The 53,706-nt window shown below is 71.0% G+C and carries 57 protein-coding genes and 2 pseudogenes; 23 read left to right on the top strand and 36 right to left on the bottom strand.

All coding sequences use genetic code 11. The annotated features are described in order from the left end of the window. Window positions 1-707 precede the first annotated feature (707 nt). Window positions 708-1,162, top strand: a pseudogene (locus tag AB0H64_RS40305) (aminoglycoside phosphotransferase family protein); the annotation flags it as partial. Window positions 1,163-1,258: 96 nt separating this feature from the next. After that, the gene (locus tag AB0H64_RS40300; RefSeq protein ID WP_357635879.1) at window positions 1,259-1,723 is read left to right on the top strand and encodes a tetratricopeptide repeat protein; all 465 of its coding nucleotides are present in this window, start codon (window positions 1,259-1,261) and stop codon (window positions 1,721-1,723) included. Window positions 1,724-1,817: 94 nt separating this feature from the next. Here AB0H64_RS40300 and AB0H64_RS40295 read toward each other — a convergent pair whose 3' ends face one another. From AB0H64_RS40295 to AB0H64_RS40285, 3 genes are all read right to left on the bottom strand, one after another. Beyond that, complete coding sequence (locus AB0H64_RS40295; RefSeq protein ID WP_357635877.1) at window positions 1,818-2,705, bottom strand: hypothetical protein; 888 nt, start codon at window positions 2,703-2,705, stop codon at window positions 1,818-1,820. Between the two features lie 269 nt (window positions 2,706-2,974). Beyond that, window positions 2,975-4,129 (bottom strand): macrolide family glycosyltransferase, encoded by a 1,155-nt coding sequence (locus tag AB0H64_RS40290; RefSeq protein ID WP_357635875.1) that lies wholly within the window; start codon window positions 4,127-4,129, stop codon window positions 2,975-2,977. Between the two features lie 67 nt (window positions 4,130-4,196). Then, window positions 4,197-5,672: an MFS transporter gene (locus AB0H64_RS40285; RefSeq protein WP_357635873.1), complete on the bottom strand. Its 1,476-nt coding sequence runs from the start codon at window positions 5,670-5,672 to the stop codon at window positions 4,197-4,199. A gap of 170 nt (window positions 5,673-5,842) precedes the next feature. Between AB0H64_RS40285 and AB0H64_RS40280 the strand changes: the two genes are divergently transcribed. Next, entirely contained in the window at window positions 5,843-6,562 is a 720-nt protein-coding gene (locus tag AB0H64_RS40280) for a TetR family transcriptional regulator (protein WP_357635870.1), read from the top strand. Window positions 6,563-6,726: 164 nt separating this feature from the next. Here AB0H64_RS40280 and AB0H64_RS40275 read toward each other — a convergent pair whose 3' ends face one another. The 4 genes from AB0H64_RS40275 to AB0H64_RS40260 all read right to left on the bottom strand — a co-directional run bounded on the left by AB0H64_RS40275 (window position 6,727) and on the right by AB0H64_RS40260 (window position 10,727). Continuing rightward, entirely contained in the window at window positions 6,727-7,752 is a 1,026-nt protein-coding gene (locus AB0H64_RS40275) for a DUF4037 domain-containing protein (RefSeq protein WP_357635868.1), read from the bottom strand. 139 nt (window positions 7,753-7,891) lie between these two features. Then, window positions 7,892-8,605 (bottom strand): GNAT family N-acetyltransferase, encoded by a 714-nt coding sequence (locus tag AB0H64_RS40270; protein ID WP_357635865.1) that lies wholly within the window; start codon window positions 8,603-8,605, stop codon window positions 7,892-7,894. Between the two features lie 45 nt (window positions 8,606-8,650). After that, window positions 8,651-10,081 (bottom strand): adenylosuccinate lyase, encoded by a 1,431-nt coding sequence (gene purB / locus AB0H64_RS40265; RefSeq protein ID WP_357635863.1) that lies wholly within the window; start codon window positions 10,079-10,081, stop codon window positions 8,651-8,653. 67 nt (window positions 10,082-10,148) lie between these two features. Continuing rightward, on the bottom strand, window positions 10,149-10,727 hold the full coding sequence (locus AB0H64_RS40260; protein WP_357635860.1) for a type II toxin-antitoxin system prevent-host-death family antitoxin: 579 nt from the start codon (window positions 10,725-10,727) through the stop codon (window positions 10,149-10,151). Between the two features lie 253 nt (window positions 10,728-10,980). Between AB0H64_RS40260 and AB0H64_RS40255 the strand changes: the two genes are divergently transcribed. Then, window positions 10,981-12,027, top strand: coding sequence for a class I SAM-dependent methyltransferase (locus tag AB0H64_RS40255; protein WP_357635858.1), 1,047 nt, complete (start codon window positions 10,981-10,983; stop codon window positions 12,025-12,027). Between the two features lie 337 nt (window positions 12,028-12,364). On the opposite strand, the gene AB0H64_RS40250 is transcribed toward AB0H64_RS40255, so the two are convergent. Beyond that, window positions 12,365-12,700 carry a hypothetical protein gene (locus tag AB0H64_RS40250; protein ID WP_357635856.1) on the bottom strand — a complete coding sequence of 112 codons (336 nt, stop codon included), beginning with the start codon at window positions 12,698-12,700 and terminating at the stop codon, window positions 12,365-12,367. A 567-nt stretch (window positions 12,701-13,267) separates the two neighbouring features. On the opposite strand from AB0H64_RS40250, the gene AB0H64_RS40245 reads away from it, so the two are divergent. The 7 genes from AB0H64_RS40245 to AB0H64_RS40215 all read left to right on the top strand — a co-directional run bounded on the left by AB0H64_RS40245 (window position 13,268) and on the right by AB0H64_RS40215 (window position 19,244). After that, the gene (locus AB0H64_RS40245) at window positions 13,268-14,104 is read left to right on the top strand and encodes a hypothetical protein (RefSeq protein ID WP_357635853.1); all 837 of its coding nucleotides are present in this window, start codon (window positions 13,268-13,270) and stop codon (window positions 14,102-14,104) included. After that, window positions 14,070-15,080 (top strand): hypothetical protein, encoded by a 1,011-nt coding sequence (locus tag AB0H64_RS40240; RefSeq protein ID WP_357635850.1) that lies wholly within the window; start codon window positions 14,070-14,072, stop codon window positions 15,078-15,080. The genes AB0H64_RS40245 and AB0H64_RS40240 overlap by 35 nt, the downstream gene beginning before the upstream one ends. Window positions 15,081-15,872: 792 nt before the next feature. Beyond that, window positions 15,873-16,625: an SDR family oxidoreductase gene (locus AB0H64_RS40235; RefSeq protein ID WP_357635848.1), complete on the top strand. Its 753-nt coding sequence runs from the start codon at window positions 15,873-15,875 to the stop codon at window positions 16,623-16,625. A 9-nt stretch (window positions 16,626-16,634) separates the two neighbouring features. Further along, window positions 16,635-17,045, top strand: coding sequence for a cupin domain-containing protein (locus tag AB0H64_RS40230; protein WP_357635845.1), 411 nt, complete (start codon window positions 16,635-16,637; stop codon window positions 17,043-17,045). A gap of 133 nt (window positions 17,046-17,178) precedes the next feature. Further along, window positions 17,179-18,198, top strand: a complete 1,020-nt coding sequence (locus tag AB0H64_RS40225; RefSeq protein ID WP_357635842.1) for a ferritin-like protein — start codon at window positions 17,179-17,181, stop codon at window positions 18,196-18,198. Between the two features lie 114 nt (window positions 18,199-18,312). Continuing rightward, the gene (locus tag AB0H64_RS40220; protein ID WP_357635884.1) at window positions 18,313-18,726 is read left to right on the top strand and encodes an alpha/beta hydrolase fold domain-containing protein; all 414 of its coding nucleotides are present in this window, start codon (window positions 18,313-18,315) and stop codon (window positions 18,724-18,726) included. Beyond that, a complete protein-coding gene (locus AB0H64_RS40215; RefSeq protein ID WP_357635840.1) occupies window positions 18,723-19,244 on the top strand; it encodes a hypothetical protein in 522 nt (173 codons plus the stop codon). The genes AB0H64_RS40220 and AB0H64_RS40215 overlap by 4 nt, the downstream gene beginning before the upstream one ends. A 943-nt stretch (window positions 19,245-20,187) precedes the next feature. Here AB0H64_RS40215 and AB0H64_RS40210 read toward each other — a convergent pair. Then, the gene (locus tag AB0H64_RS40210; RefSeq protein WP_357635838.1) at window positions 20,188-20,415 is read right to left on the bottom strand and encodes a hypothetical protein; all 228 of its coding nucleotides are present in this window, start codon (window positions 20,413-20,415) and stop codon (window positions 20,188-20,190) included. Window positions 20,416-20,446: 31 nt separating this feature from the next. Here AB0H64_RS40210 and AB0H64_RS40205 point away from each other — a divergent pair, with 31 nt between their 5' ends. After that, window positions 20,447-20,827: an alpha/beta hydrolase gene (locus tag AB0H64_RS40205; RefSeq protein ID WP_357635834.1), complete on the top strand. Its 381-nt coding sequence runs from the start codon at window positions 20,447-20,449 to the stop codon at window positions 20,825-20,827. 67 nt (window positions 20,828-20,894) lie between these two features. Further along, window positions 20,895-21,161, top strand: coding sequence for a WhiB family transcriptional regulator (locus AB0H64_RS40200; RefSeq protein WP_357635831.1), 267 nt, complete (start codon window positions 20,895-20,897; stop codon window positions 21,159-21,161). A gap of 40 nt (window positions 21,162-21,201) precedes the next feature. On the opposite strand, the gene AB0H64_RS40195 is transcribed toward AB0H64_RS40200, so the two are convergent. The 12 genes from AB0H64_RS40195 to AB0H64_RS40140 form a co-directional block, all read right to left on the bottom strand. Beyond that, window positions 21,202-21,510 carry a hypothetical protein gene (locus AB0H64_RS40195; RefSeq protein WP_357635828.1) on the bottom strand — a complete coding sequence of 103 codons (309 nt, stop codon included), beginning with the start codon at window positions 21,508-21,510 and terminating at the stop codon, window positions 21,202-21,204. 11 nt (window positions 21,511-21,521) lie between these two features. Beyond that, entirely contained in the window at window positions 21,522-22,193 is a 672-nt protein-coding gene (locus AB0H64_RS40190; RefSeq protein WP_357635826.1) for a hypothetical protein, read from the bottom strand. Between the two features lie 46 nt (window positions 22,194-22,239). Further along, window positions 22,240-23,154, bottom strand: a complete 915-nt coding sequence (locus AB0H64_RS40185) for an RNA polymerase sigma-70 factor (protein ID WP_357635824.1) — start codon at window positions 23,152-23,154, stop codon at window positions 22,240-22,242. A 42-nt stretch (window positions 23,155-23,196) separates the two neighbouring features. After that, window positions 23,197-23,913: an alpha/beta hydrolase gene (locus AB0H64_RS40180; protein WP_357635821.1), complete on the bottom strand. Its 717-nt coding sequence runs from the start codon at window positions 23,911-23,913 to the stop codon at window positions 23,197-23,199. Between the two features lie 20 nt (window positions 23,914-23,933). Next, on the bottom strand, window positions 23,934-25,580 hold the full coding sequence (locus tag AB0H64_RS40175; RefSeq protein WP_357635818.1) for a ferritin-like domain-containing protein: 1,647 nt from the start codon (window positions 25,578-25,580) through the stop codon (window positions 23,934-23,936). Then, entirely contained in the window at window positions 25,573-25,803 is a 231-nt protein-coding gene (locus AB0H64_RS40170) for a hypothetical protein (RefSeq protein ID WP_357635815.1), read from the bottom strand. Before AB0H64_RS40170 ends, AB0H64_RS40175 begins: the two co-directional genes overlap by 8 nt. Next, window positions 25,737-26,285 carry a methyltransferase domain-containing protein gene (locus AB0H64_RS40165; RefSeq protein ID WP_357635813.1) on the bottom strand — a complete coding sequence of 183 codons (549 nt, stop codon included), beginning with the start codon at window positions 26,283-26,285 and terminating at the stop codon, window positions 25,737-25,739. The genes AB0H64_RS40170 and AB0H64_RS40165 overlap by 67 nt, the downstream gene beginning before the upstream one ends. Window positions 26,286-26,363: 78 nt before the next feature. Next, the gene (locus AB0H64_RS40160; RefSeq protein ID WP_357635809.1) at window positions 26,364-28,094 is read right to left on the bottom strand and encodes an FAD-binding protein; all 1,731 of its coding nucleotides are present in this window, start codon (window positions 28,092-28,094) and stop codon (window positions 26,364-26,366) included. Between the two features lie 9 nt (window positions 28,095-28,103). After that, on the bottom strand, window positions 28,104-29,288 hold the full coding sequence (locus tag AB0H64_RS40155; RefSeq protein WP_357635807.1) for a low temperature requirement protein A: 1,185 nt from the start codon (window positions 29,286-29,288) through the stop codon (window positions 28,104-28,106). 183 nt (window positions 29,289-29,471) lie between these two features. Next, complete coding sequence (locus tag AB0H64_RS40150; RefSeq protein WP_357635805.1) at window positions 29,472-30,242, bottom strand: SDR family NAD(P)-dependent oxidoreductase; 771 nt, start codon at window positions 30,240-30,242, stop codon at window positions 29,472-29,474. Window positions 30,243-30,362: 120 nt separating this feature from the next. Next, a complete protein-coding gene (locus AB0H64_RS40145; protein ID WP_357635802.1) occupies window positions 30,363-33,122 on the bottom strand; it encodes an AAA family ATPase in 2,760 nt (919 codons plus the stop codon). Between the two features lie 376 nt (window positions 33,123-33,498). After that, window positions 33,499-33,972: a MarR family transcriptional regulator gene (locus AB0H64_RS40140; protein ID WP_357635800.1), complete on the bottom strand. Its 474-nt coding sequence runs from the start codon at window positions 33,970-33,972 to the stop codon at window positions 33,499-33,501. A 77-nt stretch (window positions 33,973-34,049) separates the two neighbouring features. On the opposite strand from AB0H64_RS40140, the gene AB0H64_RS40135 reads away from it, so the two are divergent. Continuing rightward, a complete protein-coding gene (locus AB0H64_RS40135; RefSeq protein WP_357635798.1) occupies window positions 34,050-35,033 on the top strand; it encodes an NmrA/HSCARG family protein in 984 nt (327 codons plus the stop codon). A 53-nt stretch (window positions 35,034-35,086) separates the two neighbouring features. After that, window positions 35,087-35,503, top strand: coding sequence for a hypothetical protein (locus AB0H64_RS40130; RefSeq protein WP_357635796.1), 417 nt, complete (start codon window positions 35,087-35,089; stop codon window positions 35,501-35,503). A 63-nt stretch (window positions 35,504-35,566) separates the two neighbouring features. On the opposite strand, the gene AB0H64_RS40125 is transcribed toward AB0H64_RS40130, so the two are convergent. After that, window positions 35,567-37,348: a PA14 domain-containing protein gene (locus AB0H64_RS40125; RefSeq protein ID WP_357635793.1), complete on the bottom strand. Its 1,782-nt coding sequence runs from the start codon at window positions 37,346-37,348 to the stop codon at window positions 35,567-35,569. Window positions 37,349-37,523: 175 nt separating this feature from the next. Between AB0H64_RS40125 and AB0H64_RS40120 the strand changes: the two genes are divergently transcribed. Beyond that, window positions 37,524-38,063 (top strand): TIGR00730 family Rossman fold protein, encoded by a 540-nt coding sequence (locus AB0H64_RS40120; protein WP_357635790.1) that lies wholly within the window; start codon window positions 37,524-37,526, stop codon window positions 38,061-38,063. Here AB0H64_RS40120 and AB0H64_RS40115 read toward each other — a convergent pair. The 4 genes from AB0H64_RS40115 to AB0H64_RS40100 form a co-directional block, all read right to left on the bottom strand. Then, a complete protein-coding gene (locus AB0H64_RS40115) occupies window positions 38,046-38,366 on the bottom strand; it encodes an isochorismatase family protein (RefSeq protein ID WP_357635787.1) in 321 nt (106 codons plus the stop codon). The two genes, AB0H64_RS40120 and AB0H64_RS40115, sit on opposite strands and share 18 nt — an antisense overlap. Window positions 38,367-38,416: 50 nt before the next feature. Beyond that, complete coding sequence (locus AB0H64_RS40110) at window positions 38,417-38,713, bottom strand: MarR family transcriptional regulator (RefSeq protein WP_357635785.1); 297 nt, start codon at window positions 38,711-38,713, stop codon at window positions 38,417-38,419. Between the two features lie 81 nt (window positions 38,714-38,794). After that, window positions 38,795-39,151 carry a metalloregulator ArsR/SmtB family transcription factor gene (locus tag AB0H64_RS40105; protein WP_357635782.1) on the bottom strand — a complete coding sequence of 119 codons (357 nt, stop codon included), beginning with the start codon at window positions 39,149-39,151 and terminating at the stop codon, window positions 38,795-38,797. Further along, window positions 39,148-39,594: an SRPBCC domain-containing protein gene (locus AB0H64_RS40100; protein WP_357635778.1), complete on the bottom strand. Its 447-nt coding sequence runs from the start codon at window positions 39,592-39,594 to the stop codon at window positions 39,148-39,150. The genes AB0H64_RS40105 and AB0H64_RS40100 overlap by 4 nt, the downstream gene beginning before the upstream one ends. Window positions 39,595-39,766: 172 nt before the next feature. On the opposite strand from AB0H64_RS40100, the gene AB0H64_RS40095 reads away from it, so the two are divergent. Then, window positions 39,767-40,399 carry a class I SAM-dependent methyltransferase gene (locus tag AB0H64_RS40095; RefSeq protein ID WP_357635776.1) on the top strand — a complete coding sequence of 211 codons (633 nt, stop codon included), beginning with the start codon at window positions 39,767-39,769 and terminating at the stop codon, window positions 40,397-40,399. Between the two features lie 60 nt (window positions 40,400-40,459). Here the strand turns inward: AB0H64_RS40095 and AB0H64_RS40090 are convergent, their stop codons facing one another. Continuing rightward, a complete protein-coding gene (locus tag AB0H64_RS40090) occupies window positions 40,460-41,020 on the bottom strand; it encodes a helix-turn-helix domain-containing protein (RefSeq protein ID WP_357635774.1) in 561 nt (186 codons plus the stop codon). Window positions 41,021-41,189: 169 nt separating this feature from the next. On the opposite strand from AB0H64_RS40090, the gene AB0H64_RS40085 reads away from it, so the two are divergent. After that, window positions 41,190-41,945 carry a glucose 1-dehydrogenase gene (locus AB0H64_RS40085; RefSeq protein ID WP_357635772.1) on the top strand — a complete coding sequence of 252 codons (756 nt, stop codon included), beginning with the start codon at window positions 41,190-41,192 and terminating at the stop codon, window positions 41,943-41,945. Here the strand turns inward: AB0H64_RS40085 and AB0H64_RS40080 are convergent. From AB0H64_RS40080 to rsgA, 3 genes are all read right to left on the bottom strand, one after another. After that, window positions 41,899-42,408: a sigma factor-like helix-turn-helix DNA-binding protein gene (locus AB0H64_RS40080; protein WP_357635769.1), complete on the bottom strand. Its 510-nt coding sequence runs from the start codon at window positions 42,406-42,408 to the stop codon at window positions 41,899-41,901. The genes AB0H64_RS40085 and AB0H64_RS40080 overlap by 47 nt on opposite strands. A 192-nt stretch (window positions 42,409-42,600) precedes the next feature. Continuing rightward, the gene (locus tag AB0H64_RS40075) at window positions 42,601-43,113 is read right to left on the bottom strand and encodes an N-acetyltransferase (protein ID WP_357635882.1); all 513 of its coding nucleotides are present in this window, start codon (window positions 43,111-43,113) and stop codon (window positions 42,601-42,603) included. 80 nt (window positions 43,114-43,193) lie between these two features. Next, window positions 43,194-44,288, bottom strand: coding sequence for a ribosome small subunit-dependent GTPase A (gene rsgA / locus AB0H64_RS40070; RefSeq protein ID WP_357635766.1), 1,095 nt, complete (start codon window positions 44,286-44,288; stop codon window positions 43,194-43,196). Between the two features lie 471 nt (window positions 44,289-44,759). Here rsgA and AB0H64_RS40065 point away from each other — a divergent pair. Next, window positions 44,760-44,954: pseudogene (locus AB0H64_RS40065) on the top strand (GNAT family N-acetyltransferase); the annotation flags it as partial. A 172-nt stretch (window positions 44,955-45,126) separates the two neighbouring features. Here the strand turns inward: AB0H64_RS40065 and AB0H64_RS40060 are convergent. The 3 genes from AB0H64_RS40060 to AB0H64_RS40050 all read right to left on the bottom strand — a co-directional run bounded on the left by AB0H64_RS40060 (window position 45,127) and on the right by AB0H64_RS40050 (window position 46,952). Beyond that, the gene (locus AB0H64_RS40060; protein ID WP_357635763.1) at window positions 45,127-45,492 is read right to left on the bottom strand and encodes a DUF2809 domain-containing protein; all 366 of its coding nucleotides are present in this window, start codon (window positions 45,490-45,492) and stop codon (window positions 45,127-45,129) included. A 157-nt stretch (window positions 45,493-45,649) separates the two neighbouring features. After that, window positions 45,650-46,147 carry a hypothetical protein gene (locus AB0H64_RS40055; RefSeq protein ID WP_357635761.1) on the bottom strand — a complete coding sequence of 166 codons (498 nt, stop codon included), beginning with the start codon at window positions 46,145-46,147 and terminating at the stop codon, window positions 45,650-45,652. Window positions 46,148-46,523: 376 nt separating this feature from the next. After that, window positions 46,524-46,952, bottom strand: coding sequence for a MarR family transcriptional regulator (locus AB0H64_RS40050; protein ID WP_357635758.1), 429 nt, complete (start codon window positions 46,950-46,952; stop codon window positions 46,524-46,526). 134 nt (window positions 46,953-47,086) lie between these two features. Between AB0H64_RS40050 and AB0H64_RS40045 the strand changes: the two genes are divergently transcribed. After that, entirely contained in the window at window positions 47,087-48,526 is a 1,440-nt protein-coding gene (locus AB0H64_RS40045) for an MFS transporter (protein WP_357635756.1), read from the top strand. 45 nt (window positions 48,527-48,571) lie between these two features. On the opposite strand, the gene AB0H64_RS40040 is transcribed toward AB0H64_RS40045, so the two are convergent. Further along, entirely contained in the window at window positions 48,572-49,165 is a 594-nt protein-coding gene (locus tag AB0H64_RS40040; RefSeq protein WP_357635754.1) for a TetR family transcriptional regulator, read from the bottom strand. A gap of 113 nt (window positions 49,166-49,278) precedes the next feature. Between AB0H64_RS40040 and AB0H64_RS40035 the strand changes: the two genes are divergently transcribed. Both AB0H64_RS40035 and AB0H64_RS40030 read left to right on the top strand, forming a co-directional pair. Next, on the top strand, window positions 49,279-50,043 hold the full coding sequence (locus AB0H64_RS40035) for an SDR family oxidoreductase (RefSeq protein ID WP_357635751.1): 765 nt from the start codon (window positions 49,279-49,281) through the stop codon (window positions 50,041-50,043). Window positions 50,044-50,103: 60 nt separating this feature from the next. Continuing rightward, complete coding sequence (locus tag AB0H64_RS40030; protein ID WP_357635749.1) at window positions 50,104-50,895, top strand: methyltransferase domain-containing protein; 792 nt, start codon at window positions 50,104-50,106, stop codon at window positions 50,893-50,895. Window positions 50,896-51,020: 125 nt separating this feature from the next. Here the strand turns inward: AB0H64_RS40030 and AB0H64_RS40025 are convergent, their stop codons facing one another. Further along, complete coding sequence (locus tag AB0H64_RS40025) at window positions 51,021-51,887, bottom strand: alpha/beta hydrolase (protein ID WP_357635746.1); 867 nt, start codon at window positions 51,885-51,887, stop codon at window positions 51,021-51,023. 431 nt (window positions 51,888-52,318) lie between these two features. On the opposite strand from AB0H64_RS40025, the gene AB0H64_RS40020 reads away from it, so the two are divergent. Next, the gene (locus AB0H64_RS40020; RefSeq protein WP_357635744.1) at window positions 52,319-53,446 is read left to right on the top strand and encodes a class I SAM-dependent methyltransferase; all 1,128 of its coding nucleotides are present in this window, start codon (window positions 52,319-52,321) and stop codon (window positions 53,444-53,446) included. Window positions 53,447-53,451: 5 nt separating this feature from the next. On the opposite strand, the gene AB0H64_RS40015 is transcribed toward AB0H64_RS40020, so the two are convergent. Then, window positions 53,452-53,706, bottom strand: a 255-nt coding sequence (locus AB0H64_RS40015) for a TetR-like C-terminal domain-containing protein (protein WP_357635741.1), incomplete at its 5' end; no start/stop codon positions are given.

Below are 53,706 nucleotides of genomic sequence, written 5' to 3'. Positions count from 1 at the left end.
CACAAGTGGGCCGACTCGGACCAGCATCCCGGGCCGGTCAAGCAGTTCCAAGACGAATGGAACGGGGCTGGTGCGATCCTCGCGGGACGGCGGACTCTCCATCAAAGCCGGGGCGGTTCAGGATCACGGCATTCGCGGACGAAGTCTTGGTGCGATGCCCGCCCTGCGCTGGGTGCGCCGTGGTGCTCGCTCAACTGGGCGATCCTGTGCATCGGCGCGTACCCTGACGTGGGGGACGATTCGAAACGCTGAGGCGGTTGCGCTGCTCAGGTTGTGCGCTGGCCAAGGACGAGTTCCAGTCGTCTTCGATGTTCGGCGTGGCCACGGCGGTCCACCCGTACTTTGGGTTGCCCTTGTGGCTCCAGGCCGGGTTTCGCGGTCACCTCTTGTGGGGCGTACAACCTCCGACACCTTGATCTGTTGGAGGGCCATGTGGCAGCACGCCTGAGAGAGCGTCACGAACTTCCTCTCACCACAGGCTCCATGACCATGATCGCCCGGCTTCCCGTCTGGCTGAAGGCGGCAAAGAACCGGGACGAGGTCTTGCGAACGATCGGCCGCATGAGGGCCTCAGCGCCCGCCACGCCCTGACCCAGGCCTGTTCGCCCCATCGCCTCTGACGCCCTCGATCATCTCTCTGGGACGCTCACCCTCGCTAACCCGTGATCAACACGCGGCCCGTTCTGCTGCTCGACCAGGCACCCGGAGCCGTGCCGGCACTGCGCGACCCCGCCGAGCGGCGCCTGGTGCTCACCTGTGCCGCGGCCGTCGCCGAGCTGGCCGGCGAGTGCGGCGACCGCCTGCTGCACTGGGACCTGCACGACGGCAACGTCCTGGCCGGGCAGCGCGAGCCGTGGCTGGCCATCGACCCCGAGCCCCTGGCCGGCGACCCCGGCTTCGACCTGCTGCCGGCGCTGGACTGCCGCTGGGACGCGGTGGCGGCGGGCGACGTCGGGCGCACGGCGCTGCGCCGCTTCGACCTGCTGACCGAGGCCCTCGCCTGGACCGGGAACGGGCCGCCGGCTGGACGCTCGGCCGTGTCCTGCAGAACGCCCTGTGGGACATCGAGGACGGCAAGACCACCCTCGAACTGGTGCAGGTGGCCATCGCCACCGCCCTGCTGAACCGCCCAGCCGGCGACAACACCCGTGAGGGCACATGACGGGGACGACCGGCGAGCGAAGCTCGCGGGCGCCCTCGGCAGCCCTGCCGCCGGTACGCTGACCATGATCGTCCTGCGAGCGTGAAGGAGCCGCTGATGACCACCGACCCGACGATGGCCCGGATCGGCCAGGGGGTGGAGCTGCATCACCGTCAGGGCCGGCGCGAAGCCGCTCGCGCATTGTTCGCGCAGATCTGGGACGACATCGGCGGCGAGCAAGGCGACCCGCTGCATGTGTGCGTGCTCGCCCACTCGATGGCCGATGTGCAGGACGACGTGCACCAGGAGCTGATGTGGGATCTGCGCGCGCTTGCCGCCGTCGGCCTGATCACCGATGAGCGGGTGGCGCAGGCCGGGGTGCCGCTTTCGGTCGCCGGCCTGTACCCGTCGTTGCACCTGAACCTGAGTGAGTGCTATCGCAAGCTCGGCGATCTCGACCGCGCCCGTGAGCACCTCCAGCAGGCGCGGGCCGGGATCGGCGCACTCGGCGACGACGAGTACGGACAGCTCATCAAGGGTGGGCTGAAGCAGCTGGCCGAACAGCTGGGCGAGACCGTCTGACTGCGAGCCCGGACAAGACGGCCTGTACGGCGCGCTCGCCCCTTGACCAGGCGTGCAGGCGCCGACACCGGACGGCCGGCCGAGCTGCGACGGCTCAGAAGGGCTCCGGGTCCAGACAGGTCCCGGTCTCGTGCACCTGATCCGGCAGCGGGGGGCCGATGAGCACATCGCCGCCCCAGTCGGTGAAGTCGACCTCGGCCACGGTGACCTTGGGCTCGCCGTCCTCGGCCATGGCAGGGGCCCAGGTGAGGCGTACCCGACGGGGAAGCCGGTCCGGCCCGACCCACAACCGCCACGAGACCCGTATCGAGCCGTGCTGCTCGCGCACTTGCGCGGCGATCACGGGGTCGTCGTGCGGAGCCGCGTTGCCGAACTCCGCCAGCGAGCTGCTCCCGGCGTGCACGACGGTGGCGACTGCGTCGATGGTCTCACCCGGAGAGGGAGCCGGGGCCGCCAGTTTTCGCAGCACCTCGGGTGAGAGGAGGTTGCGTATGCCGAGCGAGCCGACGGCGCGCAGCCGCTCCTCGCAGCGGGAGCCGCGGCTGCGCAGCCAGGACTTGCCCGCGGGAACGTCCTGCCGGTCAGCCCGGTGCTGGTAGGTGCCGGAGCCTGCGATCGTGATCGTCCTGGTCGTCATGAAGGACAGGTCAGTCAGGACAACGCCTTTCAGCTCATCGGGGACGTTGGTCCGGTCGTAGGTCGTGGTCAGGTCGGAGGCGGTCGCGCCGAGGACTCCCGTGGTACGGCTCTCGCTGTACTCGCCGATGTCGACCGGCACGACGAAGTCGTCCTCCGCCGGCGGGGTGAACACTTCCTCGCCGTAGTCAAGGCGGACGAGCCTGGCGACCTTCACACCGGCCGAGCCCTTCAGCCGCTGAGCCACCGCCTCGGCGGGCGTCCGCGCCGTGACCGCGTCGCCGCCTCCACAGCCGGCCGTCAGGGCAACCAGCAGGGCGATCGTCGCGATCTTCGATAAGGCCACCCGGTGATCATAAGGACTGGTGGTCCGGTCACTGTGATTCGGTGGGGAGTTCTTCGACCCGCAGGTCGGAGAAGATAAGGGTGAGGTCGTGGGCGTCGGTTCGGATGCGGACTTCATGGAAGTCGATGCCGATGGCCGCGGCCCAGCTCCGGGCGGCTGGTGAGTCGGTGATGAGCGTGGCTCCCGGGTAGAGCGTCTGCCAGTCGACTCCCCAGACGTATCCGTCAAGGTCGACGCCGGTCTCGTAGGTGATGAGCCGGGCCGCGACCTCACCTGGGCAGGCGGGCCTCGATCGCGTCGGCGGCGCGGAGCGCGCCGCCCGCCGCGCGCACGTCGTCCTGCATGGCACGGAGCCGCTGCCGGGTGGCGGGCTCGTCGAGCAGGCAGCGGACGGCTTCGCGCAGGCGTTCGGCGGTGGCGTCGGCGGGAGCGAGGGTCGAGCCGAGGCCGAGGGCGGCGACGCGGTCGGCAGTGGTCTGCTCTTCGGGGGTGTGTGGGATGGCCAGCATCGGCACGGCCGCTGCCAGGGCCTCCATCGTGGAGTTCATGCCGGTGTGGGTGACGAAGGCGTCGGCGTGTGCGAGCACGGCAGGCTGTGGGACGTGCTGGTGGGCCTCGATGTTTGCGGGCAGCGGACCGAGATCGGCGGGGCTGATGCCGCGGCCCACGGACATCACGACGTGGTAGGGCTCGTCGGCGAACGCCTGGATGCAGGTGTGGAAGAAGTCCGGGCGGCTGATGATCGTGCCGAGCGAGACCAGGACCAGCGGACGTCCCGGGGGCGTCCAGTCCTGCGCGCTGGGCAGCCGGGTGGGGCCGACGAACGCGTAGCGGTCATCGAAGGTCTCGTTGTGCACGTGGAAGGACTTGGGCTGGTAGACGAGGTTGAAGGCGGCGGGCTTGTAGAAATCATGCAACTGGAGCGGGGGGATGCCGTGCCGGCTGAGGATGGCGGTGAACAGGGTGTCGAACTCGGCCTTGACGGGGCTGGCGGCGAACATGCCGACGATGAACCTCCCGAAGTCGTAGCCTTCGCTGGCGGCGTGGGCGGACCAGGACTGGATCCTGGGGAGACGCCACTTGGCGGCGAGCATCGGGCCGGACCAGGCGAGCCAGTCGTTGACGATCAGATCCGGCCGGTCGTCGGCGTATCCGGCATCGATCTGCGGCAGAACGTGCTCCAGTTGCTGGAGCACGGCGAGGGTGGCGCGGGCGGCGGCGTCCATGCCGTCGATCACGACGGTCTCGGCGGGGCGGGGCTCATAGGAGATGATCTCGGCTCCGATGGGGCCGATGCGTTCGGCCATCGACTCATCGGCGGGAAAGGTGACGCGGTGACCGCGCTCGACCAGTTCCCGGGCGATCGGCAGGAGGGGGTTGAGGTGACCGGACTCGGCGAGGCTCATGAAGGCGAGGTGGGCCATGACCGATCTCCTTGGCAGTGAGGTTTGAGTTGCCCGATGCGGAGGGTCTGTATCGGGCGGGTGGGGGTCAGGCGGCGTCGAGGGCGCTCGAGCTGTCGGCGAGGCGGCGGGTGAGGTTCTTGCCGGGCAGGCCCAGGCAGAGCACGGCACAGACGAGGAAGGCGCCGATCGCCCAGGGGACCGCGTGGGTGAGGGCATCGGTCAGGCCCCGGCTCGCATGGGTGAAGAAGAGGCTGCCGATGAGGGCGACGCCGAGGGAACCGCCGAACTGCTGGGCGGTGGAGAAGATGCCAGAGGCGCCGCCCGCGAGGTGCTCGGGTACCGCGGTGAGGACGATGTCGACCAGCGGCACGACCACGAAGCCGAGGCCGACGCCGGCGACGAGCAGGCCGGGCACCAGCGGCCAGGCCCCGGTGTGCCCGGGGGCCGCGCCGTTCAGGGCGCACTGGACCCAGAACAGCCCACCGGCCATCAGCAGGCTCCCGATGACCAGGATGTTGCGGCCGATCTTGGCGACCAGGGTGACGACGACGGGGGCGGAGATGAAGGAGCCGGCGCTCATGGCGATCATCAGCACCCCGGCCTGGCTGGGTGTGTAGCCCTGGCCGGCCTGCAGCCAGATGGTGAAGACCAGGAAGAAGCCGGACATACCGGCACCGAACAGCAGCTGGATCAGCAGACCCGAGCCGAAAGCCGGCCGCTTGAGGAGCGCGGCGGGCAGCAGCGGGTGCTCGATCCGGCGCCAGGACTCGTAGCCCACCAGGGCGGCAAGGACCACGACGCCGCCGGTCAGGCAGATCCAGCCCCACAGCGGCCAACCGTTCGAGCGGCCCTCCACCAGCGGCAGCACGATCGCCACCAGGCACAGCGCGAGGATCAGGTTGCCGGCCACATCGATGCGTCCGCCGGTGCGTTCCCGTGAGGTGGGGATCCACTTCGCGCCCAGCAGCAGGGCCGCGGCGGCGATGGGAATGTTCACGGCGAAGACGGTGCGCCAGCCCCAGCCGAACAGGTCCCAGTCGGTCAGCGCCCCGCCGAGCAGCACGCCTGCGGCGTTCGCGACGCCCGCCGTGATCCCGAACAGGGCGAAGACCTTGCCGCGCTCCGCGCCGTCGAACATGGTGCGCACCGAACCGAGCACCTGCGGCAGCAGGGCCGCGGCGGCCACTCCCTGCACCGCACGTGCGGCGATCAGCTGGCCCGGGTCGGAGGCGATGGCGCTGCCCGCGGACGCCAGGGCGAAGCAGGCCACGCCGGTCAGGAACAGCCTCTTGCGGCCGAACCGGTCGCCCAGATGCCCGGCGATGATCAGCGTCGCGGCGAACCCGAGCATGTAGGCGGACACCGTCCACTCCAGTTCCGCCGGGGAGGCGTGCAGGCTACGGCCGATGGACGGCAGGGCGGTGTTCACTACCGAGGCGTCGATCAGATCCAGCAGCGCCGCGATCATCATGACGATCGCGGCGGCCCACCGCCTGGGATACGCGGCCGGCGCTACGGCGGCGGCCGCGGACCCGGCCCCTCGGTCACTCGCATGGGACATGACCACTCCTTGTGAAGACACCGCCTGGCTCTCGGGCGGCAGCGCCGAAGCCATCCGGCACGGAGGCCCACCGTCGAATCAGCGGCCCGCGGAGCAGTATCAACTCGCCGAATAGAATAGTCAACTCGCGGTTTGATTAACTATTTCGACCGTATGACAGAATCAAGGCCATGGCCACACAGCACACGCCCCAGGACCAGGAACCGGCCGGGCGGCAGCGGACCAGGCGATCGCCCGCCCCACACGAGCGGCAGCGTGACGCAGAGCGCACCAAGGCACGCATCCTCGATGCTGCCGTGGAGGTGTTCTCCGCCAAGGGCTTCGACCGTGCCCGGGTCACCGACATCGCCGAACGCGCTGGTGTGAACCAGCAGCTCATCTCCTACTACTTCAACAGCAAGCAGGGCCTGTACCGGGAGATCGGCCGCCGCTGGCGGGCCTACGAGGCCGAGACGATCTCCGACGATCTGGACTTCGCCGAGCAGATCAAGCGCGGCGTGCGGGCGAGCGTCGACCCCCGCCTCGGCGGGCGCCTGCTCGCCTGGGACGGCCTCTACGACACCGGCGAGGACGATACCGGCGAGGACGATACCGGCGAGGACGATGTGGAGGCGCGGGAACGCAACGCCCAGCTTCAGCACGAGGTGCAAGTGCTCCGCGAGCGGCAGCGTGCCGGTGAGATCGACGATCGCTTCGACCCGGCCGCGCTGATCCTCATCGGCCTGAGCGCCGGCAACGCCCTCGCGGTCTACCCACACCTGGCCCGCGGCCTGTTCGGCACCGACACAGTTTCCCCCGAACTGGTCGAGCACTACGCCGAACAACTCGCCCAGGTGATCCGCTCCCTGCCGGCAGCGGCTCCACCCAGCGTGCCCGACTCTCACACATAAGTCCCGACCCCCGGTTCCTGGACGTCGGGATCGCAACCCCGCCTCCGATCAAAGGGAGAGGCGCGAAAGGGGAGCGGGTGTTCCCTGCGGCCCGCCACCCGATCCACTACGGCAACGGCAGGTCGCCGGGAACGATACGCCGGCGCGCGTTCACGCAGTACGCCTCAGGCCACCAGGCCGAGCGCCGCCCCCGCGACCGCCCGGGCCCCCGCGGGCGACAGCAGCAGATCCGCCGAGTCCGACACCTGGTCCACGCACCCCACCAGCGGCAACCCCCTGATCGCCGGATCCGACACCGCCTCCATCAGCGCCCGCGCGAACCGGTCACCCCCGATCACCCGGAACGGCCGGTCGTGGAAGCCGCGCACCCGCTCGTCCAGCGTCGCGGCAAGCGCCAGCCGGTTCTGCGTCGCGGCCACCCTCCCGTACGCCGCCGCCAGCGCCGCCTCCCGCTCCCGCCACGTCCGCGCCGCCAGCGCCCGCCCCAGGGACTCCCCCAGCTCCACCGAGCCCGGCAGGCGCGCCAGCGCGCTGCCCAGCCACTTGGCGTACGGCGGATAGCGGCGGCGCAGCAGCAACGCCAGCCGCATCACCTCCCGCGCCAGCCGCGCCCCGACCACCGCCGACCCCAGCTCGTCGCCCACCTCGCCACACCGGCCGGGGAACGGCTCCTCCTGCGCGATTCGCCGCCACTGACAGGCCAGCACGTACCGCCACACATCGGCCGGATACCAGCGCAGCACCGACCGGGCCGACTCCAGCCCGTCTTGCAGCCCGTCGTGGAACACCTCCCCGCGCGTCACCTCGGCCAGCGACTGCCACGGCAGCGACAGCCAGTCCAGCAACGACACCCCGCCGCGCGGGTCGAACCCGAGCCGCCCCGCCAGCCACTCCCCCAGCTCGGCCACCTCCACGCCGGGCCGTACGACACCGTGGTAGCCGAAAACCGTCGGCAGGCCGCGGAAGCGCTCCGGCAGACCGGCCACCACCCGCGACCGCACCTCCTCCACCTGGCCGGCCGCCACGAACACCAGCACCCGAGGCCCCCAGTCGTGGTCGGCCGAGCGGGCCGTGTCGAACGCCAGCACCTCCGACCCCGGCCCGATCAACGCGGCACTGTGCGGCGCCCGCCCGACGAGCGGCGCGACGACCTCACCGTAGAAGGCGCGGGAAAGCTCGATACCTGGCACGAAATCGCACATCACCCCAGAACTGTGCCTCACGGCCTGCCCTCACCTCACCTCGTTTTTCGCCTGCCCGTTCGAGGCGATGGGGTTGGGCTTGGCTTCGGCCAGTTTGGAAAAGACCGAGCGCCTTTACAATGTAGATTCACAGGAGGTGTGTGGCCAGCACGCGCGTGCGCCGGTACCCGAGCCGCTCGTAGACCCCGATCGCCGCCGGGTTGTCGTCGTCCACCATGAGCGCCGCCCGCCCGTGCGCCGCCACGAGCCGTGCCGTCACCCACCGGCACACGCGCTCGGCCAGACCCCGTCCCCGGAACGGCGCCGCCGTGGCCACCCCGGCCAGCAACCCCACCGACGGGGCGCTCCACGCGTCCGCGGCCACCGCCGCCAGCAGGCCGTCCACCCGCGCGCCCGCCCAGCGGCGCACCCCCGGCGCGCCCGGCACCGCGTACGAGGTGGGCGCGTGCTCGGTCAGCAACGCGGCCACCTCCCCCTCGGCCCCGTCCCCCAGCCATCCCACGCCCGTCCCCGTGTTCGGCGGGACGTGGCCGGCGGGCAGGCTCATCCAGGAGAAGCCCCCCGCCACCTCCAGCCCGTCGACCTTCGCCGCCACCTCGGCCATCAGTCCCGCCTCGCCGAACGGCCGGTACGACGGCCCCATCTGCGACAGCGCGTGGCGTACCAGCTCGACGGCGTCCGAGGCGTTCCCCCACACGCCGATGCGGTCGCGCCGCGACACCGCGGGCGCGGCGCTCACCACCGCCTCGCCCAGCGTCCACGCCCGCGCGCCGCCCGTCAGGCCCTGCGCCACCCACACCGGCAGATCGTCGTCACCGCACGCGGCTCGCACCTCGGCCACGGACCTCAGCTCACGCACCACGATCGGTACCGCGCGAGCCGGGAGTCACAGGATGGCGCCGGGCCGGTAGGCGGCCGCCTCCGGATGGGCGGACACCACCTCGGCCACCTGCCGCGCCACCGCCGTCACCTGGCCGCCCGCCGCGCCGGTGAACGACACCCGGTCGGCCAGCAGCGCCTCCAGGGCCGCCCGGTCCAGCGGGAAGCGCTCGTCGGCCGCGAGGCGGTCCAGCAGCTCGTTGGCCGCGCCGCGCGAGCGCATGGCCAGCGCCGAGCCCACCGCGTGCTCCTTGATCAGCTCGTGCGCGCTCTCGCGGCCCACGCCGGCCCGCACCGCCGCCATCAGCATCTTCGTCGTGGCCAGGAACGGCAGGTAGCGGTCCAGCTCCGTGGCGATCACCGCCGGGAACGCGCCGAACTCGTCCAGGACCGTCAGCATGGTCTCCACCAGCCCGTCGAAGGCGAAGAACGCGTCCGGCAGCGCCACCCGGCGCACCACCGAGCAGGACACGTCGCCCTCGTTCCACTGGTCGCCGGCCAGCTCCCCCACCATCGAGGCGTAGCCGCGCAGCACCACGGCCAGGCCGTTGACCCGCTCGCAGGAGCGGGTGTTCATCTTGTGCGGCATCGCCGAGGAGCCGACCTGGCCCTCCTTGAAGCCCTCGGTCGCCAGCTCGTGCCCGGCCATCAGCCGGATCGTCTTGGCCAGCGACGACGGGGACGCCGCGAGCTGCACCAGCGCCGAGACGACCTCGTAGTCAAGGGAACGCGGGTAGACCTGGCCGACGCTCGTCAGCCGGTGCTCGAACCCCAGGTGGGCCGCCACCCGCCCCTCCAGCTCGGCGAGCTTGTCCTCGTCGCCGCCGAGCAGGTCCAGCATGTCCTGCGCGGTGCCGACCGGGCCCTTGATCCCGCGCAGCGGGTAGCGGGCGATCAGCTCCTCCAGCCGGCGGTGGGCGACCAGCAGCTCGTCGGCGGCCGAGGCGAACCGCTTGCCCAGCGTGGTGGCCTGCGCGGCCACGTTGTGGGAACGGCCGGCGATCACGGTCTCGCGGTGCTCCTCGGCCAGCGCCGCCAGCCGTGCCAGCAGCGCCACCACCCGGTCGCGCACCAGCAGCAGGCTGTCGCGGATCTGGAGCTGCTCGACGTTCTCGGTGAGGTCGCGCGAGGTCATGCCCTTGTGGACCTGCTCGTGGCCGGCCAGCGCGTTGAACTCCTCGATGCGGGCCTTCACGTCGTGCCGCGTCACCCGCTCACGCGCCGCGATCGACTCCAGGTCGACCTGGTCGAGGACCTTCTCGTAGTCGGCCGCCGCCTGCTCGGGCACGGCCACCCCCAGCTCGGCCTGGGCGCGCAGCACCGCCAGCCACAGCCGCCGCTCGGCGACGACCTTGTACTCGGGGGACCACAACCGGGCGAGCTCCGGTGAGGCATAACGGGCGGCCAGAACATCGGGGATACGCGGCTTCGAGGTCACGTCGGACAAGTCTATGACGCGGGAACATGACGCTCTCGCCGGGGACTTGCCCGCCGACGGCGCTCCGTCAGCCGCTGGGGCGCAGCCGCCGCAGCGCCTGCTCGACGCTGTCGCCGTTTCCGGCGGCCACGTCGGCGCCGTCGCGGTCGCGGGCGACGGCGGAGAAGGCGGGACCCTCCTCCCCCGGCAGGTGGCTCAGGAGGATGGTGCGGCCGTCGCGCAGCAGCTCCTCCGCGACGAGCCGGTGCTCGCGGGCCTCGTTGCCGGCAGCCTGGCGATCGGCCGGGTGACGATCGGCCGGATGACGGGCGGCCAGGTAGCGGGCGGAGACCAGGGCCGCCGCCGGAGCGCGGTGCCGGGTGAGCAGGAGCGGGCCGTCGTCGTAGGGCTGGGCCGCCTGGCGTACGAGCTCGCCGAGCTTGCGGCGGGCCGTGGACACCGGCAGGGCGGCCAGGCCGGTCAGCGGCCCGGACACCTCGGAGACGGGGATCAGGGCGGCCCACTCCCAGCGCTCACGGGTGATCAGCGTGGTGTCACCGGCCTGCGCGGCACGCAGCAGCCGGCCCCACTGGGCGCGGGCTTCCTCGACGCCCAGGGGGGCGCCGATCCTGGCGACGAGTTCGGTGTGGAGGGCAGTGTCGGACACCGGATGATCGTAAGCCGCCTTACCAAAAATGTGCAAGGCGCCTTACCAAATACAGGACGCCGGCGATGATTTTCAGGTCCTGCACCGGAAGCGGGAACGAGGGAGCAGGCCCCCGCCCCTGGCAACCCATGCGTAGCATCCCGCGTACCAGGGCAAACTCTGCCTGGTAGGACCAGGACAGCGCGCCGGAGGGCGCGCGCCGACCCTTGCTGTCGCAGCCGGCACGAGCCGGCTCGACGGTGGGGAGGCCCGGATGGACCAGAACAAGCTGACGGAGTTCCTGGGCCGGTTCACGGCCGACCTGGCGGCGACCAACGCGGCGGGCTCCATCGTGATCGGTCACCGGCTCGGCCTGTACCGCTCGCTCGCGGAGGGTCCGGCCACGCCGGAGGAGTTCGCGCGGCGCACCGGCTGCGACCCGCGCTACCTCACCGAGTGGCTGCGCGGCCAGGCCGCCGGCGGGTACGTCGGCTACGACCCGGGCACCGGCCGGTTCTCGCTGACGGAGGAGCAGGCGTTCTGCCTGGCCTCCCCGGACGGCCCCAACCTGCCCGCGGCGTTCCTCCTCGCCCTCGGCATGCTGCGCGCCGAACCGCGCATCACCGAGGCGTTCCGCACCGGCGCCGGATTCGGCTGGCACGAGCACCACGAGGACGTCTTCGTCGGCTGCGACGCGTTCTTCCGGCCCGCCTACGTGGCCCAGCTGGTGTCGAGCTGGATCCCGGCGCTGGAGGGGGTGGAGGCCAAACTCACCGCCGGGGCCCGGGTGGCCGACGTGGGCTGCGGTCTCGGCTCGTCCTCGGCCCTCATCGCGCGGACGTACCCGCGCAGCACGGTCCTCGGCTCCGACTACCACGCCGAGTCCATCGCGCTGGCGAGCGAGCGTGCCGCCGAGGCCGGGCTCAGCGACCGGCTCGGCTTCGAGGTGTCCGGCGCGGACAGCTTCACCGGCACCGGCTACGACCTGGTGACGATGTTCGACTGCCTGCACGACATGGGCGACCCCCTGAGCGCCGCCCGGCGGGTGCGCGAGGCGCTGGCCGCGGACGGGACCTGGCTCCTGGTCGAGCCGTTCGCCTTCGACCAGGTCGAGGAGAACCTGACGCCCGTGGGGCGGCTGTACTACAGCGCCTCCACGTTCCTCTGCGTGCCCAACGCGCTCTCCCAGCCGGGCGGCTACGCCCTCGGCGCGCAGGCCGGTGAGGCCCGGATGCGGGAGCTGGTCACCAAGGCGGGCTTCACGCGGTTCCGGCGGGCCGCGGAGACGCCGTTCAACCTGGTGTACGAGGTCCGGCCGTAGGGCGGCGCAGCCGCGCAGCTGAGCCCCTCTGCCCCGCATCGTTCCCGTAAGCCAGCAACGCTAGAGCAGGGTCGAAAGGACTTCCTCCGAAGAGCTCGTCGGCGTCTTGCCCTGCGGAGCCGCTCGCGTTCACCTTCTGCACCCGGCCGGTTACTGGTATTCAAGTGCGTGTGCGGCCCGGCTGGGGGAGTCGGTTGCCTTGGCGCGGGGCGCCCCAGGCGAGCTGCGGGCCCCGGTAGCGCCCCAGCCGCGCCGACGGAGGGTGCGTCCCGTTCCGGACGGTTTCGCGTGTGGAGGAGTCGCCGGCCCGCGCCCGGGGCGTCCCGGACAGCTCACATCACGGGACGCCCGGGCTCCTACTCCCTGCCGAGAGTCCGGGGACGGACTTGGGCGCAAAGATCACGGCGACGCCGACCTTCTTGGAGATGTACAGGCCCACACTGGTCTTGCTGGTGGGGTGCGCCTTGAAGTCCCACCCTGAGCGCGACTCCCGACCGGCCGCCCGCTTGAGCACGACCTCCCCGCTCGCTCTGGCCTCCTTCGCGCTCATCCCGAGCCTGACCTTGCCATACCCATAGGGCCCCAGCGTGGGGCGAGCGGCCTGAGCGAGCGCAGGCGTATCAGTGGTCAGGAGCGCCCCGCCGGCCAGCACCGCGATGAGCATCTTCTTCATGACGGCCTTCCTTCTGGGTGTGCGAGCTGTACACCCTTCCTTTCTGGAGTACCGGCCGCGAGGAGAAGTTCACGACGATAGGCGTTCGCTATCGTGGCGCAGACCCCGGACCTCCGCTACCTGGCGGCTGGGAACATGTTCGGAAGCGGAGGGCCTTGTGGGACGGCGAAAGGCCGCCACGGGAGCGCCTGCACCGTGCGCCTCGCCGGCGCCTTGGGAGTGCTGGGCCCTTACGAGACCTCGGGCTGGCCGTGGTCGCGTGCTTGGGTCAGCCAGGCCCACGCGGCCGCCATCCCGGTCGAGTCGGCCGTGCCGAATCGGACGCCTGCTCCCGCTGTCCACCAGGTCCAGGTCACTGTTGGTGAATGCGGCTCTGTCGTACTGGAGGGCCAGCCCTCCCCGGCGTACCTGTCGGAGGCCGAGGCCTCGGACGTGCTGGAGGTCAGGCAAGGATTCACCAGCTCATGGTGATCGGTGAGTTCTACGAGAGTGGCCCCGATACCGGCGCGGTATGACCCGACTTATCAGCAAGGGATCGGGGGAACGGTGCGCAGGACCTTGTCAGCCGTGCTGGCGGTGTTCGCGGCGGTGCTGACGGGCGGCTGCGGCGGCGACCCGGGCGGATCCGACGCGGGCTCGCCCAGCCCCGGCGCGTCCGGGCCTGGCGCGCCCGACCAGGACAAGACCTCGCCCACGCAGGCACATCCGCCCATCAAGCCGGCTGGCAGCCTCCTCCCGCCTACACACAGCGGAGACGTTCCCGATGCCTTCGGCCTGGCACCGCCCGACGCTCAGACGGCCGAGGCCTGCGATGCAGGGCTGGCAAAGGGCGATTACAAATCCGTGGTCATGAAGATGGGGCAGGTGGCGTCCGCCCCCGACAGCACAAGCATCACAAACGCAATCGCGTACGGCTGCAAGGGGGCGGCGAACGCGAGCCTGGGAAACTACCGCCAAGCGCTCCTTGACGTCGACGCGGCCAAGCGGTATCGCCGCGCTATTCCCCCCGGAATGCGCCCGCAACTACTTGAACTCCTCTACCACACAGAGGTGGTCAGCGCCGCTGCCGTGGGCGAGCGCGACAGAGCAGAAGAAGCCCTTGCCCGCCTCGAGCAGCTCGGACGCCAACCGGGTGACTACGTCAGGGACGCGTGCGCGGTGGCGCCCGATCCCGCCGCTGTCCCTGAGTGCGCGACGGCCACGCCTTCGGTCACCGTGACCGAATCCCCATCGGGCGCCCCGAAAAGATCGGTGACGCCCCAGCCCGAGGAGTCCATTCCCGAGCCCACGGACGACACCCCCACAGACGACACCCCCACTGACGGCGCTACCAACCCGCCCGATGACAGGAACTCCGTACCGCCGGACGGTGATGACGATGAACCGGCGCCAAACGACTCGTAAAAAATCTCCGCCCAGGAACACAGCCGCGCGCGACGGCGGCGAGGCCAGTCAGGACTTCGCCCGCGTGTGGGGCATCCTCGCCCACATCGTGACACCGACCACCGTTGTCGCGGCGATCATGATGTATTTCGGAGCGGTGCGCACCAACGCCATGTACAGGCAGCTCGGTGTGGATCAGAGCATGCTTGGCCTGTCCTTTCAGGATTATGTGCTGCGCAGCGTCACCGTGGCCATTGAACCGCTCGTGATGGTCCTGGTGGTAATTCTGGTCGCTGTCCCGGCGCACGTGTGGCTGGCTCGGTCCATCACCCAGCATCGCACTGCCACAATGCAGGCACTCCCGGTAGTGGTCGAGCTCGGAATCGCGAGCGCCGTGGTCGGCGTCATGTGGATGGCCGGCTGGGTGAAGCCGTCATCTCCCCTCATCACGGGGATCGTCGGCTGGTTGGACCGTTCGATCCCCCTCATCATGCCGATCTGCCTGGGTCTTGGCGCCTTCGTGCTGGTCTACAGCGCCTTTCTGTATCGCAGGGTCAACCCGCCCCATCGCACGGTCAACCCGCGAACGGCCATCCGCACAGACCAAATCGTCCAGCGCACGGTCTGCGCGGCTCTCCTCCTGGTCCTGCTGTTGTGGTCGGTCACGGTCTACGCGGAGGGGCAGGGACGGGAAGCAGCCGCGCGGTACCGGGCGCACCCCGAATTGCTGCCGAGCACGGTGGTCTATGCGGCGCGTCGTCTGTACTTGGAGGGCCCCGGGATCACGGAGACCACGATGCCGGATCCGAACGCGATGTTCCGCTACCGATACACCGGCCTGCGCCTGCTGATCCATTCGAACCGGCGGTACTTTCTCCTGCCCGCCTGCGCGGCGATGAGCTCATGGGCCCGGGCGATAGCCATTCCTGCCGACGATTCGCTGCGGCTCGAGTTCTCCATGTTCCAGGTGCCGCAGGAATGCCCACCTGGACGATAGGGACATCACTGAACCGGAGAGGTCGCCTGCGAGTCGCAGCGCCGACCGCGGATCTCGCCGCTGCGCCCGTCATGCGGACCTTCGGCGCGGTGTTCCGGCGATGGCAATAGACCGACTGGCTGCACGGCGCCGTGCTTACCTGCTCCTCGAACGCTCACCCGCATTGGTGCGGCCCAGCAGCATGTGGCGGCGGCCAGGCATTGTGAGAGCTCCGAGGGCTTCTACTGCTCGACCATCTCAACCGCCGCTTGTCACGATCAGAACCCGGCAACGCGAGCGCGCGGTGCCGGCCCACCTGGTCCAAGCCGGCGACGCGGGGCCTGCGGTAAGCCCTGTACCGCGCCATCCAGGGGACTCCTGCACGCAGCCGAGGCACAGACATGAGGCTGATTTCGCAGCGCCGCCATCCGCGACCTCACCCACCAGCTCGAACACACCACTACACACGGCGGAATCGCCATCAGCCCGCAATACCTCAAGGAGAATGTCAGCCGCGAAGGGCCGACTGCTGCGGTCCGCCGGGTTCATGGTCGCGCTCGCTCTGCTCGATCACCTTGATCACATGCTGGACGAGAGCGAGCCGTGCACTGGGAAGCATCTCACCACGCGTGCACAGCGTCACATGCTCAATGCCGGCACACGAGGTCGCCCTCGTCCGCCTGGCGCTGCGGGCGGGGATCGCGGCCGGGCGGGTCTGGGCACGAGGCCGCCTGTCACAACTGAGGGGGCTGCCTTGTCTTAGCTGACGACGGGGCGCACCACAGCGCTCCGAAAGCCAGAAGGGTGCCAACAATGAAAATCGTGGTGATCGGCGGGACCGGGCTCATCGGGTCGAAGCTGGTGAAGAAGCTGGGCGAGCACGGCCACGAGGCCGTGGCCGCGTCGCCGAACACCGGCGTCAACACGCTGACCGGCGAGGGCCTGGCCGAGGTGCTGAAGGGCGCCCAGGTCGTGATCGACGTGTCGAACTCGCCCTCGTTCGAGCGCGAGGCCGTCATGAAGTTCTTCCAGACCTCCACCGGCAACCTGCTGGCGGCCGAGGCGGCCGCGGGCGTGGGCCACCACGTGGCGGTGTCGATCGTGGGGACCGAGCGGATGCCGGAGAACGGCTACTTCGCGGCGAAGATCGCCCAGGAGAAGCTGATCGAGAAGTCGGGCATCCCGTTCTCGCTGGTGCACTCCACCCAGTTCTTCGAGTTCGCCCGCGCCATCGCCGACGAGGGCACGGTCGACGGCAAGGTGCACATTGCGCCGGTGCTGTTCCAGCCGATCGCGGGCGACGACGTGGCCCAGGCGGTCGGCAGGACCGCGGTGGGGACGCCGCTGAACGGCCGGATCGAGATCGCCGGACCGACCCAGTACAAGATGGACGAGTTCTTCCGCAAGGCGCTGGCCGCCTGGGGCGACACCCGCGAGGTTGTCGCCGACCCGCAGGCGCGCTACTTCGGCAGCGTGCTCGGCGAGCGGTCGCTGGTGCCCGGTGAGGGCGCGCAGCTCGGCACCATCACCTACAAGGACTGGCTCGACCAGTCCACCGCGAAGTAGGGCCGGGCGATGGACAAGCCGCGATCGACCGCGTGGCAGACGGCGCTGACCGTGCTGCAGGAGGCGCAGCCTCCGTTCATCCCCGAGGGCGCGCACGCGATGACCGTGGTCATCGAGTACCCGCCCGCAGACCCGGGCGCGCCGCCGCATCGCCACCCGGGTCCCGCCTTCGGCGTCGTCCTCGAGGGCGAGATGCTGATGGAGCTGGAAGGGGAGCCGGAGCGGGTGATCCGCGCCGGCGAGGCGTTCTGGGAGCCGGGTGGCGACGTCATCCACTATCAGGACGGCAACAATCGCGACGATGTCCCGGTACGGTTCACGGTCACCATGCTGTGCGAGCCGGGCAAGCCGATGTTCACGCTGGTGGAAGAGGCCGAGCTGGCCCAGCGCAAGGACCGGCGCGCGCCACGCCCGTCCTGAACCCCGGCGAAGTACCCGCAGCGTGACGGCACCGGCTGCCGTCATCGCTGCCTGATCCCAGGATCGAACCAGGCCGCCGGCCTACCGGCCGGCGGTCCGATCCGCCATGCCAACAACCCGAGGTATGACACGAATGAACCACGAACGACCGGTTCGGATCGACACGCTCGGCAGCCTCCGCGAGCACCTGCAGTGGGCGATCGAGCTGGAGCACGCGACGCTGCCGCCGTACCTGACCGCGCTGTACTCCCTCGACCCGGCGCGCAACCCGGCGGCCGTCGAGGTGGTGAGCAGCGTCTTCGTGGAGGAGATGCTGCATCTGGCGCTGGCGGCGAACCTGCTCAACGCCGTCGGCGGCGCCCCGCGCCTCGACATGCCAGGGATACTGCCGCCGCACCCCCGCAAGCTGCCGCACAGCGATCTGGAGGTGTCGCTGATGCCGTTCGGCGCGGAGGCGCTGGAGATGTTCCTGCTCCTGGAGCAGCCGGCGGCACCGAGCGCGCCGCCGGAGGACGAGGGCTACGAGACCATCGGGCAGTTCTACGCCGCGATCGAGCAGGGGTTGCGCTACTTGTGCGACACGCTCGGCGAGAAGGAGGTCTTCTGCGGCGACCCGGCCCGGCAAGTGAGCGGCGGCCACTTCCGTCACACTGCCGGATCGCTGTTCGCCGTCGAGGATCTGGAGTCGGCGCTCGGCGCGCTGAGGGAGATCGTCGAGCAGGGGGAAGGCAACGCCCGCAGCGAGGTGTGGGACGGTGACCAGGACCTCCTCCACCCCGAGCGGAAAGAGGTCGCCCACTACTACCGCTTCCAGGAGCTCAAGCTCGGCCGCCGTTACCAGCGGGGCGACACCCCGAAGACCGGCCCGACCGGCGAGAAGGTCGGCGTCGACCCGGACGGCGTGCTCCCGATGACACCCAACCCGCGGCCCGCCGAGCCGGGCAGTGCCGTACGGGCGGCGCAGGATCTTTTCGACACCACCTACAGCACCCTGCTGAGCCTGCTGGAGCAGGCATTCAACGGCGACCCGAAGCGGCTCACGGACGCCACCCGCACCATGTTCACGCTCAGGGCCCAGGCGCAGGCGCTGATGGCGCTGCCCGGCGGCGCCGGTCCCACCTTCTCCTACGTGCCGCGCGAGGCACGTAGCTGATCCATAGCGAAAGAAGGCACATCATGAACAAGCACATCCTCGAGCCCGCCGCCTGGGAGCTGGCGCAGGCCACTTCGAAGCCGCCGTTCCTGTACGAGCTCGGCCCCGAAGTCCCTGTACTACCCGGTCACCGACGCCGGCCAGGACACCGACAGCTACCGCGAGTTCGCCGACGGGCCGTACCTGACGGCCAAGGCGATGGCCTGGTTCTGGGACGCCTACACCACCGACCCCGCCCAGCGCGCCGAGATCACCGCCTCGCCGCTGCGCGCCTCCCTGGCCGACCTGGAGGGCCTGCCGCCCGCGTTCGTCATCGTCGACGAGAACGACGTGCTGCGTGACGAGGGCGAGGCCTACGCCCGCAAGCTGATCGCGGCCGGGGTCCCCACCTCCAGCGTCCGCTGCAACGGCACGCTGCACCACTTCATGATGCTCAACCCCGTCCGCGCCACCGAGGCCACCAGCGCGGCCATGGCCCAGGCCATCGACGTCCTCAAGACCGCCTTGAAGGCCGGAGAGTCTCGGTGAGAATCGGCGCCGGTGTTGTCGACCACGTGCTGATCTTGTCTACTTCGCGGTGGTCCTGCTGGTCGGGGTGGCCGCGCGCAGGAGAGTCTCCAGCAGCCTCGACTTCCTCCTCTCGGGGAGGTCGTTGCCCGCCCGGATCACCCGGGCTCGCCTTCATCTCGGCCAACCTCGGCGCCGTTGAGATCATCGGGATGTCGGCCAACGGCGCCGAGTACGGCATGCCGACCATGCAGTACTACTGGATCGGCGCGGTCCCCGCGATGCAGTTCCTCGGCGTCGTGATGATGCCGTTCTACGACGGGTCCCAGGTGCGCAGCGTCCCCGAATTCATGCGCCGCCGCTTTGGGCCCGGCGCGCACCTGGTGAACGCGATCAGCTTCGCGCTCACCCAGATGCTCATCGCGGGGATCAACCTCTTCCTGCTCGCCACGGTGGTCAACGGCCTGCTCGGCAGGCCGCTGTGGGTGGCGCTGCTGCTCGCGGCGGCCATCGTCCTCATGCCGGTGGGGTCGACGTAGAGGATGGCGTTCATGATGGCGCGCAGGTCATGTTCGCAAAGGCGGCCGATGTCCAGGCCTCTGCCGCGGCGGTCGGCGCGCCAGGCGCTCAGTACGGGCTCGACGAGCGCCCAGCGGGCGTCGGACAGGTCGCTGGGGTACGGTCGCCGCTCGGTCATGCCTCCGGCGTACTGCACGGTGGACTCGCGGGTCGGCCGATTGGCGAATCTGCCGTTGGCAAAGAACGACAGAGTGTCGCGCCTTGGGATGAGACAGGATCTTCCCGGCCTTCATGGGGCCGTGAGCGTAGCCAGAGGTCCTGCTCGCCCATCCGATACTTCAGGTTTCGTCGAAGCACCATATACGTGGACTGGGCGAACGTCACGGCTCAGCACACGGTCCGCACGGGTTCAGTGTTCGGGACGCATCGCGTTGCCGACGTACATGGCGGCGAGCATGGTGAAGGCGAGTAGGGACATCAGCGGGGCCCGGGTTCGGGGGTAGCAGGCCGGGGAGCGCGATGCCCGTGCGGCTGTGCCGTACGGCCTCGGTGAAGGACTGCTGACCGGCCACCAGCGCCAGGCCCAGCCGGATGCCCCGGCTCGACGTCGACGGGCAACGGCCGGCGCAACGCGATCTCGGCCAGCGCCAGGACCTTACCCACGCGGCCCGTCCTGGTGAAGAGCGGCAGCGACTCGGCGATGAGGCCCGCCTGGCGCACCGGGTCGAGGCCGGTAGCTCGATCGCGCGGCGGCTCATCTCCACGGCGGCCGACGGCGTGACGATCGCCAGGTCGCGGGCGGCCTGGCGGAGCAGCCCAACGGCGGCGCCGTCGCCGGGCTCGGCGGTCTCCGCGAGGTCAGCGGCGATCCGCACGACCGGGATGCCCTGGGCCAGCCGCGGGTCCACGGCCTGGCGGCGGAGCGTCGCGGGCAGCGCCGCCTGGATCGACTCGCGAATCAGGTCATGGCTGAACACCAACGCGCCGTCGCTGCGCGGCCATGTGGCGTGCCTCGGCGAGCATGCGAGTCTCGCCGATGCCCGGGCTGCCCTGGAAGAGGACGGTCGCGCCCCGCCCGCGCGACAGCGCGGCCAGGCGGGCGCGCAGGGCGGCGACCTGCGACCGCCGCCCACGCAGCCGGTAACGGCCGAACTCCGACGCGGCACCGGCCTCCGTTTCGCGAGCGTTCACGCTGCCCTCCGATGGGCGTCGTAGGCGTCACATGCCTTCCATTGGCCTGTGGCCGTTCTGCCCGGGAAGGTACTCATCGGCGCCGGTGCTGAGCGAGACCTGCCGCCACTGGTCGAGCCCCTGGGCCACCCGTTCGAGCTTGGCATCCCAGGCCCGCAGGATGGCCGCCGAGCAGCGGCCCTTCGGCGTCGCCGCCTACTCCGGAATGTCCGGCTCCCCGGCGTGGAAGAAGATCTCCCGCTGGGCGATCATCACCACCCGGGACAAGGCCATCGATCCCAACGGCCAGCGGTGGATGGCCAAGCGCGCCAAGGCCCACGTCGTCGAGGTGAAGTCCTCGCACGCGATCTCGGTCAGTCACCCCGGCGCCGTCGCCGACGCCATCTTCGACGCCGACCGCGGTACCCGCTGACACCGGGCAGGACCGGCCCGATCCTCGCGCGACGGTCCCCAGACCTCCAACCCTTCAGGTGGCGACCATGAACACAGCACCCATCACGCCCCTGCGCTGGGCAGACCGCGGGGCCTGCCTCGACAGCGACCCCGAGTTTTTCTTCCCGTTCTCCTGGGAGCGCCTGCCCGCCTGGCACACCGCGTGCGCCCGGCGGATCTGCCTGGGCTGCCCGGTGCGCGTGCAGTGCCTGACCTGGGCCGTCGAAACCGGCGAGGCGGACGGGATGTGGGGCGGCACCACCCCTGTCGAGCGCCGCCGCATCCGCGCCACCCGCGAACGGCGGGCCGGGTGAGCCATGGCCAGGAGGCGAGGCTGATGCTGGCGGGGATGCCCTACCGGGTCATCTTCGCGTACGGGCACAGCGCGGCCGCCTGCTCCAGCAGCGGGGCGGCCGCAGCCGTGTCCACCCCAGGCCAGTTGACGACGAGGTCGGCGCGCAGCTGGCACCCGCCGTCGGCGGGATCCCTGCCGAAGGCCACGGTGGCCTCCACCAAGATCGCGGCCGGGTCGGCTGACCTGGCCTGGCCGCTGGCCCGCCCATGGGAGGAGCTGCCGCCGGTCACGGCGACGCGCGTGGAGTAGAGCGGCTTGAACTCCGCCCCGTTGTAGTCGTGGTCAGTGGAGAGGATCTGGTCGTTCACCGGTATGCCCTTCAGTGCCAACGCTGGAGTTTGTCGGGGTTCAGGATGATCCACACCGCCGTGACCTCGGCTCCGGCCACGCTCACGCTGACCACCGCCACGGCCTTGCCCGCCCGCCGCAGCACGAGCCCCGTCCTGCCGTTCACCGATCCGATGGCCAGCTCGGTTTCGGGCTGGTCGATCAGCAACGCCGTGACGACCCGCGTGACCGCCTCCGCACCGTAAGTCGGCCGTACGGCGACGCGCACCTTGCCGCCGCCATCGCTGACGACGATCGCGTCGGCGGCCAGGACTTCCCGCAGCGCCTCGGTGTCGCTCGCCTGGCAGGCCGCGGCGAACCTGCGGGCCACCCGCTCGTGCCTGGCGAGCATCGCCTGGCCGTATCCGGCCTGGCGCGAGGGCGGACCGGGCACGGGCTGGGCCGGGATCACCGGGCCGCCGGGCACGTGGTCGGGGTCGGCGAGGAGCTCCAGGCAGATGCTGCCCGCTGTCCGCGTCAGCCAGGCGCGTGGCAACGCGATGGCGGCGCGCTCCTCCTGGTCGAGGGCGTACCAGCGGCGATAGGTCTCCTGGACGACGTGGTCGGCCGTGGTGTCCGAGCCGAACATCCACAGGGCGATCTCGAGCAGGTGCTGCCGTTCGTCGAGCATCTCCGCCAGCGACTCGGCGCCCGCCTCGGTCATGGTCTGCCGCCTCCTTCGTTGTTGGCAGATAAGACCGGATAGCCCCTTACGTTGTGACAAAGCGGCAACGAGACCGCTCGAAGGCCTCGATCTTGGCCGGGTTGAGGATCCACAACAGGTGGTGGATCCCCTCCCTGGAGGCCTCGATGGCGAGCAGGGCGACGCCGCTGCCGTTCCGGGTGACGAGCACGCCTGGCAGCCCGTTCATCTCGACCCACGTGACGGCGGTGCCCGGCCAGAACCGCGGTGAGAACGCGGCCACGAACTTGGCCACCCGCTCATTGCCCAGCACGGGGAACTTGGCCGATCCCCTGATGCCGTCGCCGTCGGAGGAGCTGACGACGTCGGCGGCGAAGAGCTTCTCCAAGGCGCCGACATTTCCCGTCTGGGCGGCGTCGAGGAACGTTTCCAGGATGCGCCGGTGCTGGAGCCTGTCGATGGGCTCGTGGCGTACGGCGATCAGGCGCCTGCGGGCACGGCTCACGATCTGCCTGACATTGACCGGGGTGAGCCGCAGGATCTCCGCTATCTGCGGATAGGGGTAGTCGAAGGCCTCGCGTAGGACGTAAGCGGCGCGCTCGGTGGGATTGAGCCTCTCCATCAGCAGCAGGAAGGCCATCTCCAGCGCTTCGCCGCGTTCGGCGCCGACAGTGGGGTCCAGACTGGTGTCCACGGGTTCCGGCAGCCAGGGGCCGATGTAGGACTCGCGCCGCACGCGCGCAGACTGGGCCAGGTTGATGGCCAGCCGGGTGGTGACCAGCGCGAGGAAGGCCGGCGGGTTCTGGACTGTCTCGCGGTCGGTGTCCTGCCAGCGCAGCCACACCTCCTGGACGATGTCCTCGGCCTCGGCCGCGCTGCCCAGCATCCGGTAGGCGATGCCGAACAACCGCGGGCGCAGCTCGACGAAGGCGGACGCCGCCCGATCGAGAGCATCCGCCTTTTCCGGGGATTCCGCGTTCATGTGCACCACATCGATTCGCCCCTTGGCCTGGGCAGGGGTTCGTCAGCCTCGCGCGTGGTCGGCAGCGTCGAGGATAGTGGCTGTCACGGCGTCGGGCTGGGAGGCCGCGAGCGCGTGGGAGGCGCCGGCGACCACGCGGGTGCCGCGCGAGTCCGCTCGCTCGGCCATGAAGCGCAGTGCGGCGGCCGGGATGTTGAGGTCCTTGTCGCCGTGGACGAACCAGGACGGGATGGTGCGCCAGGGCGCCTCGTCGACGGCAAGCCCGTCGGACAGGGCGCGCTCGGTCACCGGCCGCTGGGTCGCGGCCATCAGCCCCGCCTCCTCGGTGTCGAGGTCGGCGCAGAACTGGCGGTGGAACTTCGCGGGGTCGATGCGGAACTCTTTGCCGCCGGAGGCCACCGGGTAGGCCTGCAGCGCCTGGCCGAGCGTGCTGCCTTCGAACTTGCTCGACAGCAGCAGAGCGCTCTCGCCGGGCTCGGGGGCGAAGGCGGCGACGTAGACCAGGGCGCGCACGGCCGGGTTGCCTGCCGCCGCCTGGCTGATCACCATGCCGCCGTAGGAATGGCCGGCCAGGACGACAGGGCCGCCGATGCCGTTGATCACGTCGCGCAGGTAGGTGGCGTCGCCCTCCACGCTGCGCAGCGGGTTGGCCACGGCGACCGCGGTGAGCTGGTTGCTGCGCAGGCGCTGGATGACGCGGTTCCAGCTGGCCGACTCGGCGAAGGCGCCGTGGACGAGGAGGACGACGGGTTGGTTCATGGGATTGCCTTTCTGGTTGTTCACTCGTGGAAGCCGATCTCGCGGTGGGTGCCGTCGCACAGCGGTTTGTTGCCGGAGTGGCCGCAACGGCACAGCGTCATCCGGTTCCTGGTCTCCAGGGGCCGGCCGTCCGACCGGGTGATGGGTATGCCGCCGGTCACCCACAGCGCGCTGGCCAGACCATCCTCCTCCTCCAGCACCGAGATGGCGCGCGGGAGGTCGGCTTCGATCGTCTCTCCGCCGCGTTCGAGGGCGTAGCTGTAGGAGCCGGAGGGGCAGTGATCGATGCGGCCCATGACGTCGGAGCGCACGTCGCTGTCGGCGGTGTCGTCGAGCATCTTGGCGATGGGCCTGGTCCGGCCGATGCAGAAGGCGGCGTGCACGCACAGCTCGCCCACCCGCTGCGCGGAGATGCCGACGCCGTCGTGCACGTGCTGCAGCTCCTGGTAGGGCCGCATCGGCGCGGCCTCGGTGCCGTCGAAGCCGATCGCGGCGTGGGTGCCGTCGCAGAACGGCTTGGCGCCCGAATGGCCGCAGCGGCACAGCGCATAGGTCTCCTCGGTCTCCAGCGGCTCGCCGGTCTTCCAGGTGAGCGCGTTCTTCTGCTCGGCGGAGACGATCTTCCGCTTGCGCCGCAGGGGGACGCGGCCGTACACGACGTACGGCCCGTTGCGGAGCACGACGATCCGCTGGTGGTCGCCCGCGCTCCAGCGGCGCAGCTCAGGCGGGACGTACTCGAAGGTGAGGCCGCCCCGCCGCATCAGCTCCTGCGCCTGGGCCTTGAGCGCATACATCTCCCCGGTAGCGACGGCGAGCATCCTCGGGCTGCCGTTGAAGGCCAGCTCCAGTAGATGGAGAATCGCGCAGTAGGTGTGGTTGAACTCCTCCTGCGCGGCGCGGTCCGCGGGGTTGGGCGTCATGGGGAGCACCCCGGTGAGATCCACCGAGAGCTTCTCACCGGTGGGCCCGGACTCAGGGGTGTCCCCGCGCCGGTAGCGGCGGCCGAGCTTCAGCTCCATGAAGCGGTAGTAATGGGCGACCTCGTCCTGGTCACCGTCCCAGACCTCGCTGCGGGCGTTGCCTTCCCCCTGCTCGACGATCTCCTCAAGCGCGTCCAGCGCGGAGGCGAGGTCGGTGACGGCGACCAGCCTGCCGTCGGTATGGCGGAAGTGGCCGCCGCTCACTTGCCGGGCCGGGTCGCCGCAGAAGACCTCCTTCTCGCCGAGCGTGTCGCACAAGTAGCGCAACCCCTGCTCGATCGCGGCGTAGAACTGCCCGATGGTCTCGTAGCCCTCGTCCTCCGGCGGCGCGCTCGGTGCCGCCGGCTGCTCCAGGAGCAGGAACATCTCCAGCGCTTCCGGGCCGAACGGCATCAGCGACAGCTCGAGGTCGCCGTGGGGCAGCTTGCGCGGGTGCGGCGGCAGCATCTCGGGCGTGTCGAGGCGCGGGGCGCCGCCGACGGCGTTGAGCAGGTTCGCCGCCAGCGCCAGATGCAGCATCTCCTCCACGAAGACGCTGCTCACCACCTCGACGGCCGCCGGGTTGCGCGCCGGGTCGAGGGAGTACAGCGCGGTCAGGTACGGCGGCAGCGTCGCGTGCTCCAGCTCGATCGCCCACTGCAGGTGCTCGCGGAGGCTGCCGAGCGTGTCGATCCGTGACTCAGGCAACGTCGCCACCCGGCCGCGAGCCGTCCTCCAGCACCTCGACCGCGTCGCGCAGCACCCGCAGAGCGATCTCCTCGCGCTCGACGTCCGTCGGGTCGTACAGCCACTCGGTGACCGGCCGCCCCATCTCCTCCTCCGGCTGGCTGGCCTCGGCGATGATCAGCTCCTCCTCGATCTCGACGTGGAGCTCGTACAGGAACTCGTTCTCACCGTTCGGGGTGGACATGTCTCCTCCATGGGTTGTACGGCCGGCCTGCTGACCGCGTGGATCAGACGGACTGCGATCTGGCCGGTGGCGAACAGGCGGACGAAGCGCTCGCCCTGGTGGGCAGCGAGCGCGTAGGCGGGATCAGCCCGATGGCGGCAGGCGACTACCGCGGCGACCTGGTCGGCGCGCCGCGACCACGACAGAGGCGCCCGGCCGGGCTGGTCGAGTTGCTCGAGAACCTCGAACCCGGCGCCTTCGAGCAGCGCGTCGAGCTCCCGGCAGGTGGGAAAGTGGTTGCCGTCGGGGACCTGGAGAACCTGCGGGCCCTTGGCCGCGACCACCGAGGGCCCGAGCGAGGCGCCGGGCTCGAGCACCCGGTGGATCTCCCTGAGCAACGCAGCCTTGTCCCGCACGGTACACAGCACGCCCAGGCACCAGACGGCGTCGGCGGTCCAGCCCGCGACATCGTCGAACTCGGCGACCATCGGCAACGCGGTCACAACAACTTCCCCCGTTCAGTGATGTGGCCCGATCGCCAGCAAAGACAGGACAGCCCCGGCACTTGTGACAAGATCCGGCTACTCGACGAGCTTTCCCACGGTCGAGACCTCGCGCATGAGCGCCGCGATCTCGGCGGGAATCGGCGGGATGGTCTCCCGCTCCACCGATCCGGGGCCGGACCACACGAGGTTGACCTGCAGTGCGGGGTCGAGTTCCGGATAGTCGGAGCGGTTGTGGCAGCCGCGGGTCTCGCGGCGCTCGATCGCGGTTTCGAGGGTCGCGCGCGCGGCGAGGGCCGCGGACTTCAGGTCGAAGGCGTGGGCCAGGTCCTGGAAACCGGCGATGTCCGGGTGCACGCCTATCCCGCTGATGCGCGCCTCGACCGCGGCCAGTTCGGCGAGGCCTTTTCGCAGGCCGCCCTCGTCGCGTACCACTCCGGCGTGCTCCGTCATGATGTCGCGGAGCGCTCGCTGCAGCGACCGCACGTTCTCCGGGCCGTCGGCAGACAGGAGCTCGTCCACTTCCACCCGCGCCGCGGCGAGCGCCTCGGCGGAGCGGCGCTGGGCGTCGAGACCCGCGGAATACTCCGCCGCCGCCTGGCCGACGATGCGGCCGAAGACGAGGAGCTCGATGAGGGAGTTGCCGCCCAGGCGGTTGGCGCCGTGCAGGCCGCTGGCCGCCTCCCCGATCGCGTACAGGCCGTCGACGCCCGTGCCGTGGTCCTCGGGGCGTACCCAGACCCCGCCCATCGAGTAGTGCGCGGTCGGCGCGACCTCGATCGGCTTCTTGGTGATGTCGAGCATCTGCAGTTCCAGGAGCGTCTGGTAGACGCGCGGCAGCCGCGTCATGATCGTCTCGCGCGGCAGATGCGACACGTCCAGCCACACGCCGCCGTCCGGGGTGCCGCGACCTTCCTTGATCTCTGTGTAGGCGGCCAACGCGACCCGGTCGCGTGTGGACAACTCCATCCGCTCCGGGTCGTACCGGGACATGAACCGCTCGCCGAGCCGGTTGCGCAGGATCCCGCCCTCGCCCCGTGCCGCCTCGGAGACGAGCGTGCCCGCCGCGTTCTCCGGCGCGATGAGACCAGATGGGTGGAACTGCACCAGCTCGGGGTCGCGGACGCGGCAGCCGGCCAGGACGGCCAGGCGGAAGGAGTCGCCGGTGTTCTCGTCCCTGCGGGAGGAGGTGCGCCGCCAGATCCGGGTGTGGCCGCCCGCGGCCAGGATCACCGCATCGGCATGGATGACGTAGCGGCTGCCGTCGGTCAGGTCGAACCCGTACGCGCCGAAGACCGCGTTGTCGCGCACGAGAATCCGCGTGATGTACACCGTGTCGAGGACGCGGACGTCGAGCTGGGTCGTCCGGTTGATCAGCGTGCGCTGGATCTCGAGTCCGGTGTAGTCCCCCGCGTACGAGGTGCGCCGGAAGGTGTGGGCGCCGAAGAAGCGCTGGGAGATCCGCCCGTCCTGCTCGCGTGCGAACGGCATGCCGTACCGCACGAGGTCCTCGATGCCACGCGCGGCCCCCTCGGTGACGATGCGCACCGTCTCGGGGTTGGCCAGCAGGTAACTCTCCTTGAGAGTGTCGGCCGCGTGCTGCTGCCAGGTGTCCTCGGGGTCCATCGTGGCGAGCGCCGCGTTGATGCCGCCCGCCGCGAGCGAGGTGTGTGCGTCCGCCTTCGGCCGTTTGCCGACCGCGAGGACTTCCACCCCGCGCTCGGCGAGTTCGATGGCCGCCCGCAGCCCGGCCCCTCCGGTCCCGATGACCAGGACGGACGTGGCGATTCTGTTCTCTGATGCGTGCATGATGCTCCTTCAGCTACGTGCCGCCCAGATGGCGACGGTGACCAGCGCGACGCAGGCGGCCGCGATCAGCGCGACCACGGCGGCCACCCCGATCCATGGCGCCGCGAGCGGCGACAACACGACGGCGCCGACGCACCCCGCCACGGCAGTGCGGGGGATGACGGAGTCCGCGTCGACCAGCGCGTGAACCGCCCGGAGCAGGATGAGATACACCCCGACCGGGATGGCGACCGCGTAGCCGATCGCCATCGGCGATGCCGCCACCTGGCGCCCGCTCTGCTCCACCGCCACCTCGAGCCCGGCGCCAAGAGCCGCCAGCGCGGCGAAGATGCCGAAGTGGCCGTACCCCCACCAGTACGACCGATGACGCCGATCGCTGAGCCCCTCCCCTGCCTCGACCAGGAAGTACAGCCACCACAGGGCGAACAGCAGGACGAGACCGGATCCGGCGATGACGACGAGGGGAGCCGCTTCGAGCGCCCCTTCAACCCCTCTGCTCGCGGCCAGGACACTCTCGCTCAGCAGGATGATCGTGAACAGGCCGTAGCGCTCGGCGATGTGGTGCGGGTGCCAGGTGGTTGCCCTGACCCGCTCCGCCCACCACGGCACCGCCAGCTCCAGGACGACCAGGCAGGCGAAGAACGGCAGCTGGAGTGACGCCGGCAGGAGGCCCACCTCCACGAGAGCGAGCCGGAGCAACCAGCCCGACTCGGCCAGACCTATGCCCGCGGCGTAGCGGAGTCCCGTACGGCGGCTCGCCGGGTCTTCGAACGCGGCCCTCAGCCATTGGGCTACAAGCCCGATCCTCATGATGAGGTAGCCCAGGGTGATGATCCCGTAGTCGGAGTGGCCGACCGCGGCGGGCACTCCGGCGGCGAGGACCAGCACGCCCGCCATCTGCACCATGGTCAGCAGCCGGTAGGGAACGTCGTCGGTGTCGTAGGACGAGGCGAACCAGGTGAAGTTCATCCACGCCCACCAGATCGCGAAGAACACCTGGAGGAACGGGACCAGCCCGGTCAGGCCATGACCTTCAGCGATGTCGTGCGCGAACTGCGCCGTGATGGCCGCGACCGCGACCACGAAGGTGAGATCGAAGAGGAGCTCGAGCTGGCTCGACGAGCGATGCGGCTCGTTGATCGGCCGCGAGCTCATCCTGACCCGGATCCGGATGGTGGTCCTGGTTGAGGGCACGCTCACGCTCCTGTCGCTCTTGCGGTGTCCGGTTAGCCAAGAAGGACCGGACGGCGTCGCGATCTGTGACAGATCGCTGCAAAAGCTCCTCGATCGTCAACCCCGATCCCTGCCGCAACCTGCGCAGGAGCGGGCCGAACGAGCTGACCATCCGTCCTCCTCGGTCTCCTCGATCGAACGCGGTTACCAGGTTTGGTCGCCGGCGCGGAGCAGCAACTCGTTGATCGCGACCCGCCGGTCTCGCGTGACGATGTAGCGGATGGCGTCCGCCACGTCCTCGGGGCGCAGCGCTTCGATTCCGTCGATCCGCCGGCGGGCCGCGTCCCGGACGGTGTCGCTCAGGTGGTTCTCGGTGTCCACAACCCCCGGCTCCACCACGCTGACCCGGACGCGCTCGCCGAGCAGTTCCTGGCGAAGCGACTCGGTGAACGCGTTCACACCGGACTTGGTCAGGCCGTAGACGCTGCTCCCCGGCCGGGCGACCCGCCCGGCCGTCGAGCCGACGTTCACCAGGTCTGCCACCTGCCGGGGGGATGTCGACGCGGCGTAGATCAGGTGCGGGACGGCGGCGTGCGTGACGTGCAACAGCCCTGCCACGTTGAGCGAGATCATCCGATCCCACTCTTCAATGGTGGTGTGCAGCGCCGAGTTGAGCAGCATGATCCCGGCGGCGTTGACCAGGATGTCCAGCCGTCCGAACCGGTCCAGCGTGTCCTGCACCACGTCCTCGGCGCGCTCGGGTTCGGTGACGTCGGCCTCCAACCCGACGGCCTCGCCGCCCAGCATCGCGATGTCGCTCGCGACCCGGTCCAGACGGTCGCGGCGGCGGGCTACGAGAGCGACCACCGCGCCCTCACGGGCGAGGCGGCACGCGGTCGCGGCGCCGATTCCGCTGCTCGCGCCGGTGATGAGCGCGACGGCGCCGTCCAGCCGCTGATCATGAACTATCCCCACGACCGTGTCTCCCGCGTTCAGCCGAACTGCCTACGCGACGAGACTCGCGCAGCCGGCCCCCGGGCCGAACCAGGGTGTCTCACTGGTCAACCGGGGCCAGTGAGTGCCCCGGCGGCGGGGCTACGCCTCGCCGCCTGACAGTACGTCGCCGAGCTGCTTTCTGGAGCTGATCCCGAGCTTGGTGAAGATCTTGCGGAGGTGCCACTCCACCGTGCGCGGGCTCAGGAAGAGCCGTGCCGCTGCTTCGGGGTTGGACAGGCCGTCTCGCACGAGCAAGGCGATCTGCTTCTCCTGCGCGGTCAGCTCGCCGCTCATCGAGGAGCTCTTGCGCTCGCGGACATTGTCCCCGGTAGCGAGGAGCTCGCGGCGGGCACGCTCGGCGAACGCCTCCATCCCGATCGACACGAACATCTCGTACGCCGTCCGCAGGTGGACCCGCGCCTCGGCCCGCTGCCGTTCCCTGCGCAGCCACTCGCCGTACAGCAGGTGAGCGCGCGCCAGTTCCGGGTGGAGAAGTGTACGGCCCAGCCGTTCGATCGCCTCGCGGTAGAGCCCGTCCGCGGCGTCGGCGTCGGTCAGCATCGCGCGGCAGCGAGCCAGGATTCCCTGCGCCCAGTCCGTGTCGCATGGTTCTGCGGCGTCCGCCAAGCCTTCGAGCGCCTCTCGGGCGGCCACGTCGTCCCCGGCGCGCGCCGCCGCCTCGACGAGCTCGGGCAGCGCCCACTGGGAGACGATCACGTTGGCGCTCTCGCTGCCGGCATGGGCCGCCGGGAGTGCGAGCCCGTAGCGGGCGAGGCCGTTGTAGAGGATCGCGGCCGCCCACTGTGCGGTGGCGGCACCGTTCAGCTGGCCGCTGGCGGCTGCCTCCTCGATCGTGGCCTCGATGAGCTCCATGGCCTCGGCCTCCTTGCCCTGCATCGCCGTCAGCAGGAGCTGCGTGTGCTGCGCCATGGGCACGCCCGTCGCATCGGCGGCGGCTTCCGCTTCCGCGACGAGCGCGCCCGCGGCGGCGAGGTCCCCGCTCAGCACGGTCGGTATCCCGAGCGAGTGGAGATAGACGGGAAGGTCGGACACGGCGCCGGATCTGCGCACCTCGTCCAGTGCCCTGGCGCGGGTCTCGGGCATGGCCAGGTCGTCCCAGACGAGCGGGCTCACGCCGAAGGCCGCCCAGCCCCATTTCAGGAGGTCCTGGACGGGGCAGTCGGTGAGCGCGGCCTGCGCCCTGCGCAATGTGGGAAGCGCGGCGCTCCTGCCGTCGGTGATGAGCAGCGCGAAACCCTCGAGCACGAGGTCCAGGAGCCGCGGGCTGCCCTCGGGCGCGGGGAGTTCCCCGATCGCCTGGGAGACGGCCAGGAGGCTGCCTCGGTTCGCCGCGCCGAACGACGCGGAGCCCCAGGCGATCAGGTACGTCTCCCGCGCCAGGTCCAGGTCGAACGGCTGCAGCCGCCGCGCGGCTTCCAACAGCATCAGCGGCGCCTCGTTGTCGAAGCCGGTCGCGAACGTGATGTGACCGCGCGTCAGGTGCGCTCGTACGCGCTGGAACTCGCTCTGGGCATCCCGGTCGGCGATGTCGGCGAAGCGGCGTGCGGCCTCGATGTCACCCGCCCTGAGGCTGGCGTCCGCCGCCATCAGGGCACGCTCGGCACGCCGCGAGGTGTCGATGGTCAGAGCCACGGATCGCTGCAGGAACGCCGCCGCAGCCGCCAGCCCGCCGCGCGCCTGTGCCCGGCCGGCAGACCGTTCCAGCTCGGCGGCGACGCCCTCGTCGGGCGCGGCGGTCGCGGACGCGAGATGCCAGGCACGGCGGTCCGGGTCGGCCTTTGCGTCGGTGACCTCCGCCAACGCGAGGTGGACCGCCCGGCGATCCCCTTCCTCCGCCGAGCGGTACACGGCAGACCGCACGAGCGGGTGACGGAAGATCACCCGCACGCCGAACTCCAGCAGCCCGTCCGTCCCGCCCGCCAGGACCGTCGCGGGAGTGACGCCGAGCCGTTCGGCGGCACGCCACACCAGCGAGGGGTCACCGACCGGCTCGGCCGCGGCGACCAGCAAGAGCAGCCGGGTCTGCGCGGGCAGGCCCTCGATCCTGGCCAGGAAGCTCTGCTCGATCCTGCCGGGCAGCGTGTCGGCGTCAAGGAGGCCGTACCCGCCCGCCGTCCGGGTCACCGCCATATCACGCGGCAGCTCCAGCAGGGCCAGCGGATTTCCCCTGGTCTCGGCCACGAACCGGTCGCGAACGTGTTGATCGATCTGGACGTGCGTCACCGAGGTCAGCACGGCGTGCGCGTCTTCCGCCGTCAGGCCGGTGACCTCGAGCTCCGGCAGTCCGAGCAGGTCCTGGGTCTGTTCGCGAGAGCCGAAGACGAGGGCGACCGACTCCGCGAGGAGCCGCCGGGCGACGAAGCCGAGAACCTGCGCCGAGGCCCGGTCCATCCACTGCGCGTCGTCGACCACGCAGAGCAGGGGACCCTTCTCCGAGGCGTCAGACAGCAGGCTCAGTACGGTCAGCGCGACCAGAAAGCGTTCGGGCGGCACTCCCCCTCGTATCCCGAAGACCGTCTCGAGGGCGTCGCGCTGCGGTGCGGGAAGGTTCTCCAGCTGATCCAGCAGCGGTGCGCACAACTGGTGCAGGGTGGCGAAAGCCAGTTCCATCTCGGACTCGACGCCGGCCGCACGCAGCACCCGCATGCCCGTCGCCGAGTTCGCCGCGTACTCCAGCAGCGTTGTCTTCCCGACTCCCGGCGCGCCGTGCACGACGAGCACGCGGCTCTCGCCCATGCGGACGGCCGCGATCGTCTGATCGAGGAGAGCGCGCTCCGGTTCCCGCCCGACCAGCCCGGTGTTCTGACCCTCCCGGGAGCCCCGCCTACGTCGGTTCACGGTCCCCCGCTTTTTGCACCAGTTGCACGTCTTTGAATACACCCAAGGCACGCGCCAGGCCAAGTGGTACGGTCTGCGTCTCACCAGCTGAGCCGGTAGATCATCGTCGCGGATGCCGCCCACAAGCTCGGATACGACGCCATCGGGACTGAGGCCGTGGGGCGAGGCCAGCTCGGCGAGGCCGAAGCCGTATCCGCCGAACAGCCCCACGCAGCCGCGGACGTAGTAGGCCCCGTACTCGGCCGGCTGAACGTCGCAGGTCGGATACGCGGCGGCGGCCAACGCGGCCACCCAGGGGAGCAGGGGCAATCGGGGCACGAATGATCTTCGCTTTTCGCCACACCCTAGGGGTGCTTTCCGCGGCGCGGGAGCATGATCACAACGAGCAGTCCCGCTCCCGGTGCTCGTCGAGTGCGCGAAGCACGTCGGCGCAGGCCTGCGCGAAGCCGGCCAGCCGCTCGGGCCCCAGCACGTCGACGAACAGGGCGTGAACCATCTCGGTGTGCTCGGGGACGGCCTTGTTGATCGCCGCGTAGCCCTTGTCGGTGAGCCGCACGTCGGGGTAGCGACGGTCGTCGGAGTCCACTCGCTCGACCAGCCCGCGTTGTGCCATCCGGGTGAGCTGGTGGGACAGGCGGCTCTTCTCCCACTGGGTCGCGGCGGCCACCTCCGCGATGGGCATCTCCCGCCGCTCGGACTCCGTGAGCCGGACCAGGACCTCGAAGTCGGCCGCGGACAGGTCGCACTCGCGCTGCAGGTGCTGCTGCAGGTGCGAGTTGAGGTGCTTGGCCATTTCGATGTATGTGCGCCACATCCGGTCGGCCTCGCCGAGCTCCTGTTCCCATCCCATGACGCCCACTCTACCCGTTGCTTGACGTATCAACCTGACACTGTATGGTGAGCGGGTTGATACATCAACCTGAATACGTGGGGGTTGTCTCCGTGAGCGAGCAGCAGATCATCGCAGTGGTGGGCGCGACCGGAGCGCAAGGGGGCGGGCTGGTTCGCGCGATCCTCGACGACCGCAGTGGGCGGTTCGCCGCACGAGCCCTGACCCGGGACCCGGGTTCGGCGCGGGCCAGGGAGCTGGCCGCGCTCGGGGCCGAGGTCGTCGGAGCCGATCTCGACGACGCGGGCAGCCTGCGCAAGGCGTTCGACGGCGCCCACGGCGCCTTCGTGGTGACGAACTTCTGGGAGCCTCGCACGCCCGAGGAGGAGCGGACGCGGCCCGCGACCACCAAGGAGCGGGAGCAGGCCGGCAACGCGGCGCGCACGGGGCAGGAGGCCGGCGTACGGCATTTCGTCTGGTCCACGCTGTCCGACACCCGCGGCTACTTCCGGCCGGGCGACGGGACGCCGAGCTTCGAGGGCTCGTATAAGGTGCCGCACGCCGACGGGAAGGCCGAGGCCGACCGGTTCTTCCTGGAGTCGGGCGTGCCCACCACCTTCCTGCAGGCGAACGTCTACTACGAGGCGTTCCGGGACATGTTCGCACCCCGGCGTGACGAGACGGGCGCGCTGGTGCTGCCGCTCGGGTTCGGCGAGGCACGGGTGGCCGCGCATGCTGCGGACGACGTCGGCAGGACCGCGCTGGGGATCTTCCGCCGCGGGGTCGGGATGGCCGGCAGGCGGGTGAGCGTCGCCGGGTCCGTGCTCACCGGCGCGCAGTACGCCGCCGCGCTGAGCCTGGCGCTCGGCGAGCCCGTCACCTACCAGGCGGTCAGCCCCGACATGATCCGGGGCGCGGGGTTCCCGGGCGCGGGCGAGGTCGGCAACATGCTCCAGTACCTGATCGCGGCCGCCCCGGACATCGCCGAGCTCATCGACTTCGAGCTGCTGCGCGAGCTCAACCCGAGGCTGCAGTCGTTCGACACGTGGCTGGCCGCCCACCGCGACACCATCCCGCGCTGACCGGCCCCGTCCCCTCCCCGCGCGTGGTCGCCCCCGGGTAACGTCGCGGAGCCGTGTCACAAGATCGGGAGCTGGCCGGCGACCGCCATCGTGGCGGCCTACCGCCAGGCGCCGCCGTCAAGGCCCTGGCCCGGCAGCACCGGGTCGCCCCCAAGACCATCCGGCGCGTCCTCGACGCCGCCGACGCGCGCAACCTGCCCGGCCCGCTCGACACGCCCCTGGTCCGCCCCGGCAAGCTGGACGACGCGCTCGCCCCACGGGCGGACGTGGTCCTCGAGGTGCCCGGACGACCGCCGATCTCCTGCGTATCGCTGGGGACGAGGTCGTCCGCCTGGCCCTCGTCTCAGGACGGAACATCCGCCGCGGCCCCGGCTATTCGGTCCGTATGGTGGCCCCGCTCGCGCTTCACCGCGCCGTGCTGGAGCAAAGTGCTGCCGCAGCCGACGGTGCCGGCCCAGGTCCGGCCGTAGGGCGGCCAGAGGCGTCGCCGCCCCTGGCCGCCCTCGCCGGCTCCCGGTGAAGGTCCCGCCGGCTCAGCCGGTCAGGAGCTTGTTCGCCGGGATGATCTCACGCGGGATGCTGGGGCTCGTCCAGCGCAGCTCCGCGATGGCGTCGTAGCCGCCGTCGTAGAACTCCATCCTGATGTCGTGCGAGCCGGCGCTCAGCGCGACCGCGGCGGTGTCCTCGCGCTTGGAGTGGTCGGTCCAGGCGTCGATGAGCAGCCGCCCGTCCACCCACAGCCGCACGCCGTCATCGCTGGTCGTGATGAACGTGTACGTCTCCGCCTTGTCGGCGACGACCTTGCCGCTCCAGCGGGCGCTGAAGGTGTCGGCGCCGATGGCGGGGTCCGGGGAGGCCGAGCCCCAGTCGAAGTTCACGGTGGGGTCGACGCGGGTGACGCTCGCGCCGGTCAGGTCGGCGTTGTCGAAGTACGTCGCCGACAGGCCCTGCTCGCCGATGACCAGGGTGGTGGCCGACCCGGCCGGCAACGACACCGTGGCCTTGCCGCCGGAGATCGTCGCGGTGCCGGTCCGGTGCGGGGTCCAGGCGTCGGAGGTGCTCTGCCAGACCGCGGCGGTGCCGTTCGCCGCCCCGGTGAGGGTGAGTGCCGTCTCCAGCGGCTGGGCGCCCACGTTGACCAGGACGACGTTCTTGGCGTGGTCGGAGGCGAAGACGTGCAGGTCGGGGGTGTTCGCGCTCGCCTGGACGACGGTCGTGCCGAACGGCCTGAACAGGCCCTCGCCGGTGTACATGCCGATGCCGTGGTAGATGGGCAGCGGCTCGCTGCGGGCGATGCCGCCCTCGCCCTTGGTGCTGGTCAGGCCGAGCTGGCCGTTCTTGTCGCCGTACTGGAAGGCGCTCGCGCCGGCGTGCAGCATCTGGCCGAGGGCCGCCGCGCCCCACAGGGTGTTGAAGTGGGTCAGCGTACGGTGGCCGTCCGGGTCGTCGTAGTCGGAGTTGAACTCGCCGATCTGGATCGGAAGGTCGCGGCCGAGCACGGAGCGGACCGTGGAGCGCACGGCCTCGATGTCGGTCTCGTAGTCGCGGATCACGTCGCCGAGCAGCGCCTCGTCGGTGATGACCTCCTTACCGTTGCCGTAGTCGTGGTAGTCGACGAAGCTGACCCGCGTGCCCGAGCCCTGCAGGAACGTGCGGATGTAGTCGTAGTCGTCCCAGGCGGTGGCGGGTCCGCCGATCACGACGGAGGCGTTCTCGGCGCGCAGCGCGTCGGCGATGAGGTTGAAGCGCCTGCTGTACTCCGTGGCCGTCATCTCCGGCTTGTTCGGGGTGCAGGAGCAGTTGAGCTCGTTGCCCAGGATGAAGCGCTGGATCGGCTTGCCGGAGGCGGCGAAGTGCCGGTAGAGGGCGACCGCGTCGTCCCGGTTCACCTCCGCGCTCTGCCGGCCGTCCACCTGGAGGATGACGACCGGCTCCGCGCCCAGGTCGCGGATCGCGCTGATCCAGGCGTCGCCCGAGACGTTGGTGGCGCACTCGTAGCCGCCGCAGACGATGGGGCTGCTGTGGTCGCCCGGCTTCTGGTAGTGCAGCTCGATGCGCATGCGGCCTGCGCCCAGCTTGCGCACGTATTCGCGGTGTTTGGCGTCGTTGGTGATGTACGAGCCCTCGCCGTACCCGGTGATGGAGACGCCGATGTCGGTGGGAGAGATCGTGCGAACGGGCTTGGTGAAGTCCACCGAGACGGTGGCGGCCGCGACCGCTTCCGCTTGTGCGCCCGCCGGCCAGACCAGCGTGGCGGCCGTCAGGCCGCCCGCGAGAACGGCGCGTAACGCACGGCGTGCAGATGCCCTCATCATGCTCCTGTCAGAGTTGCTCAAGATCCCGAAGATCATGCCACGCGTGGATGTCCGGAGGGTTACACGTCATGATCAGTCGTGGCAGTGACGATGGCGGGCGCTCGCCCTCACCCTGAAGGACGGTGACCTGACGCCTCTCTCCTGGTCCGCCACGAGCGGCCCCTACGGTGGTGGCATGAACATCTGCGTCTTCCTCTCCGCCGCCGACCTCGCAGAGACCTACACCCGGCCCGCCCGCGAGCTCGCGCAGCTGATCGGGCAGGGCGGCCACACGCTGGTGTGGGGCGGCTCCAACGTGGGGCTGATGAAGGTCGTGGCGGACGGGGTACACGCCTGCGGCGGGCGCCTCATGGGCGTCTCGGTGCATTTCCTGGTCGACAAGGTGCGGCCCGGCGTGGACGACATGGTCATCGCCCAGGACCTCGCCGAGCGCAAGAAGCTGCTGCTGGACAAGGCCGACGCGGTGGTGATCATGGTGGGCGGCACCGGGACCCTGGACGAGGCGACCGAGATCCTGGAGCTGAAGAAGCACGGGCGGACCGACAAGCCGGTGGTGCTGCTGAACACCGCGGGCTTCTACGACGGGCTGAAGGAGCAGTTCCGCCGCATGGAGGACGAGGGATTCCTGCCGCGTCCCCTCTCGGAGCTGATGTTCTTCGCCGAAGAGCCCATGGACGTCATGACCTACCTCAAGGAGTCACTCGGCGACCGGTGAGGTCCGGGTCCTGGCCAGCAGCACGATGATCTCGGCGGTGGTGCCGGTCTCGCCGAGGAGGGGGAAGACGCGCTGGAGGGTGTGCTCGTCGGTGCGGCCGGGCGTGGCGTCGGAGCCGTCCGGCGCCGCGGTGAAGCGGGTCAGCACGACCGGCAGGCCGTGGCCTCGGAACGCCCTGGCCAGCTCGGCGGCGCGGGCGATGACGTCGTGGGCCGTGTGCGGCGCGGCTGGGCGGGCGAGGGCGCCGTTCTGCAGGTCGACCACGAGGAGTGCGGTGCGTTCGTCGAGGGTGGTGAGCGGCATGGCCGGTCCTTTCGTTCCGCATTGCCGTGCCGGGGCCGGCGGGGGCGCCGTCAGGGGAGGGTGAGTCGTTCCAGCAGGGCGATCGCCTGGATCAGGGTCTGCCGTTCGGCCTCGGTGTAGTGCTCCTGCATGGCGCGGGTCAGCCATTCCTCGCCCGCCCGGCGGCTGTCCTCGAACAGCGCGCGCCCGGCCGGGCTGAGCGAGACGAGCTGCCGCCGTCCGTCGCCGGGATCGGGTCGGCGCTCGATCAGGCCCCGTTCCTCCAGCACCGCGAGAGTGGGCGCGACCGCCTGCGGCCGGACCCGCTCGGCCGCGGCGAGGTCGCTGGCCGAGGCGTCGCCCTTCAAGTCAGCTTGTACAAGCTGACTTGAAGGATTTGCGGACGTGACGCGGTTGACAAGCCGTGCCCTTTACATTGTAGATTCACACTAGTGGGGCGAATCGCGCTCCGCCGCTTCGGCGACGCGCTTGATGGTCGCCAGTCGCCTGTCCCAGTCGGCCGCGAGCGCGGCCATCCACCGCGCCGTCGCGTCCAGCGCCGCCGGGCGGACCGCGTACCGCACCTCGCGGCCGACCCGGCGGCCGTCGACGAGCCCGGCGGCGTCCAGGACGGCGAGGTGCTTGACGACCGCCTGCCGCGAGACCGGCAGCCGCTCGGCGAGCGTCGTCGCGGTGGCCTCGCCCCGCGCGGCGAGCAGGTCGAGCAGCTGACGTCGCGTCGGGTCGGCCAACGAGCCCAGCACGCCGTCGACCTCCCCGGCGACGCCGTGACGTTCGTCCGTCACGCGGCCGGCTGCTCGGCGCGCGCCTTGAGCGCGTCGAAGCACTGGGGCCAGCCGTCGGTGTGGTCCTTCAGGTTCCGGGTGCGCAGCTCCTCGGAGCCGGGCAGCGTCGCGAACCCGCTCTCGACGACGCGCAGCCGCGTCTTGTCGCCCTCCGGGGTCAGAGTGAACTCCACGAGGGTGCTGTTGTCCTCGCTCAGCTCCTCCCCCGGGAACGCGCTGGTCCAGCGGTAGGCCAGGTATGTCGGCGGCCGCACCGTCTCCACGCGCACCGGGAAGTCGCCGTGCTGGGCGTTCCTGGCCACCATCGACTCTCCTTCTCGTGCCACGGTGCCGGGCAGGCTCGCCTCGTCGGCCACCCAGAACCCGGGCTGGGCCACCAGCGACCAGACCCGCTCCAGGGACGCCGCGATCAGCGTTTCGCGTTCGATCCGATCCTCGCTCATGAGGAGACTCCTTCACCCTCGTCCTTGCGTGCAACTTCAGAGTTGCACATCGAGCCCCAGATGTGCAACCCAAGAGTTGCACATGCGCGCTTGACCCCGCCTCGGGCCGGTGCGGCGAGGGTGCTTGGCTGGAGGTCAGGGCCGAACCGGACGCGGACGGAGGGAGCCGGTCATGGACGACCGCGGGCACCGGTGTTTCGCGATGTGCTACGACGCCATCACCCGGGTCGCCGAGCGGCGCTGGCTGGGGGCCGTACGCCAGGAGCTGGTCGGGGACCTGAGCGGGCGGGTCCTGGAGATCGGCGCCGGCTCCGGCGCCAACCTCGCCCACTACCGCGCGGCCGGCCAGGTGGTGGCCGCCGAACCCGACGCCGCCATGCGCCGTCGCCTGCGCGCGCGGCCGGCCGGGACGGCGGTCCCCGTCCGGGTGCTCGCCGCGCGCGGCGAGCGGCTGCCCTTCGCCGACGCCAGCTTCGACGCCGTGGTCGCCACCCTGGTGCTGTGCTCGGTCGACGACCCCGGCCGGACGCTGGCCGAGGTCCGGCGGGTGCTGAAGCCGGCCGGCAGGTTCGTGTTCTTCGAGCACGTACGCGGCACGGGCACGCGCGGCCGGATCCAGGACCTGCTCACGCCGCTGTGGAGGCGCCTCGGCGCGGGATGCCACCTCAACCGGCGCAGCCTGGCCACGATCGAGCACGCCGGCCTGACCGTCCACGACGTCCGGACGTTCGCGCCCCGCCCGAACCTCCCCGTCACCGTGCCGATGATCCGCGGAGTGGCCACCCGGGCGAGCCCTCCGCGCTGACCGTCGCCGCGCGCCCGGCCGCGGACCGGCGTCCGACGAGCGGAGCAGGCGTCCAGCGGGTCAGGGGTCCATGCCCTGGCGGAACAGCAGCCAGGCGCGCTCAGCCGTCCCGCGGCGGGTGTCGGCCGGTATCCTGGCGAGCAGTGCCGCGATCATGCCGATGGCCGTGACCAGGTCCTCGGTGGTGACGTGGTCGCGTACGCGGCCCGATTCCCGCGCCTGCGCGAGCAGACCGTCCAGCAGCTCCGCCACCCGATCGCGCAGCCGGACCAGGCGCGGGTCGGCCGCGGCGCCGACCGCCCCGACCATGTCGATGAACGCGATCGAGGAGATGGCCTGCTCGGTCATCAGCGCCAGCATGTCGTCGAGCGTGGTGCCGGGCCGGGCGGCGAGCTCCTCCAGCTCCCTGACGCCGTCCTCGAAGACGGCCAGCGCGAGACTGACACGGTCGGGGAAGTGCCGGTAGAGACTGCCCTGGCCGACGCCGGCCGCCCGCGCGATCGAGGTGAGCGGCGCGTCGAACCCGTCGGTGGCGAACAGCTCGCGGGCCGCCGCGATCAACGCCGCCCGGTTCTCCGCCGCGGCGCTCGGGCCTCTGTTGGGTCGGCGTACGTGGGACATGGCAGCTACGGTACCAACCGGACTGAATTGTCCGGTTGGCTTCCCCGTGGCCCTCGACACAGGTCGTCAGTGCGGGCTACGGTGCAACCGGACGACAAAGTCCGGTTGCTAGGGCTCACATCGCCGGACACGCGCCGCCGTCGCCCGCCCCGATCGAAAGGACGCGCCCATGACCGCCCACACTCTCGACGACCGTGTCGCCCTCATCACCGGGGCGGGCTCCGGCATCGGCCGGGCGATGGCCGTGACCTTCGCCAAGGCCGGCGCCCGCGTCGTGGTCTGCGACATCGACGCCGACGGCGCCGCCCGCACCGCCGCCGACATCGGGGACGCGGCGCTCGCCGCCACCGCCGACATCGGTGACGAGGCGTCGGTCACCGCGCTCGTCGAGACCGCGGTCAGCGCCTACGGCCGCATCGACGTGCTGTGCAACAACGCCGGGATCATGGACACCATGGCCCTGCCCGCCGAGATCCCCCTCGCGTTGTGGGAGCGGGTCCTGCGCGTCAACCTGACCGGCACCTTCCTGGTCACCCACGCCGTCCTCCCCCACATGCTGCGCCAGGGCCGCGGCGCGATCGTCAACACCGCCTCAGAGGCGGCCGTCCGCGGCGGTGCCGCCGGCGCCGCCTACACCGCCTCCAAGCACGGCGTCGCCGGCCTGACCCGCAGCGTCGCCTGGGCCCACGCCAAGGACGGCATCCGCTGCAACGCCATCCTCCCGGGCCCCACCATGACCGGCATCGCCACCGCCGGCTCGTTCGACCCCACCGGCGCCGCCCGCCTCGCCCCCGTGCTCGCGCTGGGTGAGCGGATCGCCCAGCCGGAGCAGATGGCCGACGCCGCCCTCTTCCTCGCCTCCGACGCCGCCTCGTTCGTCAACGGCGCCCTCGTCCCGGTGGACGGCGGCTGGTCGGCCGCCTGACCCGCCGGCGGCGGCGAGCAGCTTCCGCAGCCCGTCCACGTCGCCTTCCCGCAAGGCGGCGAAGCAGCGTTCGGTGAGTTGTTCCCGCTCCCGGCGATCCGCCTCGAACCGGGCGTCCCGTGTCCATGTGGCGGCGCGCCCGCACCGCGAGCTGCCGGCACGCCACCTCCGAGCGACCCACCGCCGAAGCGACCTCGCCGAACCCGAACACCTCCCGCAGCACGAACACCGCGCGCTCGAGCGGGCTGAGCCGTTCCAGCAGCAGGGACTTCATCGAGAGCGAGTCGGCCAGCTCCGCCGACCGCTCCGGGTCCTCGTACGGGTCGGCCAGCAGCGGCTCGGGGAACCACTGCCCGGCATACTCCTCCCGCCGGACGCGCGCCGAGCGCAGCACGTCGATCGAGATCCGGGACACCGTGGCCGACAGGAACGCCTTGACCGACACGGACCAGGCGGCGAGCATGCCGACCCTGCTGGACGACGACCGATACCTCCGCACCACCGTCGGCGTCATCACCACCGCCGACGACCCCGCCCTGCTCCAGTGGATCCGCCGCGAAGCCCTCGCCAGGAGCTGAGCCGATGCCTCCGCATCCGGTTGGGGCGGGCGCCTGGCTGTCGACGTCGATGCCAGGCGCCCGCCGCACGGCGGGAATCAGACGCCGAACGCGGCCGGGTAGCTGATGGTGCCGGCCGGCACGGGGCGGGTGGGGTCGAAGACGAGCGCCATCATGTACTTGTCCTCGACGTCGAAGGGCGGCCGGATGGCGTGGCGCGAGGCCGGGACGAAACCGAAGCGCGGGTAGTACTCGGCGTGGCCGAGCACGAGGACCAGGTTCTCGTCACCCTGCCGGGCGGCATCCAGGGCGGCGCGGATGACCGCCGAGCCGGCGCCGCGACGCTGATGTTCGGGCCGCACGGCGCACGGGCCCAGGGTGAGGGCGGGGACGCCGTCCACCTGGCAGCGCGTGAGCAGCGCGAACCCGGCGATGGCGCCGTCGGGCTCCTGCGCGATCCATGACAGGCCGGGCAGCCAGGCCGCCGGGTCGGCGCGCAGCTCGTCGACCAGGTCGGCCTCGTGGGAGGTGGGGAAGGCGGCGAGGTTGACCTCCCGGATCTGGTCACGGTCCGCGTCGGTCTCGGGTCGGGTGATCCACGGGGTGGTCATGATGATGCGGGAGTCCGTTTCTGTGGTGGTGGCGAGGTGGCCGGTCGAGGAGTGGCCCGGGTCCGGGCTGCTGTTCGTGTTCACAGCTGCCGGTCCCGGAACCGGTAGGTGGCGCGGAGATGGCTGGTGATGGTTTTCTGCCGGTTGACGCGCTCGTCGCGCAGCCGGGCATCGGTGCGTGAGGCCTGCCAGGCGGTCTCGCGTCGGAGTTTGCGGTAGCTGTCCAGGCGGCGCTCGGTCAGGTCACCCGCGTGGATGGCGGCCTGGACCGCGCAGCCGGGCTCCCTGTCGTGGGCGCAGTCGCCGAAGCGGCACAGCTCGGCGAGCCGTTCGATCTCGGCGAAGACCTGCTCCAGGCCGTCGGCGGCGTCATGGAGACTGATCGCGCGCAGACCCGGGGTGTCGATGAGCACACCGCCGGTGGGCAGGGGGACCAGCTCGCGGTGGACGGTGGTGTGGCGGCCCTTGCCGTCCTGGGCCCGTACCGCGCCGGTGGCCAGCAGCTCCTCGCCCAGCAGGGCGTTGCCGAGCGTGGACTTGCCGGCGCCGGAGGGCCCGAGCAGAGCCGTGGTGCCGTCGCCCAGCAGCGCTGCCAGGACGTCGACGTTGTGCCCGGTGGCCGCGCTGGTGAGCACGATCGCGACGCCGGGCGCGAGCGCGTTGACCTCGTCGTGCGCCGTGGAGGCGTCGGCCGCCAGATCGGCCTTGGTCAGGGCGATCACCGGCTGTGCGCCGCTCGCCCAGGCGAGGGCGAGGAAGCGCTCCAGGCGTGCGGCGTTCGAAGGGGCGGCCAGGGAGACCGCGACGACGACGGTGTCGACGTTGGCGGCCAGCACCTGCCCATGGGAGGTACGTGACGCCGACGAGCGCACGATCGCGCCGCGCCGCGGGAGCAGGGCCGCCAGTTCGGGATCGCGACCAGGGCGCAGCGCCCCCCAGTCGCCGGTGCACGGCGCGGCCAGGGGATCGGTGGCCTGCCGCGCCGGCAGGGCGGCCCGGATCGGGCCGTGCTCGGTGATCGCGTCACACGAGCCGCGATGCACGCGCATGATCCGGGCGGGCAGCAGGCCGGCTGCGCGGTGGCCGGCGAACGCGTCGTCGAGTGCCGGCGTCCAGCCGTACCGGGACAGGTCCACACCGCCGGGAACGGAGGAATCGATGCAGGAAGAATTCAACGTGAGACACCTTGCGGGAAGAGACCCCGGCAGGACTCAGGCGTCACCCGTCCCACGAGCCGTACGGCTCATGGCAGGAGGCGGAAATGTGTCAGACCGGGGCCCGGGACGTGAGGATGGTCCGGGTGCTGCACGGGGCAGCGGTCTTCACCGCGGTCATCAAACCTCACCTCCCTCATCCGTATCCGACATCGATGGCCGACACAGTAGCACTTCACGCCTGATCTTTCACCGCCCCACCGATGCCCGCACACCCGCCCGCCGAGGCGCTCCACGTCGGCGTTGAACCGCCTCAGGCAGGCGGCGAACGCGGCGACCTCCTCAATGGTGACGGGCTGTTCACCAGCGGATCGTGCTGACTCCGGCCGAGGCGCCGTCGCGCGATAGCGTCCCAACCGTGATGGAGAACAGCGCGATTAGGCGTTCCAGGCGTTCCTGAGCCGATTCGATGAGGGGCGTTCTGCCGAAGGATTGCTGGTCTGTCTGCGCGACACGGGTGCCATAGCAGGCAATGTCAATATCAACAGCATCATTCGTGGACGCTTTCAGAGCGGCTCGCTGGGCTACGCCCGCTTCGCGCCCTATGCCGGTCAGGGCTACATGTCAGAAGGCCTTGGCCTGGTGCTGCGCCATGCGTTCGAAGAATTGCGGTTGCATCGGCTGGAAGCGCAGATCCGGCCCGACAACCAGGCGTCCATCAAACTGGTCCAACGCCACGGCTTTCGTTACGAGGGTTACTCACCCGACCTGCTGTTCATCGATGGCACGTGGCGAGGTCATGGCCGATGGGCGCTCATACATCCGTACCGTGAGCGTGCCGTGGGGTGGCGTCCGGGAGTCAGCCGGTCTGATCACCGGATCGGACCCATCGGCGTTCCCAGGCCAGGGCCGCGACCACGCCGATGGCGTAGGCGAGCAGGTCCCATGGGTCGGGGAACGCGCCGACCAGGACACCGCCGATGCCCGGCGGGGTCACGCCGACCATCTGGTAGAACTCGACGGCGACGGCGATCGCGGCCGTGGCCAGGGCGCGGCGTGCGGCGGTGGTGCGCCACAGCAGGCCCAAGAACGCGTAGACCAGCATGGTGGCGACGACGTCACTCACGTAACCGCGGATGAACGGTTGTCCCGGACCCGGGTAGAAGAGGACGAACGCACCGACGGCGAGGGCGACGCCACCCAGAAGGACCATGGCGCGGCGCATGAGGGTGACACCTCTCCGCATCTCAACGATCAGGACGAACTGATCATAGAGGTCGTCTTATGGCGGCATGCCGATGGCGCCAGGACAGCGACCGCGGTGGAGTGCCGTGGCGAAGGCATGCCCACGTATGCGGCCACCGTGGGAGCAGCGTCGACCATCAGGAGGCTGAGGCCTCCCTGACCGCGGCGGACAGCCAGACGGTCAGCCCGGTGAGGGTCATGATGGCGATGACGATCAGTGCAGGAAAGTACCAACCCGGGAAAAGCGGCCCGAGATCGGTATCGCCAGAAGGATAAAGCACGATCCCATAAGTGCTCAGTACGGCCAGGGCGAGACTCATCAGGTAGACCATGCCGGCGGCCGTGCACAGCACGAGGCCGCCGGCGGTGGATCGGCGATTCAGCCGGCCCCCCAGTTCGGCGAGCACGGCCGCCTCGGCGGCGAGGATGAGGGCGATGGCGCCCACCCATCCCCTCGCCGATTCGATCGCCCCGTCCAGCCGGCCTGGCAGCAGGTCGTTCCAGCCTTCGTGCCCGGGGTTGAGCCCCGCCCGGGCGGCCGACTGGAGCGCGATCAGGGTCACTCCGGCGAACAGCAACGGCGCCGCCAGAGCGCACAGCAGAGCGGGCGAGCGTTTCAGATGCCGCAGATCCATGATCGATTAGACGGCCGATTCACACTGAGCGTTCCGCGACGGATCACCTCCAGGCGCCTGAGATGGTGATCGTCTCTGTCGGTCGCAGATGTGACGGGCCTGCCGTTGGGCGGGTCCGCCGCGAGTAAGGCGACGGGCCATACCGGCGATGGCAGCCCAGCGGATGATCGCCGCGGACACTCGTGGACGCCCGGCAACAGTCCTCCGCGAAGAGTTCCGACCGCGCTCGACGCAGCCGGCGGCCACCACGAAGTCAACCCGACCCTGACCTTCGGCGAGCAGTCCAGCGTCAATACCTACCCCGGCCGAGCCTGCGCAGTCTTCAGCCTCCCCGGCAAGAACACGGCGGACACCTCAGCACTTCAGGCCTGATCTTTCACCGCGCCACCGGCCGCCCGCACACCCGCCCGCCGAGGCGCTCCACGTCGGCGTTGAACCGCCTCAGGCAGGCGGCGAACGCGGCGACCTCCTCAGCCGTCCAGCCCGCCAGGACTCTCTCCAGGCCGCTGATGTGCTTGGCGCGCTCCTCCTCCAGGTAGCGCTCCCCCGCCCGCGTGAGGCGGAACTTGCGGGCGATGCCGCCGTCCGGGTCGGGGACGCGCTCCGCCAGCCCGGCGCGCAGCAGGGCCGAGGTGTGCCGGTTCAGGGTGGAGACGTCCAGGCCGAACGCCTCGCTGAGCTGCCCGATCGACATCGGTCCCGCCGTCCGGATGCGGCTGAGCAGGATGTACGCGCTGCGATCGAGGTGACGGTGCCGGCCGAGCAGCATCGTCTCGTACTCGATGAGGTCCGTGGGCTTGTCCATGCCGGTCCTTCTCCCATGGCCGCGCGTCCGCTTTCTCGCAGGATGGATGTGCAACCCCCACATCGCTTGCATGTAACACACTATGTGTAGAGTGCACATCTCCTCCACTGTCGAGAAAAGAAAAGGGGACCCGCGTGGACGACCCCAGATCCGTCGGCCGGCCCAACGGCATCGTCACCGTCATGGCGGTGGCCGGCATCGTCGCCTCGCTCACCCAGACCCTGGTGGTCCCGCTGATCGGGCAGCTTCCGGCCATCCTGAGCACCTCCGCGTCGAACGCGTCCTGGGTGATCACGGTCACGCTGCTGGCCGGAGCCGTCACCACCCCGGTGATGGGACGGCTCGGCGACCTGTACGGCAAGCGCCGCATGATGCTCATCTGCTCGATCCCGCTCATCCTGGGCTGCGTGGTGTGCGCGCTGGCCGGGTCCCTGACCCCCATGATCATCGGACGGGGGCTGCAGGGGATGGGCATGGGCATGATCCCGCTGGGCATCAGCGCCCTGCGCGACCTGCTGCCGCCCGACCGGCTGGGTCCCTCGATCGCGCTGATGAGCTCGTCCATGGGCATCGGTGGCGCGCTCGGCCTGCCGATCGCCGCCGCGGTCGCCGAGTACGCGAGCTGGCGGGTGCTGTTCTGGAGCACGGCCGCGCTGAGTGTCCTGGTGGCGGCGCTGATCTGGCTGCTGGTTCCCGCCACGCCTGCCCGTACCTCGGGACGGCTGGACGTCGCCGGCGCGCTCGGCCTGGGCACAGGACTGGTGTGCCTGCTGCTGGGCGTCTCCAAGGGCGCCGACTGGGGCTGGACGAGCGGCACCACCCTCGGCATGCTGGGCGCGGCGGTGGTCGTCCTGCTCGTGTGGGGCTGGTGGGAGCTGCGCAGCGGTGACCCGCTGGTGGACCTGCGCGTCACCGCCCGGCCCCAGGTGCTGCTGACCAACCTGGCCTCGATCGTGGTCGGCTTCTCCATGTACGCCCAGTCGCTGATCGTCATGCAGATCCTGCAGCTGCCCGCGGCCACCGGCTACGGCCTGGGTCAGTCGATGCTGGCCGCCGGCCTGTGGATGGCGCCCTCCGGCCTGATGATGATGCTGGTCTCCCCCGTCGGCGCGCGCCTGTCGGCGGCCCGCAGTCCCAAGATCACGCTGATCGTCGGCAGCCTCATCATGGCCGTCGGTTACGGCTCCTCGATGGTCCTGATGGGGTCCACCTGGGGCCTGCTGATCGTCTCCTGCATCTGCACCATCGGCGTCGGCTTCGCCTACGGCGCGATGCCCGCCCTCATCATGGGGGCCGTCCCCCGCTCCGAGACCGCCGCCGCCAACAGCTTCAACACCCTGATGCGCTCCATCGGCACCACCGTGTCCGCCGCGGTGGTCGGGCTCGTCCTGGCCCAGATGACCACCCGGTTCGGCACCCACACGCTGCCGTCGGAGGCGGGTTTCCGCACCGGCATGCTCATCGGCTGCGGGGCCGCGCTCGTGGCCGCCGTCGTCACCCTGGCCCTGCCCTCGCGCCAGGCCAGGCACGCGGCCGCCCACGCCGAGTCCCCCGCCCCGGCCGCGCGTCACTAAGGGCCGCGCGTCACCAGGGCCGCGCGGCGCGGCCGCCTCGGCCGCTCAGCGGGTGGTGAACGCGGCGAAGGCCTCGTCGAGCAGGTCGGCCAGGTCGAGCCGGCCGCCGGACCCGGTCCACCGGTCGACGGCGATGGTCAGGCAGTTCACGGCGGCGGCGGCCCGTACCAGCGATCTCAGCGCCGGGGGCTGGGGCAGCCCGGCCCGCTCGGTGAGGGTGCGGGCCAGGGCGGGGCCCCAACCGGCCTGCTTCTCCAGCAGCCGGCTTCTCAGAGCGGGCGTCTCCAGGATGAGCCGGGTCAGCGCGAGGGCGCCGGCCGGCTCCGCGCGGTAGTGCTCGATGAGAGGGTCCAGCGCGCGTCGCAGCGCCGTCCAGTCGTCCTCGCCGGCGGGCCGGGCGCGCAGGGCGCCGGCGACCTGCTCGCCCTGGCCGTCGACGGCCAGCAGGACGGCCTCCTCCTTGCTGCCGAAGTAGCGCAGGAACGTGCTGCGCGACACGCCTGCCGCCGCCGCCACGTCGCTGATGGTGACCTGGTCGAACCCGTCCCGGCGGAACAGCTCGAAGGCCACCTGGGCCAGCTCGGCCTGGACGGCGGCGCGGGCGATGTCCCTGGTGCTGGTGCGCGCTGGTCCGTTCACGCGGCGATCCTATCCCCTCCTCTGGACCCCCTACACAATGATGAAACTGAGCGGCTACAGTGACACTCAGTTTCACATTTGGGTACGAGTTCACCAGTGGAAGAGAGATGACCATGAGGGGCCTGCAGGGCAAGAGGATCATCGTCGCCGGAGGCGCCACGGGGATCGGCGCCGCCTCGGCCGAGCGGCTGGCCGCCGAGGGCGCCCGGGTCACCGTCGGCGACGTCAACCTGGACGGGGCGCGGGCCACGGCCGGGCGCATCGCCCAGGCCGGCGGCACCGCGATCGCCGTGGAGTTCGACCTCGCCGACGAAGCCTCCGTGGAGGCCCTGGCCGGCGCCGCGATCGCCGAGTTCGGCGGCGTGGACGGGCTGTACAACGTGGGCGCCGACCTGTCCGCGACCACGCTCGGCCGGGACAGCGACCTGCTGACCATCGACCTGGACGTGTGGCGGCGCACGTTCGAGGTGAACCTGCTGGGCTACGCCCGCACCTGCCGCGCCGTCATGCCGCACCTGCTCGCCCAGGGCGGCGGCGTCATCGTCAACACCGCCTCCGGCGCGGCGTCCGGCACGCTGCCCAACCGGCCCGCGTACAGCAACTCCAAGGCCGGCGCGGTCGCGCTGACCCGCCACATCGCCTCCCGCTGGGGCAAGGAGGGCATCCGCGCCAACTGCGTCTCCCCCGGCCTGGTCATGGGCGAGACCCAGAAGCGGCAGAACGACCAGCAGTTGCAGGCCCAGGCGCTGCAGATCGTCCGCAGCACGCGCCTGGGCGAGCCCGCCGACCTGGCCGCCGCGGTGGCCTTCCTGTTCTCCGACGACGCCGAGTGGATCAACGGCCAGATCTGGTCGATCGACGGCGGCATGACCCTCTGAGAGAGTGGGCGTCCCGGTGGCGGCGGCCCACCGGAGCGGCGCGCGTGGCAGGAGGCGGATGTGACGGAGTCCGGGTTCGCGGTGGGCGAGGAGCGGTGGCGGGCCCGGCTGGGGACACTGCGCCAGGTGGTCCGCCAGGAGCTGGTGACCCGGCAGCTCGCCGCGCACCTTCCGGACGCGGCGCCTCGGCGGGTCCTGGACGTGGGGTGCGGCCAGGGCACACAGCTCCTGCGGCTGGCGCGGCGCGGGCACGCCATGACGGGGCTGGACTCCTCGGCGGCGCTCCTGGGCGATCTGGAGCGCGCCCTGGCGGACGAGCCTGCGCAGGTGCGGGAGCGGGTCCGGACGGTCCGCGGCGACGCGCGGGACATGGCCGCGCTGTTCGAGCCCGGGAGCTTCGACGCGGTGCTGTGCCACGGCGTCCTGATGTACTTCGACGACCCCGAGCCGCTGCTGGACGACCTGGCGCGGCTGGCCGCCCCGGGCGGGGTCGTGTCGCTGCTGGTGCGCAACGGTGACGCCCTGGCGATGCGGCCGGGCCTGCTCGGCGACTGGACGACGGCCGGACACGCGTTCGACGAGCCGGCGTACCGGAACCGGCTCGGTGTGACGGCCCGCGCGGACAGGCTCGACGCGCTGACGGCCTCGCTCGCCGGCCGGGGGCTGGAGGTGCGCGCCTGGTACGGCGTGCGGGTCTTCACCGACGTCGCGCCGGAGGACGCCGAGATCCCCGGCGAGGCGGAGCTCGGCGCGCTGCTCGCCTGCGAGGAACGTGCCGGCGCCACGGACCCGTACCGCCGGGTGGCGGCCCTGCTCCACGTCGTCGCCGAGCGCCTCGCCGGTGGCCGCTGACGGCCTCGACCGGTGCTTCGTCCTCGTCCCTCCCGTGCAGGACGGGCGGCGCCGTCCGGGGTCCTCGAAAGGACCGTCGTCCGGCGAGGCCGGCGTGCCGCGCAAGTCGGCGTTTCAGCGTGCGCCTACGCGGCGAGGACCTCGCGCAAGGTGGCGGCGAAGCCGTCCGGGTCGCCCTTCATGCCCATCGTGCCGTCGAGGAAGCCGCCGTGGTGGCCCGGGAACGTCACCGGCTTCGTGCCCAGCCGCTCGGCGACGGCGAGGCCCGCGCGGTGCGCCAGCTCGCCCTCCGACTCGGCCCCCACCCCGATGACGATGCGGGTCGGGGCCGCGCGCAGCGCCTCGAAGTCGTGCTCGTAGTGCGTGCAGGCCACGAGGTTCTGCGCGAACAGCGGGTCGCCACGGGAACCGTCGTCCTCCGCCGGCAGCCCGAACTCGGCCGGGCTCGGGACCGGCCGCTCGGCGAAGTCGGCCGGGATCTCGCCGCGCAGCCCGGTCAGCGCGATGAACTTCACCATCGCCGGCCCGAAGCCGTCCCGCTCGTACGTCCGGCGCAGGTCCGCCACCGCGGCCAGCGCCTGCTCCCGGTCCGGCAGGGCCTGCGCGGCCGGAGGCTCGTGCGCCACCAGCGTGCGCACCTGCTCCGGGTGCCGGGCCACCAGCGCCAGCCCGTTGACGGCGCCGCCGCTGCTGGCGAAGATGTCCACCGGCCCGGCGCCCAGCGCGTCGATCAGCCGGTGCAGGTCCTCGGCGTGCAGCTCGGGCGTCGACTCGGTGGCGCCGTCGGTGCGCGGGCTGCGCCCGATGCCGCGCGGGTCGTAGGTCACCACCGTACGGTCCTGGAAGTGGCCGGTCAGGCCGTTGAACCCGGTGGCGTCCATCGGGGTTCCGATCATCAGCAGGGCCGGCGCGGTGCCGCCCTCGGCCTGGCGTACGTCGTAGTGGAGAACGGCGCCGGGCACCTCAAGCGTGCGGGTGACGGACTCGGTCATGGGATCGCTCCTTGTCGAATGCTCGTGAGGGTGGACCGGGGCGGGCGGTGAAACTCATCGCACGTGTCACTCATGAGTCGTCCCGAGCGTCCGTGGTGATGCCGTTGCCGTCGTCCATCGTGTCGGCAACGCTAGCGGCAGCCACCGTCAAAAAGACGGCTGTCAGCCGGCTGGGCGGCTGTAGCGTCGAGGACAACGGATTTGCCTGTGGGCGGAGCGCTGTGCGAGCCTCGGGTGCCACCTCTCCGAAAGGCTGATCGTGACGCTAGGCATGGTTCTCGGCGACGCCTCCTCTCACGCTTCGACGCGGGAGCGGTAGCCCTTCCAGCTCCGTCACCGACGTCCGTGCGGCAGCACGGGCGATTCTCCGCTACTCCTCGTCGAAGTGCTCTTCGTGCCCACCCCGCACGTTCGACCACGAGGAGTACGTGGTGTCCACGATCCACTGGACCGAAGCCCGCACCGCCCGATCCGCCCGCTGGCATTCCGAGAGCGCCGCCCCGCCGCCCGCGCGGGTCATCGTCGCGGACGACCGCATGAGAGCCGGCACCGCCCACCGCCTCGCCCGCGAGGGCACCGCACTGCTGTGGCGGGGCGACTTCCCCAACGCGTGTCAGCTCCTGCGGGCGATGAGCCGCCGCGTCGACCGCGACCCTTCCCGGCCGGGAAGCGACGCCCGCGAGTCCTTCCACCTTCACCGCCAGGCCCGCGGTCACCGTGCCCGGGTCCTGGGCCGGCTTCTCGTCCTTCTGGACGACGGCCACGCCCTGGACCTGCGCAGGGCTCCGGATGTGCGTCAGGCGTGCACCGAGGCGTACGGCCCGGCGCACGCGCCGACGGCGGTCTCGCTCAAAGAGCTGCTGGGGGTGGTCGGGGCGCACCAATGGCGCCTCAAGGGCGTCGAGGTGCCCGCCCTCGGCGCTCGCATCCATCCCCACTACGGCGTCTTCTCCCCCGTCAGAGGAGAGTACGTCGACCTGGTCGCCCAGGCGCCGCTCCGCCGCGCCGGCCGTACCGCGTTCGACCTCGGCACGGGGACCGGGGTGCTCGCCGCCGTCCTGGCGCACCGGGGGTTCGACCGCATCACGGCCACCGACATCAGTCCGCGCGCGCTGGCCTGCGCCGGCGACAACGTCCGGCGGCTGGGTCTGTCCGGCCGCGTCGACGTGACAGGGCCCGCCCTCTTCCCCGAGGGCCGCGCCGACCTCGTCGTGTGCAACCCGCCCTGGATCCCCGCCCACCCCACCTCGGCCCTCGAACAGGGCGTCTACGACCCTGACAGCGCCATGCTCCGCGGCTTCCTGAACGGACTCGCCGCTCATCTCGAACCGGACGGCGAAGGCTGGCTCATCCTGTCCGACCTGGCCGAACACCTCGGGCTCAGGACCCGCCACCAGCTGCTGACCTTGATCGGGACGGCGGGCCTCCGCGTGGTCGGCAAGATCGACACCAGGCCGCGACACCCACGGGCGACGGACGCCGCCGATCCCCTCCACGCGGCCCGCGCCGCGGAAGTCACCTCGCTGTGGCGTCTGACCAGCGGTCGCCGACGGGTGTAGAACGGCTATCCCCCTTGATCGCAAGCTGCGTCGAGGGTCCCCGTTGTGTCCTGATCATCCACGGTCATCCCCCGCACCATCGCGCCGAAGGCGCCGTCCCAGTGGCGGCGTGCGTGGGCGGTGTCGCCGAGGGCGCCGCGCAGTTCGAGGCTGCACAGCCCGTGTGCGAGGGCGTTGAGCCTGACGGCGACGTCGTGGGGCTGGGCGGGGGCGAAGGCGCCCTCGTCCACGCAGCGGGCGACGGCGGCGACCAGGGTGTC

The sequence above is a fragment of the Nonomuraea sp. NPDC050733 genome (assembly GCF_040654215.1).
In the GTDB taxonomy this organism is placed as follows: Bacteria; Actinomycetota; Actinomycetes; order Streptosporangiales; family Streptosporangiaceae; genus Nonomuraea.
Note: the sequence above shows the minus strand (reverse complement) of the source record. Positions and strands in the feature narration are given on the sequence as shown.

Excerpts from the sequence above, each read along its gene's own strand:
- AB0H64_RS40055 (WP_357635761.1), bottom strand. The coding sequence starts at position 46,147 with ATGGATCTGCGGCATCTGAAACGCTCGCCCGCTCTGCTGTGCGCTCTG.
- AB0H64_RS40080 (WP_357635769.1), bottom strand. The coding sequence starts at position 42,408 with ATGCTCGCCGCCTGGTCCGTGTCGGTCAAGGCGTTCCTGTCGGCCACG.
- AB0H64_RS40075 (WP_357635882.1), bottom strand. The coding sequence starts at position 43,113 with ATGACCACCCCGTGGATCACCCGACCCGAGACCGACGCGGACCGTGAC.
- AB0H64_RS40255 (WP_357635858.1), top strand. The coding sequence starts at position 10,981 with ATGGACCAGAACAAGCTGACGGAGTTCCTGGGCCGGTTCACGGCCGAC.
- AB0H64_RS40250 (WP_357635856.1), bottom strand. The coding sequence starts at position 12,700 with ATGAAGAAGATGCTCATCGCGGTGCTGGCCGGCGGGGCGCTCCTGACC.
- AB0H64_RS40185 (WP_357635824.1), bottom strand. The coding sequence starts at position 23,154 with ATGAACGCGGAATCCCCGGAAAAGGCGGATGCTCTCGATCGGGCGGCG.
- AB0H64_RS40160 (WP_357635809.1), bottom strand. The coding sequence starts at position 28,094 with ATGCACGCATCAGAGAACAGAATCGCCACGTCCGTCCTGGTCATCGGG.
- AB0H64_RS40280 (WP_357635870.1), top strand. The coding sequence starts at position 5,843 with ATGGCCACACAGCACACGCCCCAGGACCAGGAACCGGCCGGGCGGCAG.
- AB0H64_RS40205 (WP_357635834.1), top strand. The coding sequence starts at position 20,447 with ATGCCTTCCATTGGCCTGTGGCCGTTCTGCCCGGGAAGGTACTCATCG.
- AB0H64_RS40050 (WP_357635758.1), bottom strand. The coding sequence starts at position 46,952 with ATGGACAAGCCCACGGACCTCATCGAGTACGAGACGATGCTGCTCGGC.
- AB0H64_RS40170 (WP_357635815.1), bottom strand. The coding sequence starts at position 25,803 with ATGTCCACCCCGAACGGTGAGAACGAGTTCCTGTACGAGCTCCACGTC.
- AB0H64_RS40100 (WP_357635778.1), bottom strand. The coding sequence starts at position 39,594 with ATGAGCGAGGATCGGATCGAACGCGAAACGCTGATCGCGGCGTCCCTG.
- AB0H64_RS40225 (WP_357635842.1), top strand. The coding sequence starts at position 17,179 with ATGAACCACGAACGACCGGTTCGGATCGACACGCTCGGCAGCCTCCGC.
- AB0H64_RS40200 (WP_357635831.1), top strand. The coding sequence starts at position 20,895 with ATGAACACAGCACCCATCACGCCCCTGCGCTGGGCAGACCGCGGGGCC.
- AB0H64_RS40140 (WP_357635800.1), bottom strand. The coding sequence starts at position 33,972 with ATGGGATGGGAACAGGAGCTCGGCGAGGCCGACCGGATGTGGCGCACA.
- AB0H64_RS40180 (WP_357635821.1), bottom strand. The coding sequence starts at position 23,913 with ATGAACCAACCCGTCGTCCTCCTCGTCCACGGCGCCTTCGCCGAGTCG.
- AB0H64_RS40025 (WP_357635746.1), bottom strand. The coding sequence starts at position 51,887 with ATGACCGAGTCCGTCACCCGCACGCTTGAGGTGCCCGGCGCCGTTCTC.
- AB0H64_RS40095 (WP_357635776.1), top strand. The coding sequence starts at position 39,767 with ATGGACGACCGCGGGCACCGGTGTTTCGCGATGTGCTACGACGCCATC.
- AB0H64_RS40285 (WP_357635873.1), bottom strand. The coding sequence starts at position 5,672 with ATGTCCCATGCGAGTGACCGAGGGGCCGGGTCCGCGGCCGCCGCCGTA.
- AB0H64_RS40060 (WP_357635763.1), bottom strand. The coding sequence starts at position 45,492 with ATGCGCCGCGCCATGGTCCTTCTGGGTGGCGTCGCCCTCGCCGTCGGT.
- AB0H64_RS40035 (WP_357635751.1), top strand. The coding sequence starts at position 49,279 with ATGAGGGGCCTGCAGGGCAAGAGGATCATCGTCGCCGGAGGCGCCACG.
- AB0H64_RS40090 (WP_357635774.1), bottom strand. The coding sequence starts at position 41,020 with ATGTCCCACGTACGCCGACCCAACAGAGGCCCGAGCGCCGCGGCGGAG.
- AB0H64_RS40125 (WP_357635793.1), bottom strand. The coding sequence starts at position 37,348 with ATGATGAGGGCATCTGCACGCCGTGCGTTACGCGCCGTTCTCGCGGGC.
- AB0H64_RS40230 (WP_357635845.1), top strand. The coding sequence starts at position 16,635 with ATGGACAAGCCGCGATCGACCGCGTGGCAGACGGCGCTGACCGTGCTG.
- AB0H64_RS40115 (WP_357635787.1), bottom strand. The coding sequence starts at position 38,366 with ATGCCGCTCACCACCCTCGACGAACGCACCGCACTCCTCGTGGTCGAC.
- AB0H64_RS40120 (WP_357635790.1), top strand. The coding sequence starts at position 37,524 with ATGAACATCTGCGTCTTCCTCTCCGCCGCCGACCTCGCAGAGACCTAC.
- AB0H64_RS40290 (WP_357635875.1), bottom strand. The coding sequence starts at position 4,129 with ATGGCCCACCTCGCCTTCATGAGCCTCGCCGAGTCCGGTCACCTCAAC.
- AB0H64_RS40235 (WP_357635848.1), top strand. The coding sequence starts at position 15,873 with ATGAAAATCGTGGTGATCGGCGGGACCGGGCTCATCGGGTCGAAGCTG.
- AB0H64_RS40085 (WP_357635772.1), top strand. The coding sequence starts at position 41,190 with ATGACCGCCCACACTCTCGACGACCGTGTCGCCCTCATCACCGGGGCG.
- AB0H64_RS40300 (WP_357635879.1), top strand. The coding sequence starts at position 1,259 with ATGACCACCGACCCGACGATGGCCCGGATCGGCCAGGGGGTGGAGCTG.
- AB0H64_RS40190 (WP_357635826.1), bottom strand. The coding sequence starts at position 22,193 with ATGACCGAGGCGGGCGCCGAGTCGCTGGCGGAGATGCTCGACGAACGG.